The organism is Janthinobacterium sp. LPB2021202312-11-4, from assembly GCF_037049705.1.
In the GTDB taxonomy this organism is placed as follows: domain Bacteria; phylum Pseudomonadota; class Gammaproteobacteria; order Pseudomonadales; family Pseudomonadaceae; genus Aquipseudomonas.
The window spans coordinates 114,277-170,274 of sequence record NZ_JBAGKV010000006.1 but is presented as its reverse complement, the minus strand read 5'-3'; the positions used below and the strand labels follow the sequence as shown (position 1 = coordinate 170,274).

Here is a 55,998-nt window from a genome sequence, read left to right as displayed (position 1 = left end):
GATCAACGACGGCCTGATGGCCATGTTCTTCCTGCTGATCGGCCTGGAAGTGAAGCGCGAAGTCCTCGACGGCCAGTTGTCAAAACCCTCGCAAATCGTCCTGCCCGGCGCGGCGGCGATTGGCGGCATGGTGGTGCCGGCGCTGGTCTACTGGTTCCTCAACCGTGATGATCCGAGCGCACTGGGTGGCTGGGCCATCCCGATGGCCACCGACATTGCCTTCGCTCTCGGCGTACTCGCCTTGCTCGGCAAACGCGTTCCGGTGTCGCTGAAGCTGTTCCTGATGACCCTGGCGATCATCGACGACCTCGGCGCCATCATCGTGATCGCGATTTTCTATTCCGGCACATTGTCGACCTTGTCCCTGGCTCTGGCCGGGGCCTGCATCGTCGCGCTGATCGCGATGAACCGGCTCGGGGTGGTCAAGCTCGGACCGTACATGATCATCGGTTTGATCCTGTGGGTCTGCGTACTGAAGAGCGGTGTCCACGCGACTCTGGCCGGCGTCACCCTGGCATTCTGCATTCCGCTGCGCACCAAAAATGCCGAGCCTTCGCCACTGATGACTCTGGAACACGCCCTGCACCCCTGGGTCGCCTACGGCATCCTGCCGCTGTTCGCCTTCGCCAACGCCGGCCTGTCCCTGAGCGGCGTGACCCTGGAAAGCTTCACTCACCACGTGCCGATGGGCATCGCCGTCGGCCTGCTGCTGGGCAAGACCCTGGGCGTGTTCGGCCTGACCTGGCTGGCCGTCAAAATCGGCATCGCCGCCCTGCCCCAAGGCGCCAATTGGGGTCAGGTGCTGGGGGTTGCGATCCTCTGCGGGATTGGTTTCACCATGAGCCTGTTTGTCGGTTCCCTGGCGTTCGTGCCGGGAGCCAGTGAATACGCCGGGATGGACCGGATGGGGATTCTGACCGGTTCGATCCTGGCCGCGTTGATTGGGTATGCGGTGACGGCATTGGCGAGCCGCAAGAGCGCTGCGCTGCAATCCTGAGTAACAGAGAACGGTCCTAAGGACTTTAAAGACTCGTCCTACAGCCACGATTAACCGCGTTCGTTAACGTCGTGCAGCCCCTTTATCGGGACTGCCGACGGACGAATGAAAGGATGATCAGTGGCTGGCCAAAAGGATATCCCCCGGGTTCCCAACCCACCGGCAGGCGACGGGCACCACGTTACCCACCGCTTCATGACCGCGACCGAACGGGCCGAGCGGGACGCCAGGCAAAGCGCCTACGAAGCCATGCTCGCCAGGCAAGAAGCCTTCGAGCGCCGTCTTCCAGTCAGCGCGTCTAAAGACGAACCCGTTCGTGCCGGCTGCGTCTTTGCCAAGTCCTGCAACCTGCCGGACGCCATCATCGACTACGCCAACCCTTCGGGCATGGTGCCCACCGACAGCCTCAAGGATTACGGGGAAGTCGCCTGGCTCGGTGCCCGTGAAGCAGACGATGACGGTCTGCTGAACCTGCAAAAAATCAGCAGCCATGCCCTCCCGGTCGGCATCGGCCACCTCGCGTTGCGGCTCCCGACACTAACTGCCGCACCTGCACTCGGCGTGGCAGGAGCCACTGTGTTGACTGGTTTGGTCGCGTTGTTCTGGACGCCGAGCCTGGGTGAAAGCGCGCTGTACACCGAAGAACAACTGCGCACCCTGAAACAGGCCCGCACCCGCGTGCGCCTGAGGATCGAGCAACAGGCTGATGGCAATCTCAAGGGTTACGGGTTTTACACTGGCAAGCATCGCGAGTGGGAAATGGTCGATGTCGTGCAGTTCAAGTTGCGCGGCAGTCAGCAAGTGGCTGACTTTGGCGATGGCATTGAACTGATCTGGACACCGGCGGTGGATGGGTCCGACATTCTCGGCATCCCCAAACTGGAAGCCGCCCCGCAAGCACCGCACATCTGGGTTTATCCGCCGACGAAAGCGGCGGACAGCATTATCGTGAATCCGGTGTATCCGCCTGAATACAGGGATTTCATTCTTGTGTTTCCGGTGGGGTCGGGGGTCTTGCCTGTTTATATTGTGGTGAGTGTTCCCCACCACAAATATCATTCTGCGCCGACAGGACTCACTGCTTTTCCTGACGCCGTAAAGGCAAATCGTAAAACTCCGGTTAAAGGTGGCGGCAATCTAAGAAAACGATGGAAAACCTCAAAAGGGATTATTTTCGAATGGGACTCACAACACGGGATGGTCGAAATGTACGACAGACGTGGTCGTCACCTCGGTGAATATGATCCAGAAACCGGCAAGCAGACCAAACCTGCGGATAAGACAAGGAATGTAGAACCATGATTTTTTATGTCATTGAAGCCTTCGATAAAGAAACCGAGCTTCTCGTCTTCGAAGAAGAATTACCCAGTGGGTACGATGAGCAGTTGAAAGAAATTATGGGATGGACCTCAGACCAGCAGGGCTGGGAGGGATACAACCTGACGCGAGCTCAACTTTCTGCGTTAGAAGAAATACTGGGTAAGAACATTTACGACCCGGTTTACCTCTTCCAACTTAGCTGCAATGCCTAGATATCTTTCAGATACAAAAAGACCGGACCAGTCCGCTGATCCGGGATTTCTTGTACTCGTTACCGCTAACGGTCGATGTCGTGCCATTCGAGTTGCCAAACTGGAAGCCGCGCCGCAGGCACCTTATATATGGGTATACCCGCCGACGAAAGCGGCGGACAGCATCGTTGTCAAACGCAAATAGACCCGCCCAAAAAAACGAAGCATTAAAAAGTATCTGTGAGGATGGCATGGGGCTGAAAGTCAGTTTGGATTGGTACGATAAAAAAACAGAGATCGCGCAAGGGAAGGAATACTCAGCAGATCTAGGCGACGACGGCTCAATCATTGACGCGTTGGGCTTGATGGATGCCGGCAATATTTATGACGGAGGGGTCGATGTAAAAGCCGACTGGATTCCTAAACTTCAGCCCTTGTTTACGCACAGGATTGAACCAGCCAACTTCGACTACCAAATATCGTTTCGGTATAGGAAGGCCTGGTGAACAGCTTTATTCACTCTCTTGGTTCTTCCCTGAGTCCAATGTAACGAATGAGACTTGAGCGAAAACTCCAAACACAAAAAACTCGAGCATCACGTCACTTACTGCTTAAAGGTGGAGCCATGAAACATTTAATTATGGGGATTCCGAAAGGTGAGGATTTTCCTTCATTTGAGAAGCAGCTTCCTATTACCACCACCGAGCTCAAATCGATTATGGGTTGGGAGAAAGACGAAGACTCATTACACGACTATCGCCTCACCGAGCATCAAATCATCGGGATTGAAGAAGCATGCGCTCTAGAATTCCCTAAAGATCTGGAGCTGTTTTTGACTTCTCACGACTAACGAGCAATCGAAAACGGTTTTCGTACAACGAGGATCAATAAACGGAGCTCAGACCAAACCTGCCCCCATACAAGGAAAGTCTCAAAATGAAACATGTCATAGAGATTTTCGACCGTCAGACCGAGGACATTCTTCTTAGCGTTGAGGTCCCCGAAAGTAGACACGAAGCATTAAAGACTCTAATGGACTGGCAACAACCTAGCGACGAATTTGACGGTTACGACTTGTCTCCAGAACAAATCCGGGTACTGGAAGACTGGACAGGAAGATCCCTCATGGGTGCAAATCACATAGTACAACTGGTGTGCACAGAGTGACTTTGCGCAACTACGCAATCGAGTGATGCTCTCGTTCACGCAAATAAAAACCCCGACCAGTCACCTGATCGGGGTTTCGCTTTATCACTCGCTCCCGCTTAGTGCGAAACGCGGCTCGTCCCACCGACAGTGGAAATCCGCACCCGCTCGCCAACGCGGAACACTTCATTTTCCTGAACCTGCTGCACATAGGCGCGCATGCTGCCGTCGTCTTCACGAACGGTGATTTCAACGCCTTGGGTACGGGTCAGGCCTTCTTCAGTGGCCGAACCAATCAGGCCGCCCGCAACGGCACCGATCACCGCCGCAACGATGCTGCCGCGACCGCCGCCGATGGCGCTGCCACCAACACCACCAACCACGGCACCGGCGACGCCGCCGACCGGGGTTTTGGTGCCTTCGATTTTGACCGGGCGCAGAGATTCGATGGTGCCCATGCGAATCGTCTGCACGCGACGCGCTTCGTCACGGGAGTAGGAGTCACCGGTCAGGCTCGATTGGCAGCCAGTGAGCAACATCGCCATCGTGGAAAAGGAAGCAACCAGCAGAACAGACTTACGCATAGCATCAACTCCAAAGGACAGGTATTCATTAAACTCCGCAGCTTGACGCCTGTCACGGCGTCGCCCGGATAAAATTGGTTTCATTCAGGCCCGGTACAGGCGCCTCTGAACTCACAACACAGTAGCGTCAAATCACCAAAACTGCGCCGTTGACCCAAGGATTTTCATGGATTACTTCATCATTGTCGTCACCACAGTCGCCGGTTTGTACTTCCATGGGTGGTTGTACGTGCGGATCAAACGCTGGATGGACCGCGATCTGGCGTTGGCCCTGGCCGGGAAGGACGAGCATAAAAAAGCTTTTATGCTCCAGCAACTGGCGAACGCTCAGGCGCAGAAGATCAAGCGTCGGGACCTGCCGCAGTGGCTTGAGGCCGCCGCAGCGGGCTATCCCGATCGGTAGACTGCTTAAGGTGCCAGACGTTCAAGAATCCAGTCGGCGCCCTGCAAACGGTAGTTGAGGCGATCGTGCAGGCGGCTCGGACGGCCCTGCCAGAACTCGATGCGCTCGGGAAGCAAACGATAACCGCCCCAATGTTCCGGGCAGTCGGGCTGGGTGTCGCTGAACCGTTGCTCGGTGGCCTTGAGCAAATCTTCCAACTCGCCACGGTCGGCAATCACCCGGCTCTGGGGCGAAGCCCAGGCGCCGAGGCGGCTGCCCAGAGGCCGGACCTGGTAATAGGCGTCGGACTCTTCGGGCGTGACCTTCACCACGCGCCCTTCGATGCGCACCTGACGCTCCAGGGTCGGCCAGAAAAACGTCATGGCGGCAAACGGGTTCACCGCCAACTGCTGGCCCTTGGCGCTTTCGTAGTTGGTGAAGAAGGTAAAGCCCTGAGCATCCAGGCCCTTGAGCAGCAGAATGCGGCAATGGGGCCGACCGTCCGGATCGACGGTGGCCAGGGTCATTGCATTGGCCTCGACCGGCGCCTGTTCGGTTTTCACCGCGTCGGCGAACCACTGATGGAACAGCGCGAACGGCTCGGCCGGGGCTTGCGCCTCGGTCAAACCGTCGCGGGTGTAGTCGCGACGCATATCAGCCAGGGCCTGGGTCATGGCGCATTCCTTCTGGTTAACGAATTACTTTTTGGTAGCGTCAGCAACTTTGCCGTCGTCAGCCGGGGCGGCTTTCTTGGCCGGGGTTGCAGCTTTTTTGGCCGGGGCCTTCTTCGCTGGAGCCTTGGCTGCGGCTTTTTTGGCCGGAGCCTTTTTCGCAGCAGGTGCCACGGTTTTCTTGGCCGCCGGTGCAGGTGTCACAGGTGCGACCACTGGCTTGACGGTCTGGGCGGCAATCATGGTCACGGGGGCCGGGGCTGGCATGTTGTATTTGCTCAACAACGCGACCATGGTGTTTTGCGGGGTCACCAGCAATTCCACGCGGCGGTTCAGGGCGCGGCCTTCCTGGCTATCGTTGGCGGCGCGCGGCGCTTCGCCCCCCATGCCACGCAGCATCAGGCGATCACGCTGCAAACCGCTGAGACGAAAGATCGACGCCACGGATTGCGCACGCTCCTGGCTCAGCTTCACGTTATCCACTGCAACGCCCGTGGTATCGCTGTGACCGAGCACCAGCACGGCGGTTTTCGGATCGACTTCAAGAATCTTCGCCACGCGGGTGAACGGGCCAAGCGTCACTGGCAGCAGCATGCCTGGGCGTTTCGGGTTGAACGAGCTGTCAATCGGCGCGATCACGACCAAGACGTTTTCACGACGCTCGAGTTGCAGGTTGCTGTCCTTGATCGCCTCACGCAGACGCGGCTCGTAGTCATCGAGCCAGGCCTGGGTGACTTTCGGGTCCGGCATCGGCACGACTTTGGCGGTGCTCTGCTCTTTGCCGCCGAACGGCCACCACCACTTGCTACCGGTGTCGGCATCGGCCTTGGCCACTACGGCTGGCTTGGCGTCGGGTTTGGCTTCCGGCTTAACGTCAGGCTTGGCAGCGCCGTCATCGGAACCGAACGGCCAGTACCAGTGGCTGGCACTTTCAGTCTTGACAACCGGCGCGGTAACCGCCGGCTTCAGCGGCGCAGGCGCGGCAGCCGGAGCAGCAGCGGCCGGCGCTTTGGCCGCGACTTTGTCGGAAGAGCCGAACTGCCACCAATGGCTGTCGCCAGCAGCGTCATTTTGCGGAGTTTGTGCACAACCGGTGATGGCGAAGCACAGTGCCAAAGCGAGAGTTTTATTGGATGACATTGGATATCCACAAAATGAAGTAATAAACACAGGTCCACAACGGACCGCATAAACAGACGCTTTGAATCGAAAAAGGTTACGAGGTTCCTGTGTAGGACCTTTCAGCAAAGCTTTACAGACAAGTGGCAAGCACCCGAGCGAGCTTTTGCGCGCGCGGGTCCATCAAGACGTACGGCCCCAAGGTATTTGTCACAAAACCGAACGCCACATCGTGTTCAGGGTCGGCAAAACCGATGGAACCGCCCGCCCCCGGATGCCCGAACGCCCGTGGCCCGAGGCCGTAGGTGGCGTTCGGAACATTCGGTTGATCGAGCATGCAACCCAGGCCGAAACGGGTCTGGGTCAGTAAAGTCTTGTCTTCACCGAGGCTGTGTTCGCGGGTCAGCTCATCGAGCATTTCGCTTTCCAGCAGGCTGCCGTCCAGCAGGCCGGCATAGAAGCCGGCCAGGCTGCGGGCATTGCCGTGGCCATTGGCCGCCGGTTGTTGCATGCGTCGCCATTCCGGTTTGTTGGTACTGGTCATGATCGACGGCGGGTTGGTAAACGCCCGGGTGGTCATCGCCGTTGGCTCGCGCATGGTCACCTGCAGCAGGCGCTGGGCCGCCGCATCGCCGACATTGCCTTTGCCCCGGGCGATATGCGCTACGCGGTGAAACTCTTCGTCAGCCAGGCCGACATGGAAGTCCAGCCCCAACGGCTTGGCGACCCGCGCCACGATGGATTCACCCGGCCCACGACCGTCAGCACGCCGAAGTAACTCGCCCACCAACCAGCCGTAGGTGATGGCGGCATAGCCGTGGCCCTGCCCCGGCGTCCACCACGGTGCTTCGGCGGCCAGCGCATCGACCATGGTTTGCCAGTCATACAGCGCTTCCGGCGCCAGCAACTCGCGCAGGGCCGGTAGACCGGCCTGGTGGCAGAGCAATTGGCGCAAGGTCACGGATTCTTTGCCAGCGGCGGCGAATTCCGGCCAGTAGCGGGCGACGGGGGCATCGAGCTGAAGCTTGCCTTCGGCCACCAGTTGAAGCGCGGTGACGGCGGTGAAGGTCTTGGTGCAGGAGAACAGGTTGGCGATGGTGTCGCTGTGCCAGGCCTCGGCGCCGTCCTTGTCGGCGGTACCGCCCCAGAGGTCGAGGACGGTTTCACCGCCGACCTGGATGCACAACGCTGCGCCGCGCTCCTGGGGATCGTCGAACAGCGCGGCGAAAGCTTCGCGCACCGCTTCGAACTTAAGCTCGTAATGACCCTGAATCTGCACCCGCAACTCCCCCGGATTAACGCTCTACAAAGTGGCCCGCATTGTTCCAGCCCTAGAGGGTTTTGGGAACAGGGGCGGGCTGGGCGGTTGCCGCGCCCTCCCAACGGTCAAGATCAAAAGATCGCAGCCTGCGACAGCTCCTACAGGGTGAACACAATTCCACTGTAGGGGCTGGCGCAGGCTGCGATCTTGGCTTTCTCAAATGTTAATGGCCGTTGCCGGAATGCCCACCCGCATGGCCAGCGCCCTGCCCCGGACCTTTGCCGGCGTCGCCCTTCCTGCCGCCCTCGGCCGCATGACTGGCCTTGTCCGCTTCGGCTTTGGCCTTCTGCGCCTCTTTGCCCAGTTGCTCAACGGTCTGCAAGTTGCTTTTACGCACACTGTCGACAAAACCCTGGAACGGCAGATCGGTAATGCCCACCAACCCGAAATGGCCGTTCTCGCCATCCAGTAGACGGCCGGTCACTGGCTGATCCAGGTACTGGAACCAATGCACGCCGACAATCGACGGCTCACTCATCGCCTGTTTCAGGAAGTTGGCGTAAGCCGGGCCGCGATCTTCTTCCTTGGCCAGTTGCGTCACGCCGCCCCAGAACGGGCCGCGATCCGCCGAGCCAAAGTTGAACTCGGTGATCAGCACCGGTTTGTCGAGGCTGCGCAGTTTGGCGAAGTCGTAACCGTCCTGGGGTTGCAGGGTGTACATGTTGAAACTCAACACATCGCAATACTGCGCGCAGGACTCGACCGCTTCCGGGGTGCTGATGGCGAAACGGCCACCGAGCAACAACTGGTTCGGCGCGTGCCATTTCAGCGAGTCGGAGATGGTCTTGAAGTAGGTGTCCGCAAAGACTTTCTGGAAGTATTTGAAGTCGGCTTCGATTTCCGGGTGTTCGGCGTTAGGCAGCGGCGCTTCGAAGCCCGGATCTTCCATCAATTCCCACGCTGGCAGGTCAATGCCCCAGGCCTTCGACAGGCCGGCCTGGTTGCGGTACTTGTCGCGCAATTGCTTGAGGAACGCGCGTTTGGCCGGCACGTCGGTGGTCATTTTCAGGGTGCCGTAAGCCAGCGCGTAGCGGGACTTCGGATCGTCGCCCGGACCGGCCCAGGCCAATTCGTTGTCGGCGAAATAACCGATCAGCCAGGGATCGTCACGGTGATCACGCGCGGCAATGGCCACGGCCCGCTCGGTGGCCATGGCGAAACGCGGGTCGAATGGGTCAGGCATACCGCCCCACCAATCGGTGCCGGTGCTGATGCTGGCGTAATCGCCGACGATCGACAGCGGCAAGGTGTACGGCACGCGGTCCGCGTTGCCCAGCGCCGGGGCGCTCCAGTTACCGATGGTGTTGAAACCCCAGGCTTGCAGGCGATCCAGGGTATGGCTGGCCCAGCGTTTTTCGTCGATTGCTTCGGGCTTGCACGGTGCGACGGCCGGTTTCTCGGCGGTTTGCGCATCGGCTTTGGCTGCTTCGGCGACGCCGGCCTTGGTTTCACTGCTCGCCGCGCACGGTTGACCGTAGAGGCGTTGCAGGTTGGCGCCATAGAAGTCGTACCAGCGACCGGCGTTGTAGGCACGGCCCTGATCGGCGCCGTTGCCACCACGGTTGTCGCCTTCGCCATAGTTGGCGGCCAGCGGCTCATCGGGTTTGGGCAGGTTCTCAAACATCCACTCGCGACCGGCGATGTAGGTTTGATTGACGTCCGGGGCGACGGTGTTCACGCCCAGAGAATAGAAAGGATGGCCCTCGGGGGTCACCAGGTACCAGCGACCGTCGCGCTTCTCGGTACGGAAAAAGCCGCTGGCCTTGAATGCCGGGCCTTTGTTCAAGCCGCCGTATGAGTCCAGAGACGATTTCTCGCGCTCGGCCAGCCAGGTTTTCAGCTGTTGATGTTCTTTTGCCGCCGCGGACTTCAATTGCTCGTCGCTGCTGACTTTCTCAGGCCATTTGGCCCGGGTCGATTGACCGTAGGCATCCACCAAACCGCCATAAGCGGCTTGGGTCACGTCCGCGCCGTCCTGCACGCCGAAGCGTTCCAGCAGGATGCTTTGGGCGACTTTCGGCTGATCCATCGACAGGCTGACCGACACCACTTGGCTGCGATCCAGTTCACCCGTGCTGCTGGCCAGTAGCACGCGTTGACCGTCGAAGGTCATCGGCATCGGCGGCCCGGCTTTCATGCCTTGGCTCAACGGCGAGCTGGCAACCAATGGCACCAGCAGGGTTTGCGCCGGGCCCGCCGGCAGATCGACGCGGCTGACCAGAGTCTTGCCGTCGTTGCTCTGGATGGTCACGTAGAGGGTCAAGTCCCAATTCATGGCGCTCTGGACCCGCAAACTCATGACGCCGGACTGCGACCAGTCCCAGGCACCGGTTTGCGGGGTCAGGCGCAAGGTTGGCTGAGCCACCGGGTTAAACGTCACCCGGCGCAGTACTTCGCCTTCGGCCGTTTGCTCGGCGTTGGATTGCGGCAGGCTGGCGTCCTGGGTCGCCACCGTCACCACGTCGGCGGGGCGCACAAAGTTGAACAGCGTTTGCTGGCCCGCAGGAGCAGCCAGCAAGGGCGTTGCGAACAACAGGGCAAATACAGCAGGCAACGAACGACGAATCATGAGAACGAAATTCTCCCTAACGACCAACAATGGCCAATGGAAAAGCGATGGCAGAGAGATAGACAACGCGGCGGGCAAAACTGCCCACCGGTGTATCAGGAAATTTCACGTCGGAAGGGTGGCAACGCATTGAGGATCGCTTTGCCGTAGCGCTGGGTGACCAGGCGCCGATCCAGCAAAGTGATGGTGCCGCGATCCTCTTCGGTTCGCAGCAAACGACCGCAGGCCTGGACCAGTTTCAACGAGGCGTCCGGCACGGAGATCTCCATGAACGGATTGCCGCCCCGGGCTTCGATCCATTCGGCCAACGCCGCTTCCACAGGATCGTCGGGCACCGAGAACGGAATTTTGGCGATCACCACGTGCTCGCAATAAGCGCCGGGCAAATCCACGCCTTCGGCAAAACTCGCCAGGCCGAACAGCACGCTGGAATCCCCGCCATCGACCCGCGCCTTGTGCTTGTTCAGGGTTTCCTGTTTCGACAGGTTGCCTTGAATGAACACTTGCTTGCGCCAGTCGCGATCCAGGCCGTCGAACACGTCCTGCATCTGTTTACGCGAGGAGAACAGCACCAGGGTGCCCCGCGAGCCTTCGACCAGCGAGGGCAGATCACGGATGATCGCGGCGGTGTGGGCCGGCGCGTCACGCGGGTCGGCTTTGAGGTCCGGCACCCGCAGCACACCGGCGTCGGCGTGATGGAACGGACTCGGCACCACAGCGGTGACGGCTTTTTTCGGCAGGCCGGCGCGCATGCGGAAACGGTCGAAGGTGCCGAGGGCCGTCAGCGTCGCCGAAGTGACCAGCGCGCCATAGGCGACGTTCCACAGGTTGCGACGGAGCATTTCGGCCGCGAGGATCGGGCTGGCGTTGACCTCGATGTCGAACAGCGAACCGCTTTCCGCCAGGGTCAGCCAACGGGCCATGGGCGGGTTGTCTTCCGGGTCTTCGGCGGTGAACGCGGTCCACAGCTCCCAGTTGCCCGAAGAACGGGACAACAGGCTGCCGAACAGCGGATACCACTCTTCTGCCTGGTTGCTGGCGATGCCGATGTTGACCTCGCCGTCCATGCCTTCCTTGAGCAGTTCGGTGAGGCGGGTGAACAAATCGGTCAGGCGGGCGAAGGCTTTTTTCAGCTCGATGCCCATTTCGCGCATGTGCTCGGGGATCACACCGCCGACGAAGCGATGACGCGGTCGTTCGCGACCTTCGACGTCTTCGCCGGGTTTGAAATCGGCGACCTGTTCGCATGCGGTGAACATGAATTGCTGCTGGGTCTTGATCTCTCGCGCCAGTTCCGGCACTTGCTCGATCAACTTGCCCAAATCGCCGGGCAACGGGTGCTGGGCCAGCAATTTGGTGAGGTTCTTGGCGGTGGTTTCCAGCCAGTCGGCGGTGGAACGCAGGCGCGTGTAGTGGGCGAAGTGACCGATCGCCTTGTCCGGCAGGTGATGGCCTTCGTCGAATACGTAGATGGTGTCGCGCGGGTCCGGCAGCACGGCGCCGCCGCCCAGGGCCAGGTCAGCCAGGACCATGTCGTGGTTAGTGACGATGACATCAACCTTGCCCATGCCTTCGCGGGCCTTGTAGAAGGCGCACTGGCCGAAGTTCGGGCAATGACGGTTGGTGCACTGGCTGTGGTCGGTGGTCAGGCGCGCCCAGTCGGCGTCTTCGAGCGCGGTGGACCAACTGTCGCGGTCGCCGTCCCATTTATTGCCGGCGAGCTTTTCGATCATGCTGGTGAAAAGCTTCTGACTGGCCTCATCGACTTCGATCTTGAAGCCTTCTTCTTCGAACAACTGCGCCGTGGCGGTTTGCGCGTGGCCTTCCTGCAGCAACATGTCGAGCTTGGACAGGCACATGTAGCGCCCCCGGCCCTTGGCCAGGGCGAAGCTGAAATTCAGCCCGCTGTTGCGCATCAGGTCAGGTAAATCCTTGTAGACGATCTGCTCTTGCAGGGCCACGGTGGCCGTAGCGATCACCAGGCGTTTGCCCGCGGCTTTGGCCGTCGGGATCGCCGCCAGGCTGTAGGCCACGGTTTTACCGGTGCCGGTGCCGGCTTCCACCGCGACAATCGCGGGGTCGCCACTGCGCCGGCCTTCGTCGTCGGTGTCGATGTCACCGAGGACTTTGGCAATTTCGGCGATCATCAGGCGTTGGCCGTAGCGCGGTTTGAGGCTCTTGGCTTCAAGAAAACGCGAGTAGGCGCCCTGGATCGTGGTTTTGAGTTCGGTGCTGATCATGGATTGTCGGGCGCAAAAAACGCTGGATAAATTTTCAGTGGTTTCGGATGGCGGCTATCATACCGCGCTAATTAATCCCGCGCAGAACGGAGTACCTCAATGACCGCTTTTAGCCTTGTTTATACCCTGCATGTCCTGTCCGCCCTGGTGTGGGTCGGCGGCATGTTTTTCGCCTGGATGGTCCTGCGCCCGGCGGCGATGAAGGCCCTGGAGGGCCCCGGCCGGTTGAAGCTGTGGGTAGAAGTGTTTCAAGGTTTTTTCCGCTGGGTCTGGGTCGCGGTGGTGCTTTTGCCGATCAGCGGTGTGGGCATGATCCATTTGCAATACGCCGGGTTCGAGACCGCGCCGCGCTATGTGCAGGTGATGATGGGGTTGTACGTGGTGATGACCGCGCTGTTTATCCGGATTCAGGCGTTGTTGCTGCCGGAGTTGCGGACGGCGGTGGCGGCGCAGGATTGGCCGACCGGGGCGGCGACGCTTGGGAAGATTCGCCGGTTGGTGGGGATTAATCTGATCGTCGGGTTGGTGTTGGTGGCGATTGCTTCGGCGCGGCCGATGTTCTGAGGCGTCTGCACTGACGCCCTCGCGGGCAAGCCTTGCTCCTACGGGATTTATGTTGTTCGCCGATACCGCAGACGACTCAAAATCTGTAGGAGCAAGGCTTGCCCGCGAGAGCGATCTACCAGGCTACATAAATCCCGGAAACAGCTTACAACCGCTGGACCGTCACCGACCCCGCCGCACCAGCGGGCCCTGGCTGACCATCAGCCCCTGGGCGGCCACTCTTGCCGCCATCGGCCTTGTAGACGAGGCAACCCTTGGCCTTGCCACCCGCGCCCGGCTTGCCGCCAGGCCCGGCCAGACCACCGGCACCGCCCGCGACCTGAACCTTGATCTGCTCGGCCGGGTAATCGCGCGGTACTTGCAGGCGCACCAGTGCACCGGCGGCGCCCGGCTGGCCATCGCTGCCATTGCTGCCGTCGAACCCGTGACCGGCCTGGCCCCAGGTGCAACCCGGCTCTTCACCGTTGGCGCCATCGAGCCCGACAAACCCCGGCGCACCGGCACCGCCGCGCGCATCGACCGTCAGCTTCGGGGCGTTCAACGATTTGATCAGCACATTGAGGTTGCGCCCCGAACGGGCAGGCTTGAGGTAAGTGCCCGGCGCACCGCGAGCGGTGATCAGGCTGCCTTCGGACAGATTGGCGCGGCTGATTTTCAGTTCCAGCGGTTGTTCACCGGGCACGATGGCGATCCGCGCGTCACGCCCCAGGCGCAATTCGCCGACCGTCACTTCGGTCACGTTCGAGGGGATCAGCAACGTGCCGTAGTCCGCGACTTCCAGTTTTTCCAACTGCAAGGTGCTGGCGGTGTTGGGCAAACGCATCAGCGAGTTGGTTTCGACACTCACCACCTGGGCGCAGGCGAATGGGCTGATGAGTGCAGCAAGCAGACAGAGTTTACGCATGGGAAGCCCCTGGTACGGCCGGGGCCGGAATGGTTTGAAGGTGGAAAACGCCAAAGAACAGAATCTTCAGACGATCACGCCACGGATGGGCGCGACCCTGGAGGTTGCGGTTGCACAGCAGCACTTCCAGAACATGGATGCCCGCCAGCAGCGCGCCGGCCAGGTTGACCAGCAGGTGCAGCGGATTGATAAAAGGGATCAGCAGATTGACCAGCACCACCAGCCAGAACAGCAGGGTCAACAGCTTCCCCAGCCCCCAAAACACCTTCATACGCTCCCCCGTTGAGAATTATTCTTTGAGCGCACAGTAACGGCTTCCACGAGGGATAAGCCAGAGGGCGCGAAAAAATTCTTCAACAAGACCGCCGGACCGACGAATTTCGTCGATCGGCGGCTCTAGATCGAGGCTCTGCGGTACACATCAGCGATTGATATGCAGTTCCACACGACGGTTTTTCGCCCGCCCTTCTTCCGTTTCATTGTCGGCCACCGGCTGACTTTCACCCTTGCCCTCGCTGGTGAGTTTGTTCGGCGCCAGGCCCTGGCTCAACAGGTAGGCCGCCACACTGCTGGCGCGACGTTCCGACAGAGCCTGGTTATACGCATCCGAGCCTTTGCTGTCGGTATGCCCCAGGACCTTGATGCTGACCACGTCAGCGTTTTGCAACTTGGCCATCAGGCCATCCAGTTGACTGCGTGCGGCCGGGGTCAGGTCAGACTTGTCGAAGGCGAACAGCACGTTGCCGGCATCGCTCAGGGTGATGACTTCCGACACCGGTGCCGCTTCGACTGGTTTCACGCTGGCCGGGTATTGCGGCAGCGGGCAACCGCGATGGTCGACCGGGGTGTTGGCTGGCGTATCCGGGCAACGATCGCGCCGGTCGAACACGCCGTCGCCATCTTCATCGCCATCCTGGGCGTAGCAGATCAAACCACCGGTCAAGATACCGAGCGCTGCTCCGCCGGCCGCCCAACCGCCACTTTCGATAGCACCCAGGCCACCGCCGACCAGTCCGCCAATGACGCTGCAGATCGGCCAGGTACGTTGATTCAGGGGGGCAGTGCCATCGCTGTGAGTAGCGCAACCGGTCAACAGGCTGCCAAGCAGCAGAACCGGTAAGACGGTCCGTGTGAGAACGCTCATTTGTGAATGCTCCTGTGTTACCGGCCCATACCGGTTACACAGGAGTAAAGACCCGCATCCGCGACTGCACAAGCCGCGGAGCGGAAGGGACTTAACGCTCGATTTTGATTTCGGTACGACGGTTCAACGCGCGGCCATCCGCAGTTTTGTTATCGGCCACTGGCTGGCTTTCGCCTTTACCGGTGACAGACACGAAGCTGCTGCGCGGTACGCCATCGTGGATCAGGTATTCAACGACCGAGTGCGCGCGTTTATCCGACAGTTTCTGGTTGTAGGCATCGCTGCCCACGCTGTCGGTGTGGCCAGTCACGGTCAGGCGTGCGGTCGAAGATTCCTGTTTCAGGCGAGTAGCGACTTTGTCGAGAACCTCTTTGTCAGAAGGTGTGAGCGTGGCTTTGTCGAACTGGAAGTGAACATCGCGGATGACGATGGTTTCTTCCTTGACCACCACGACTTCTTCAACCACTGGCGCAGGGGCTGGTGGCGGGCAACCGTCGGCATCGACCTGCACGCCTTTAGGCGTATGCGGGCACTTGTCGCGACTGTCCGGCACGCCATCGCCGTCTTCGTCGCCATCACCGTGCACCCAGCAATAAGCGGCTGCCGTACCGCCGACCAGCAGCGCGCCATAGCCGGCCCACGACGAACTTTCGGTCGCGCCGAGACCGGCACCGACGACACCACCGACCGCCGCACAGGTCGGCCAGTCGGTTTTCTGCAAACCTGCGCAACCAGTCAACACACTGGTTAGCAGAACCAAGGGTAATGCTGTCCGAACTATGCTCATCTAGTTTTCTCCTGAGGGATCGGCTTAGAACCGATTCAGGGAGTAAAGACCGGAGTTTTAATCTCCGCCAGCAATAGGCCATTGCTGTTTTTCCCCGTGTTCACGGCAGATCGGCACTTTTGCTGCACGATGGCTCTAGGCCCGAACGTTGGGGCAGGCTAGTCTTGGCAGCTCTGATTGAGGATCTTCGATGATTGCAGGTATTTCTTCGCGCACGCCGCAACAGGCACTGGCCGCTTTGCTGGACCGCTACGCCCCGGCGCGGCTGCTGCTGATTGGCGCCAGCCAGTTTCCGGCGCTTGAAGCATTCAAGCTCGCGCACCCGGACAGTTGCGTCGCTCACGCGGCGCCCGGCCCCTTGCCTGAAGAACTGGCGGCCCGGCGTTTTGACCTGGCGCTGGTGGTCGATTGCCTGGAGCACCTGCCCAAACGCGATGGCCTGAACCTGCTCGGCGGCATCCGCAACCTCAACGCCAGCCGCATCGCGGTGCTGGCGGACTTGCCGGCCAGCGGTTGGCAGGAGACCGATTTTTTCTCCCTGGCGCTGCAAGCCAGCGAACGTTTCCAGCGTGACGATCAGGTGTTGACGCTGTTCACCTACGATCTGCTTGACTACAAACAAGTACCTGACTGGCTCAATTCACGCTTCTGGGCCAATCCGGAAAACTTCGGGAAATATTGGTGGTAACGCAATGAGTACATCCATTTGCCCTTGCGGCAGCGGCACCCTGCTCGACGCCTGCTGCGGTCATTACCATGCCGGCCATCCGGCCCCGTGCGCCGATGCCTTGATGCGTTCGCGCTACAGCGCCTATGTGTTGGGCTTGATCGATTATCTGGTGGCGACCACCCTGCCCGCCCAACAGGCCGGGCTGGATCGTCAGTCCATCAGCGACTGGAGCGCGCAAAGCACCTGGCTGGGCCTGGAAGTGGAAAGCTCCGAAGTGTTCGGCGGCCAACCGGAACACGCCTTCGTCACCTTCACCGCGCGCTGGCACGACAGCACCGGCGAGCACAGCCACCGCGAGCGCTCTTCGTTTGTGCAGAACGCCGGTCGCTGGTACTTCATCGACCCGACCGTGCAACTCAAGGCCGGCCGCAACGATACTTGCCCGTGTGCGAGCGGGCAGAAATTCAAGAAGTGTTGTGCGGGGTATTTCGGCGCCTGAGGTGATGCTTAAAAGATCGCAACCTTCGGCAGCTCCTACATTGGAATGGCGTACACCCCGTAGGAGCTGCCGAAGGCTGCGATCTTTAAGGCTAGACTGGGTTTCAAGGGAGAAACACCACCATGATTACCCGGCGACTCGCACTTTACCTGGTCACTCTGCTCGCACTCCTGAGCCTCAGCGGCTGCGCGTCGTGGTTCAGCGACGACGAACCCGACCCCGCCGTGCATCTGGTCAAGGTCGAAGTGGTGCGGGCCAAACTGCTGGAACAGAAATTTCTGCTGCACTTTCGCATCGACAACCCCAACGACAGCGACCTGACCGTGCGCAGCCTCGAATACCGCATTCACCTGGGCGACATGCTGCTGACCGAAGGCGAGCACGAGCACTGGTTCACCGTCGGCCCCAAACGCAGCGCCTACTTCAAGATTCCGATCCGCACCAACCTGTGGCCCAAGATTCGAGACGTGGTGAAAATGCTGAAAAACCCCAGGCAACCCATCCCTTATCGCCTGGAAGGTGAACTGGAAACGGGACTATTCATCGCGCACTACGTGCACCTGGCGCGCAATGGCGTGATAATCCCCGCCGATTTAATTCCGGAGTAACCCCGATGACCCAGCAACCCCACGTCCATGGCCCTGACTGCAACCACGATCATGACGATCATGCCCACGACCACCATGATCACGACCATGGCCATGTCCACGGTCCAAACTGCGGCCACGCTCACCAGGAACCGGTGCGCAACGCCCTGAAAGACGTCGGCCGCAACGATCCTTGCCCATGCGGCAACGGCAAGAAATTCAAGAAGTGCCACGGCGCTTGATGCTTCGGGCGCATGTTATCGGCGCCGGTTGAATCGCTTCGCGAGCAGGCTCGCCCCCACCCAGGTTCTGCGCCAAACACAGCTTTTGTGTATACGACAGATCCCCTGTGGGAGCGGGCTTGCTCGCGAAAGCGGCGGTACATCCAGCAACAATGTCTCAGACAGAGCGCATTCGCGAGCAAGCCCGCTCCCACAGGGGGGATTTAGTCAATTTTCAGGATCTGCGTTGTACTGACGACCGTCGCATATTCGCCATGCAGATTCCCCAGCGACATCGCATGCACTTCTTCAGCGCTATGGGCGTTACCGAAAAAATCGGCCTTGTCGAAGGTAAAGCACGCATCCTCGGCCACCCACGCCTCAAACCCGAGATTGCCGGCCGTTCGCGCCGTGGACTCCACCGAGTTGTTAGTCGCCACGCCAACGATGACCAATTGATCAATCCCCGCCTCACGCAATCCAGCCTCCAGCCCCGTCGCACAAAAAGCATCCGGCACCTGCTTCTGGATCAGTTGTTCGCCGGCCAATGGCTGAAACCGTTCCTGAAACTCCACGCCTGATTGCTGCGGCCAGAACACTGATTCCGGGGAGCGGGACAGGTGCTGCACGTGAATGACCGGCCGGCCGGTTTGACGCCAATACAGCAGCAAATCGAGGATTCGCGCTTCAGCCTGAGGATTATTCCGACGACCCAATTTGGGATGCAGGATGCCTTTTTGCTGGTCGATGATGATCAACGCTGCGTTGCTCTTGAGCTCCATGCTGACTTTTCTCATGCCGGGTCATTGAATTTCACGCACTTCAGCATCACCTCTTCCTACAGGCAAGCTCTCCAATGCAAACAGGACGACCTAATGCGAGCGGTTGCTGTCCGTACTTAATGACGTCTATTTTTTGGAGCATTCCATGATCGACCTGTATTACTGGACCACCCCCAACGGCCACAAAATCTCGATTTTTCTCGAAGAGGCCGGCCTCAAGTACAACGTCCACCCGATCAACATCAGCAAAAACGACCAGTTCAAACCCGAGTTCCTGAAAATCTCCCCGAACAACAAAATCCCGGCGATCGTCGATCATGAACCGCTGGATGGCGGTGAACCGTTGTCGGTGTTCGAGTCCGGGGCGATTTTGCTGTACCTGGCGGAGAAAACCGGTCAATTCCTGCCCAAGGACCTGCGCGGCCGCCAACTGGCGCTGCAATGGCTGTTCTGGCAGATGGGCGGTTTGGGGCCAATGGCCGGGCAGAATCATCACTTCAGCCAGTTCGCGCCGGAAAAAATCCCCTACGCGATCAAACGCTACATCGATGAAACCGCCCGCCTCTATGGCGTGCTCGACAAGCAACTGGCGAACAATGAATTCGTCGCCGGCAGCGAATACAGCATTGCCGACATGGCGATCTACCCGTGGATCGTTTCCCACAAGTGGCAGAGCCAGAACCTGGAAGACTTCCCCAACGTGCTGCGCTGGTTCACCCACATCCAGAACCGCCCGGCGACGGTGAAGGCGTATGCGATTGCGGCGAAGGTGAATCCGCCTAAGTCCTGATTTCAAGCCTGGAAGATCAAAAGATCGCAGCCTTCGGCAGCTCCTACATGGGATTGATGTTCCCCCTGTAGGAGCTGCCGAAGGCTGCGATCTTTTGCGTTTATCCGACAATTGCTGAAATAACCCTGCGCCCCGCTTGCGCGGCCACCTCCTGCTCACTAACGTAGCGCCTTTATTGCGTTACTACCCCCGCAGGAGCTTTGCCATGGCCTCGCCAGCCCTTACACATTTTCTTCCCCGGTTCGGCGTTGCCGCAGCAGTGGCCGGTGTTTTGAGCCTGACCGGTTGTCAGACCTGGAACACCCAGGACACCCTCCCGCCGACCTCCGGCGTACAGCCGCTCAAGGGCCTGGCGCAGAACGTTTCGGTGCGTCGCAATGCCATGGGCATGCCGTTGATCGAAAGTAATACCTTCCACGATGCGCTGTTCACCCTCGGTTACGTCCACGCCAGCGACCGCCTCACCCAAATGGTGACCATGCGCCTGCTCGCTGAAGGCCGTCTGGCGGAAATGTCCGGCCCGGACCTGCTCGACGCCGACCGCTACATGCGCGCGGTCAACCTGAAGAAAAGCGCCGGCGAGTTGTACAAAGCCTCTTCGCCACGGCTCAAGCGTTTCTTTGAAGTCTATGCCCGGGGCGTCAACGCCTACCTGTTCCGCTACCGCGACAAGCTGCCGGCCGACCTCGCGGCGACCGGTTACAAGCCTGAATACTGGAAGCCCGAAGATTCGGCGCTGATTTTCTGCCTGTTGAATTTCAGCCAGTCGGCCAACCTGCCGGAAGAAATCTCCTCGCTGGTGCTGGCGCAAACCGTCAGCACCGACAAGCTGCCGTGGCTGACGCCGTCCGCGCCTGACGAAAAACTGCAAGCGGGCGAAGCCGACAAGCTGCAAGGCATCAAGCTCAACGGCGCGATCCCGGGTCTGGCGGAAATCACCAAGGCCACCGGGCAACTCTCTGATCTGAATCTGCTCGGCGCCACATCGTCCAACAACTGGGCCATCGGCCCGCAACGCAGCCGCAGCGGTAAAAGCCTGCTGGCCAGCGACAGTCATGGGCCGATGGGCGTGCCGTCGCTGTACAGCTACGTGCAGATCCGCGCGCCGAAATATCAGGCCGCAGGCGTCAGCATCGCCGGCCTGCCGATGGTGCTCGGTGGTTTCAACGGCAAAGTGGCGTGGAGCATGACCACGGTCATGGGCGACAACCAGGACCTGTTCCTGGAAAAAATCAAACGCCAGGGCAACGGTTTGACCTATGAGGCGAACGGCAAATGGCAGCCGGTGGTCGTGCGCAACGAAACCTATTTCGTCAAAGGCCAGCGGCCGCTTCGCGAAGCCGTGTACGAAACCCGCCACGGACCGCTGCTCAACAGCGCCCAAGGCCTGAGCATGGCCAATGGTTTTGGCCTGGCCTTGCAGACCCCGAGCTTCACCGACGACAAGACCCTGGACGCGTTCTTCGACCTGTCCCGAGCGCAAACCGTCGAAAAAGCTTCGGACGCCAGCCGTGAAATCCGCGCCATCGCCCTGAACCTGGTATTTGCCGACGCCAGCAATATTGGCTGGCAGGTCACCGGTCGTTACCCGAACCGCCGCGAAGGCGAAGGCCTGTTGCCGTCGCCGGGTTGGGACGGTCGCTACGACTGGGACGGTTACGCCGACCCGATGCTGCACCCCTATGACCAGGACCCGGCCCAGGGCTGGCTCGGCACCGCCAACCAGCGGGTCATCCCCCACGGCTACGGCATGCAATTGTCCAATTCCTGGGCCGCCCCGGAACGCGGCGAACGCCTGGCTGAACTGGCCGGCGTGGGCAAACACGACACCCGCAGCCTGATCGCCATGCAGTACGACCAGACCACCACCTTCGCCGCCAAGCTGAAAAAGATGTTTGAAGCGCCGGGCATGTCCCAGCCGCTGAAACAGGCGATCGAAGCGCTGCCAGTGGCGGACCGAGGCAAAGCGCGTGAAGCGTTGACCCGCCTGATGGCGTTCGACGGCAAGCTCAGCCCGACCTCCGCTGATGCGGCGATTTATGAGCTGTTCCTGCAAGAGAGCGCCAAGCAAATCTTCCTCGACGAGCTTGGCCCGGAAAGCAGCCCGGCGTGGAAAGCCTTCATCGCCAATGGCAAGTTGTCCTACGCGGCCCAGGCCGATCACCTGCTCGGTCGCGAAGACAGCCCGTTCTGGGATGACATCCGTACGCCGCAGAAAGAAGACAAACCGGCGATCCTCGCCCGCAGCCTCGCGGCGGCCATCAGTGCGGGCGACAATCAGTTGGGCGGCGATCACAAGGCCTGGCAGTGGGGCAAACTGCACCGCTACGAGTGGAAGAACGCCAGCGGCCAGACCGTGCGCGGTCCGTTGGCGGCCGGCGGCGATCACACCACGTTGAACACGGCGGCGTTTGCCTGGGGTCAGGACTTCAACACCACACTAGTGCCATCGATGCGCTTTATCGTCGATTTCGGTCAGGCCGAACCGCTGATGGGCCAGAACGGTACGGGCCAGTCCGGCAACCCGGCGAGCCCGAACTACCTCGACAGCGTCGATCCGTGGCTCAAGGGCCAGTACATGAGCCTGCCGATGCAGCCGCAGAACTTTGACAAGGCCTATGGCAAGGCGCGGTTGACGCTGACACCCGGTAAGTAAAGGCAAGATCAAGGGATCGCAGCCTCGTTTCACTCGACAGCTCCTACAGAAAACGCATTTCAGCGTAGGAGCTGTCGAGTGAAACGAGGCTGCGATCTTTTGATTTTCTTCTCTGAAAAATCGATAGAACTTCTCGCCTCACAAAAACCTCATAGCTAACAAGTCCCTCCATTTTGGTCACGCTATGGACCTTGTTATCGCCCGCCCCGAAGGGTTGTACTGCCCCGCCGGGGATTTTTATATCGACCCGTGGCGCCCGGTGGAGCGCGCGGTGATCACCCACGCCCATGGCGATCATGCTCGCGGCGGCAATCAACACTATTTGGCAGCGGCGCCCGGCGAAGGGATTTTGCGCGCGCGTCTGGGCCAGGACATCCACCTGCAAACCCTGCCCTACGGCGAACGCTTGCTGCACCACGGCGTGACCCTGAGTTTTCACCCGGCCGGGCATGTGCTCGGTTCGGCCCAAGTGCGCCTGGAGTACGGCGGCGAAGTCTGGGTCGCCTCCGGGGATTACAAAATCGAGCCCGACGGCACCTGCGCGCCCTTCGAACCGGTGCGCTGCCACACCTTCATCACCGAATCGACCTTCGGCCTGCCGATCTATCGCTGGCAGCCCCAGGCGCAGGTCTTTGCCGAGATCAACCAGTGGTGGCAGGCCAACATTGCCGCCGAGAAGGCCAGCGTGCTGTTCTGCTATTCCTTCGGCAAGGCCCAGCGGATTCTCCACGGCATCGACGCCAGCCTCGGCCCGATTCTGGCCCACGGCGCCGTCGAGCCGCTCAACCGGGTGTATCGCGAAGCCGGCATTCGGTTGCCGCCCACGATTTATGCCGGCGAGGTCAAAAAGAACGACCCGATCATGCGCCAGGCCTTGGTGATCGCCCCGCCGTCGGCGGGCGCCAGCACCTGGGTGCGCCGTTTCGGTGACTACAGCGACGGTTTCGCCAGCGGCTGGATGCGTTTGCGCGGGACGCGGCGTCGGCGCGGGGTGGATCGCGGCTTCGTGCTGTCCGACCACGCCGATTGGCCGGGCCTGCTCTGGGCCATCGAGCAAACCGGGGCCGAGCGGGTGATGGTCACCCACGGTTCGGTGGGCGTGCTGGTTCGCCATTTGCGCGAACGGGGTCTCGACGCCCAAGGGTTCAGCACCGAATACGGTGATCATGAAGAAGAACACACGGACGCCGCCGAGGTGCCGGCATGAAAGCCTTCGCCCTGTTGTATGCCGAACTCGATGCCACCACTTCCAGCAACGCCAAATTGGCGGCGATGCAAGCCTACTTCGCCCAAGCCGCGCCGCAAGATGCCGCGTGGGCGGTGTATTTCCTCTCGGGCGGCCGCCCTCGGCAATTGGTGCCCGTGCGCGCCCTGCGGGAACTGGCGGTGACGATTTCCGGGCTCTCGACGTGGCTGTTCGAAGAAAGTTATCAAGCCGTCGGTGACTTGGCGGAAACCATTTCCCTGGTGCTACCCGAAGCCGCTCACAGCTCCAGCGAAGGGCTGGCCTCGTGGATCGAAGACAAACTGCTGCCCTTGCGCGGTGAAACCCCGGACTTCCTGGCCCGGCGCCTGCCGGCGCTGTGGGCGCAACTGGACCGCGCCAGCCTGATGATGTGCATCAAGTTGATCACCGGCAGTTTTCGCGTCGGTGTCTCCAAGTTGCTGGTCACCCGGGCGCTGGCCGCCATGGCCGGGCTCGACAGCAAGCGGGTGGCGCAGCGGCTGGTGGGTTATACCGACTTGTCCCATCGCCCGAACGCCGCCAGTTACCTGAAACTCATCGCGCCGCCCTCCGACGACGAACATGCCCAACGCGGCGGCCAGCCGTACCCGTTTTTCCTCGCCCATGCGCTGGCGCAACCGGTGGACCAGTTCGACGCCCTGCTTGGTCCGCCCAGCCAATGGCAAGTGGAATGGAAGTGGGATGGCATCCGCGCCCAAGTGGTCAAGCGCGACGGGCGACTGTGGGTCTGGTCCCGTGGCGAAGAACTGGTCAGCGAGCGCTTCCCTGAACTGGACAGCCTGGCCAGCGGCTTGCCGGACGGCACCGTGATTGACGGCGAAATCGTCGCATGGAAATCGACCCACCCGACCACCGAGGACGCCTTCAACCCGCAATCGTCGCAGCCCCCCGCCGTGCAGCCCTTCGCCCTGCTGCAACAGCGCATCGGCCGCAAGACCCTGGGCAAGAAAATCCTCGATGACGTGCCGGTGGTGCTCCTCGCCTACGACCTGCTGGAATGGCAGGGCGAAGACTGGCGCAACCAGACTCAGGCCAACCGTCGCACTCAATTGGAGCAAGTCGTCGCCACCTGTAACAACCCGGTGCTGATGGCTTCGCCGCTGCTCACCGGTGACGACTGGTTCGACCTCGCCCGGCAACGGGAAGCGTCACGCCAGCTCGGCGTCGAAGGCATGATGCTCAAGGCCCGGGATGCGCTGTATGGCGTGGGCCGGACCAAAGACATGGGCGTGTGGTGGAAGTGGAAAGTCGAGCCATTCAGCGTCGATGCCGTGTTGATCTATGCTCAGCGCGGCCACGGTCGTCGGGCCAGTCTCTACAGCGATTACACCTTCGCCGTGTGGGACGGACCGCCGGACGCCAGCGAACGAAATCTGGTGCCGTTTGCCAAGGCTTACTCGGGGCTGACCGATGAGGAAATGCGCCAGGTAGACGGCATCGTGCGCAAAACCACCGTGGAAAAGTTCGGGCCGGTGAGCAGTGTGAAGCCGAGCCTGGTGTTCGAGCTGGGGTTTGAGGGGATCGCATTGTCGCGGCGGCACAAAAGCGGGATTGCAGTGCGGTTTCCAAGGATGCTGCGCTGGCGGCGGGACAAGTCTGTCGAGGAAGCCGATAGCCTGGCCACCCTGCAAGACCTGCTGACTTAAATACATTCAAAACTGTGGGAGCGGGCTTGCTCGCGAAAGCGGTGTGTCAGGTAACAGTATTTCGCCTGACACGCCGCATTCGCGAGCAAGCCCGCTCCCACAGGTTTTTTGTGTCAACCTGAACCATCTTGGTGCAGCCATTCTTTGGCGCCCGTTTTCGTGCACAAATCCGCCCCATCGCTGTCTTCAATCACCTTTTAAAACACTTGTTCGGGACTCTGGTTCGGAAATTGCTACTTTTAATAGGTCTTACGCTTTCCAGTAACAATAATTCTGCGCCACAAGCGCTCATATTGGTTCTTAGGGATTGAATAATGAAAAAAGCATTGCTGACCCTTTCTGCACTGGCGTTGTGCATGGCTGCTGGCTCCGCGCTGGCCAAGGAATACAAAGAGCTGCGTTTTGGCGTTGACCCTTCCTACGCGCCTTTCGAATCCAAAGCGGCCGACGGTAGCCTGGTGGGCTTCGATATCGATCTGGGTAATGCGATCTGCGCCGAGCTGAAGGTCAAGTGCAAATGGGTCGAAAGCGATTTCGACGGCATGATTCCGGGCCTCAAGGCCAATAAATTCGACGGTGTGATCTCTTCGATGACCGTCACCGAAGCCCGCGAAAAAGTCATCGACTTCTCCAGCGAGCTGTTCTCCGGCCCGACGTCCTTCGTGTTCAAGAAAGGCGCCGGCATCACCGAAGACACCGCTTCGCTGAAGGGTAAAACCGTCGGTTACGAGCAAGGCACCATCCAGGAAGCCTACGCCAAAGCCGTGCTGGACAAGGCTGGCGTGAAAACCCAGGCCTACGCCAACCAGGACCAGGTCTATGCTGACCTGACTTCCGGTCGTCTGGATGCTTCGATTCAGGACATGCTGCAAGCCGAACTGGGCTTTTTGAAGTCGCCACAAGGTGCCGATTACGAAGTCAGCAAGCCGATCGATGCTCCGCTGCTGCCAGCCAAAACGGCTGTCGGTATCTCGAAAGGTAACAAAGACCTGAAGGCACTTCTGGATAAAGGTATCAAAGCGTTACACGACGATGGCACCTACGCCACCATTCAGAAGAAACACTTTGGCGATCTGAATCTGTACAGCGGCAAATAATGCCCGGCGCCCATCTCGCGATGGGCGCTTTTTTTACTCGATCAGGTTGCTGATTTATGTTCGAAAACCTCCTACAAAACCTGGGGCTCTCCGCCTTCAGCCTCAAGGGCTTCGGTCCTTTGCTGTTGGAAGGCACCTGGATGACCATCAAATTATCGGTGTTGTCGCTGCTAGTGGCCGTTTTACTCGGCTTGCTGGGCGCCAGTGCCAAGCTGTCCAAAGTCAAACTGGTGCGCGTGCCCGCACAGATCTACACCACGCTGATTCGCGGCGTGCCGGATCTGGTGCTGATGCTGCTGATCTTCTACAGCCTGCAAACCTGGCTGACGACGTTCACCGAATACATGGAATGGGAATACATCGAGATCAACCCGTTCAGCGCCGGGGTCATCACCCTGGGCTTCATTTACGGCGCGTACTTCACTGAAACCTTCCGTGGGGCAATCCTCGCCGTGCCACGGGGCCAGGTCGAAGCCGCCACCGCGTATGGCCTCAAACGCGGCCAGCGCTTCTGGATCGTGGTGTTCCCGCAGATGATGCGTTTTGCCCTGCCGGGCATCGGTAACAACTGGATGGTGATGCTCAAGGCCACCGCGCTGGTGTCGATCATCGGCCTCGCCGACCTGGTCAAGGCTGCGCAGGATGCCGGTAAAAGCACCTATCAGTTGTTCTACTTCCTGGTCCTGGCAGCGCTGATCTACTTGCTGATCACCAGCGCCTCCAACTTCGTCCTGCGCAAGCTTGAACGCCGCTACGCCGCCGGCTCCCGGGAGGCCGTACGATGATCGAACTCTTGCAGGAATACTGGAAACCCTTCCTTTATACCGACGGTTACCACATCACTGGCCTGGCCATGACCATGTGGCTGCTGAGCGCCTCGATCTTCATCGGTTTCCTGGTGTCGATCCCGCTGTCCATCGCCCGGGTGTCGCCGCACTTCTACATCCGCTGGCCGGTGCAGTTCTATACCTACCTGTTCCGTGGCACGCCGCTCTATATCCAGTTGCTGATCTGCTACACCGGGATCTACAGCCTGGCGGCGATCCGCGCGCAACCGGTGCTGGACGCGTTCTTTCGCGATGCGATGAACTGCACCATCCTGGCTTTTGCCCTGAACACCTGCGCCTACACCACGGAGATTTTCGCCGGGGCGATCCGCAGCATGAACCACGGTGAAGTCGAAGCGGCCAAGGCCTACGGTCTGACAGGCTGGAAGCTGTATGCCTACGTGATCATGCCGTCCGCTCTGCGTCGCTCGCTGCCTTACTACAGCAACGAAGTGATTTTGATGCTGCACTCGACCACCGTGGCGTTCACCGCGACCATCCCCGACATTCTGAAAGTTGCGCGGGACGCCAACTCGGCGACCTTCCTGACCTTCCAGTCGTTCGGCATCGCCGCCCTGATCTACCTGAGCGTGACCTTCGCGCTGGTCGGCCTGTTCCGCCTCGCCGAACGCCGATGGCTGGCCTTCCTCGGGCCGACCCACTAGGACTTATCGTAAATGCGCCACCACACCCATGACCTGCTGGCCCCACTGCCTGGGACCGCACGGCAAATCCACAGTTTTCACTACGGCCCGGCCAACACGGCGGGCAAGGTCTACATCCAGTCGTCCCTGCACGCCGACGAAATGCCCGGCATGCTGGTGGCCTGGCACCTCAAGCAGCGTCTGGCGGAGCTGGAAGCGGCCGGCCGCCTGCGCAGCGAAATCGTGCTCGTCCCGGTGGCCAACCCGATTGGCCTGGAACAAGTACTGATGGATGTACCGCTTGGCCGCTACGAACTGGAGAGCGGACAGAACTTCAACCGCTGGTTCGTGGACTTGAGCGAAGAGGTCGGCAACGCGATCGAAGGACTGCTCGGCGACGATCCGCAGTACAACCTGCAACTGATCCGCACCAGCCTGCGCAACGCCCTCGCCCGCCAGACCGCCGCCACCCAACTGCAATCCCAGCGCCTGACCCTGCAACGGCTGGCCTGTGACGCGGATATGGTGCTGGACCTGCATTGCGATTTCGAAGCCGTCACGCACCTGTACACCACGCCCGAGGCCTGGCCGCAGGTCGAGCCGCTGGCGCGTTACATTGGCGCCGAAGCGAGTTTGCTGGCCACCGACTCTGGCGGTCAGTCGTTCGATGAATGTTTCACCTTGCTCTGGTGGCAGTTGAAGGAACGCTTCGGCGAGCACGTCGAGATTCCGCTGGGCAGTTTCTCGGTCACCGTCGAATTGCGCGGCCAGGGCGATGTGTATCACCCGCTGGCCAGCGCCGATTGCCAGGCGTTGATCGATTACCTGATTCACTTCGGCGCCATTGCTGGCGAACCGGTGTCCTTACCCGAACTGCCCTACCCGGCCACCCCGCTGGCCGGTGTGGAACCAGTGGCCACGCCGGTCGGCGGGTTGCTGGTGTTCACGGCGGTGCCCGGGCAATACCTGCAAGCCGGGCAACTGATCGCCGAAGTCATCGACCCGATCCTTGATCGCGTCACCCCTATCCATTGCACCGCCGCCGGGCTGATGTACGCCCGTTCGCTGCGGCGCATGGCCACTGCCGGCATGGTGATCGCCCACGTCGCGGGCACCGAAGCCTATCGCAGCGGCTACCTACTTTCGCCTTGAGGATGCATGCCCCATGTACAAACTGACCATCGAAGGCCTGCATAAAAGCTACGGCGATCACCAGGTGCTCAAAGGCGTCTCGCTCAAGGCCAAGACCGGCGACGTCATCAGCCTGATCGGCGCCAGCGGCTCGGGTAAAAGTACCTTCCTGCGCTGCATCAACTTTCTCGAACAACCGAACGACGGCGCCATGAGCCTGGACGGCCAGAACATCCGCATGATCCAGGATCGCCACGGCATGCACGTGGCCGATCCCGATGAGTTGCAGCGTATCCGCACCCGACTGGCCATGGTGTTCCAGCATTTCAACCTGTGGAGCCACATGACCGTCCTGGAAAACATCACCATGGCCCCGCGCCGGGTGCTGGGTTGCAGCAAGCAAGAAGCCGAAGACCGCGCCCGCCGTTATCTCGACAAAGTGGGCCTGGCCGCACGCGTGGCGGACCAATACCCGGCGTTTCTGTCCGGTGGCCAGCAGCAACGGGTAGCGATTGCCCGCGCGTTGGCGATGGAACCGGAAGTCATGCTGTTCGACGAACCGACCTCGGCCCTCGACCCCGAACTGGTGGGTGAAGTGCTGCGCGTAATCCAGGGTTTGGCTGAAGAAGGCCGGACCATGATCATGGTGACCCACGAAATGAGCTTTGCGCGCAAAGTCTCGAGCCAGGTGTTGTTTCTGCACCAAGGGTTGGTCGAGGAAGAAGGCGCACCAGAGGATGTATTGGGCAGCCCGAAAAGTGAGCGCCTCAAGCAGTTCCTGAGCGGCAACCTCAAGTAACCCGCTGCATTGCGCTGTAGGAGCAAAGCTTGCTCGCGATGGCGTTATTGAAATCGCCATCGCGGGCAAGCCTTGCTCCTACAGGCCCGCGTATTGCAATTAAACCTTTCACCAGTCGGCACGGTCACTGAAAGAAGACTTTCAGAGCGCACACCGCCGGCATGGGCACCTCCCCCGACTACGCAAAATACTGGTTCACCGTGCGCGGCTGGAAGCCGTTCGTCTTTCAGAAACAGGTGTGGGCGGCGGTTAAACGCGGCGAGTCCGGGTTACTGCATGCCAGCACCGGTGCCGGTAAAACCTATGCGGTGTGGTTTGCGGCGCTCAATCGCTTTGCTTCCAGCGTCGCGCCGGTTGAAACACCGCGTAAACGCAAACCACTGGCCGAGCCGCTGACCGTGCTGTGGATAACGCCAATGCGCGCCCTCGCGGCGGATACGGCTAAAGCGCTGGAGGCTCCACTGTCGGATCTACAGATCCCATGGAGTGTCGGCCTGCGCACCGGCGACACCAGCAACAGCGAACGCGCCCGCCAGAGCCGTCGCCTGCCCACCACCCTGATCACCACGCCCGAAAGCCTGACCCTGATGCTTGCCCGCGCCGACGCACACACCGCGCTCAGCACCTTACGCATGGTGGTGGTCGACGAATGGCACGAATTGCTCGGCAACAAGCGCGGCGTGCAATTGCAACTGGCCCTCGCCCGTTTGCGGCGCTGGCATCCGCAACTGATCGTGTGGGGCGTTTCCGCGACGTTGGGTAATCAGGCCCACGCCGAGCAGGTATTAATCCCACAGGGCGGCGGCATCAGCGTCCAGGGTCAAAACGGTAAGGACCTACAAGTCGATACGCTGCTGCCCCCGTCAATCGAGCGCTTCCCCTGGGCCGGGCACATCGGTTTGAAGATGTTGCCGCAGGTCGTGGCCGAGATTACTTCCAGTTCCAGCAGCCTGGTGTTCACCAACACCCGGGCACAATCGGAGATCTGGTATCAGGCGTTGCTGGAGGCGCGGCCGGATTGGGCCGGGCTGATTGCACTGCATCACAGCTCATTGTCCAGAGACACTCGCGACTGGGTCGAGCGCGCCCTCAAGGATGGGCAACTCAAAGCCGTGGTCTGCACCTCCAGCCTGGATTTGGGCGTGGACTTCCTGCCGGTGGAACGCGTACTGCAAATCGGCTCGGCCAAAGGCGTGGCGCGGCTGATGCAGCGGGCCGGGCGTTCTGGCCATGCGCCGGGGCGCGTCTCCCGGGTGACGCTGGTGCCGACCCACAGCCTGGAACTGATCGAAGCCGCTGCGGCTCAGGACGCCGTGGCGCAACGGCGTATCGAACCTCGCGAATCGCCGCACAAGCCGCTGGATGTGCTGGTGCAGCATCTGGTCAGCATGGCGTTGGGGGGTGGATTTAGGCCCGATGAGCTGTACGAAGAAGTCCGCAGTGCCTGGGCTTATCGTGACCTCACGCCACAGGATTGGACCTGGGCGTTGGCTTTCGTACGCCATGGCGGACTTTCACTGACGGCGTATCCGGATTATCAGCGAGTCGAACCCGATGAACAGGGCGTCTGGCGAGTTCCGGATGCGCGACTGGCACGCCGACATCGCATGAGCATCGGCACCATCGTCAGCGACGCGAGCATTCAGCTGAAATTCTGGAGCAAGGGTGGCGGTGGCAAGCCACTGGGCAGTGTCGAGGAAGGGTTTATTGCCCGGCTTAGGCCCGGCGACGGGTTTCTGTTCGCCGGGCGCTTGCTGGAACTGGTGCGCGTCGAAAACATGACGGCTTATGTAAAGCGCAGCACGGCGAAAAAAGCCGCAGTGCCACGCTGGAATGGCGGGCGCATGCCGCTTTCCAACGAACTGGCGCGGGCGGTGGTTGCGCGTTTCGGCGCCGCCGCTGAAGGCACGTTCATCGGCCCGGAAATGCAGGCGTTGCGCCCATTGTTAGCGGTGCAACAACAGTGGTCCGGGCTGCCGACCGAGCACAGTCTGTTGGCCGAAGCGCTCAAATCCCGGGAGGGCTGGCACTTGTTCCTCTACCCCTTCGCCGGGCGCCAGGTGCATTTGGGGCTGGCGAGCCTGTTGGCCTGGCGCGTCAGTCAACGGCAGGCCGTAACGTTTTCCATCGCGGTGAACGATTACGGCCTGGAATTGCTCAGCGCAACGTACATCGATTGGTCCGCCCATCTGAACCCCGAACTGTTCAGCCCCGAACATCTGCTGGCCGATGTGCTCGCCAGCCTGAATGCCGGAGAACTGGCGTTGCGGCGCTTTCGGGAAATTGCGCGAATTGCCGGGCTGGTGTTCGCCGGCTATCCCGGTGCGCCCAAGAGCACTCGGCAGGTTCAGGCTTCCAGCGGTTTGTTTTTCGAAGTGTTCAAGCAGTACGACGCCGACAACCTGTTACTCGCCCAGGCCGGGGAAGAAGTCCTACGGGAAGAATTGGATATACAGCGGCTGGAGCAGACCTTGGCCCACATCAATCGTTTGAAATTCGACCTGCATCAGATCAAACGTCCGACGCCATTGGGGTTTCCGCTGCTGGTGGAGCGAATGCGCGAGAGCATGAGTTCGGAAAAACTCGCGGATCGAATCAGGCGCATGGTCGGTGATCTGGAAAAAACCGCCGAATCTGGGAAAGCCTGATGGGCACACCTTATCCCGTGCGCCTTGCAGGTGAAGAACTCTGGTTGTTACCCGAGAAAGCGTTGTATTGGCCGGCACAGCAAGCGCTGTTGATCGCTGATGTGCATTTCGGCAAGGCAGCGGCTTATCGCAGCCTTGGCCAACCCGTACCACGGGGCACCACCGCGCAAAACATCGCCGTACTGGATGACTTGCTGGCCGCCCTGCCCTGTCGTCAGTTGATCTTCCTCGGTGATTTTCTGCACGGTCCGGGCTCACATGCGGCGGCTACCTTGAAGGCATTGGCCGAGTGGCGAGACCGCCATGACAATCTGCCGATGACGCTGATTCGCGGCAACCACGACAAACGCGCGGGCGATCCACCCTTGTCGCTGAACATTCGAGTGGTCCCGGAGCCTTTATTGCTGGGACCGTTTGCGCTGCAGCATGAGCCTGATCCTCACCCCGACCGGCACGTACTCGCGGGGCACGTGCATCCGGTCTATCGGCTCAATGGCAAAGGGCGCCAAAGCTTGCGGCTGGCGTGTTTCAGGCTCGGGGAGCACATGAGTCTATTGCCCGCGTTCGGCGCGTTTACCGGCGGGTATCAGGTCGGGCGGGATGAAGGCTGTAGGATTTTCGTCATCGGCGACAACGAAATATGGCCCGTCAGCTGACGTTGCCCTTGTAGGAGCGAAGCTTGCTCGCGAAGGCGGTGTATCAGTCAACTGTGATGTCGACTGGCGCGCCGCCTTCGCGAGCAAGCTTCGCTCCTACAGGATCACCCGTCACGCGCCAAGCAAAGGATGCCGCATCAGGCAACCGGTGCGGGAGGCGGCTCGTCCGGCAGAGTAGGCTCACCGGGCTCGGTGGGTTGTTCGTTGGGGGTATCGGGATCGGGCTGGCCGGGGATGCCCCCTGCCATGTTGATTGGCGGATGTGCCAACAAGGACCAGGCCAAAACGCCAATCTGATTGGGCTCAAGCCTGGCCAGTTCGGCACTTATTCGGGGATCGATCTTCATAAAGCACTCCTGAGCAATGGCCCGGTTGGCTTTACGCGAACCGGGCAGTACACCCAATAGAGTGTCTACCCGCCGAAGAATTCCCGCGATCGCTCAGATGAACGGATCAGGTGCGCGGCAAGGTGACGCCACGCTGGCCCTGATACTTGCCGCCACGGTCCTTGTAGGAGACTTCGCACTCTTCGTCGGATTCGAAGAACAGCATCTGTGCGACGCCTTCATTGGCGTAGATCTTCGCCGGCAATGTGGTGGTGTTGGAGAATTCCAGGGTCACGTGGCCTTCCCATTCCGGCTCAAGCGGCGTGACGTTGACGATAATGCCGCAGCGCGCGTAGGTGCTTTTACCCAGGCAGATCGTCAGCACGTTGCGCGGAATGCGGAAGAATTCCACGGTGCGCGCCAGGGCGAAGGAGTTCGGCGGAATGATGCAGACGTCGCTGGTGACATCGACGAAGCTCTTCTCATCAAAGTTCTTCGGGTCGACGATTGCCGAGTTGATGTTGGTGAACACCTTGAATTCACCGGCACAGCGCACGTCGTAGCCGTAGCTCGACACACCGTAGGAAATCAGTCGCTCGGCACCTTCGCCGCGCATCTGGCGCTCGACGAACGGTTCGATCATGCCGTGCTCTTGCGCCATGCGGCGAATCCACTTGTCCGATTTGATGCTCATGGCGGGTGTCCTGAATAGCGAGGTGGAAAAATTCTGTCCGGCATCTTACTAGGGCGCGCCCCGCGTTCAAAGTCCGGGACAAAATTCTCGGCAATCCCTCCTGTTTCCTGGCCCTTGGCGGCAATTCGATGCACCGTCAGTCACGAAAACAGAGAAACCTTCGCAGGAAGCATTGGCACGTCCCGGAAAAAGGGTTAAGGTGGCGCCACTGTGCTGCTTGTGTCACTGAGAATCTCTACACGATATGTTGAATTTCGATCCAACCATCTACAAGAATTTTTCCTGCTCTTTGCACTCAGTCTCGGCCAGGGTTCTTCCTGCGTCGCAGTTATCTTTGTTCAAGGAGTTACACCATGTCTAATCGCCAAACTGGTACCGTTAAGTGGTTCAACGATGAAAAAGGCTTCGGCTTCATCACTCCACAATCCGGTGACGACCTGTTCGTTCACTTCAAAGCTATCCAATCCGACGGCTTCAAAAGCCTGAAAGAAGGCCAACAGGTTTCTTTCATCGCTACCCGCGGTCAGAAAGGCATGCAAGCTGAAGAAGTTCAAGTTATCTAACTTGTACTTGCTTTAGTAAAAAGCCCCGCCCTCAAAAGCGGGGCTTTTTTGTGCCTGTCTATTTTTAGGGCGCAAAAAAGATCGCAGCCTTCGGCAGCTCCTACGCGGGATGGATTGTCCCGTAGGAGCTGCCGAAGGCTGCGATCTTTTGACCTCGGCTTTTGATCTTCTACCTTATTACCAAGCCACACCAAACCCAGCCGTATAGCGCGTCTTGTTCAAATCCGCATCATTGGTCCCGCTAATGATGTCCCGCTCAGCCTTCAGGTTAAGCGAAGCCCAGTCGGTCACCTTGTAGCGCAAGCCCATTTCCGCATCGAGCGCATAATCGGCCACACCGGACAACGGCTTGCCCACTTCGCCATTGGTGAAGAACTCGACCTTCTTGCCAATCAGGTAACGGTTGTAGTCCCACTTCATGGCGACGGAATAGAAGTTATCCTTGCCGCCATCGCTGTACTCATAGTCCGTGCGGTTAAGCAGCGATCCCAGCGAGAAAGCGCCCAGTTCGTTATCCCAGAACTGATACCCGGGACCGGTACCGACCACGCGCTGACGGGACAGCTCTTCGACCTTGTCGCGCTTGTAGTTCAAGCGTCCCTGCCAGAACCAGTTCTCCGTCAGGAATCGGTCCAGGGAGTACTCGGCGCGCCAGTTGTCAGTGGTGACCACCTCATTCTGGAATTCACGGTTGTACTCGCCCTCGGCGGTATGCCGCCAGCGACCATGACGAGCCGAGGTCTTGAAGCCGACGTCATAGTCATCGGTGTCTTTCTCGGCGCGCTGATAATCCAGCGCCATGTCGACACTCCCCTTCCACACCAGATCCTCGACGATCGGCTTGGGTTTGAGGATTTGCTGGATACTCGCCAACTCGACGGTTTTCGGTGCCTCGCCATTGGCCAGAGTCACCTTGCCGTCTTCAGCAGCCTTTAATGACTTGGCTTTCTCGCCGTTGTAAGCGTCCTGCTTGACCAGCAATTCCTGGTCGCTTTCCAAGGTTTTGACCTGTTTCCAGTCAATCGGAACGGCGCCCGCGTATTCGGTTTGAATCAACAGTTTGCCACCATCAAACACGGTGATCTTGCCGCTCAATTTGTCACCGTTCTTCAACCAGACAGTGTCGGCGAGCAAAGGCGTGGAAGCACTGAAGACAGCGAGGCACAGCAAGGTTCTGGACAACATAAGCAAATCGAAGGCTCTGGTTTGCGAAAAAAAGTCGGCATTATCCGTAGGAATAAGGCGCTAACAAGGACTGACCCAACTATTTCTATTGAGTTCATTTCTCAATAACGATTTCAGGACTTAATCTACGGGAAACAAACCCCATTTCTTCAGGAACTGCGGACGTGACAGACGCGACCACCGAAACCGAAAGCCCGGCGCAAATCCGACGCACGGCCCTCTACCTGACACTGGCGCAAGTGCCCGAGGGCAAAGTCGTGAGTTACGGGCAACTGGCCGAGCTGGCGGGACTGGGGCGGGCCGCTCGCTGGGTCGGGCGCACACTGAGCCAGCTACCCGGTGATACCAAGTTGCCCTGGCATCGAGTGCTGGCCGCCGGTGGTCGCATCAGCCTGCCGGTGGGCAGCCCTTCGGGGGATGAACAACGGGCCCGTTTACGCACCGAGGGGATCAGTATCCTGAACAATCGTGTTGATATTCAGCGTCATGGCTGGCGCCCGGTAGAGCACAGCGGTTAGAGTGCGCGCTTTGTTTCCGTAATCTTGAGGCAGACTTCAGCCCATGCCCCGTAAAACCTGGCGCGCCGCGCTCGCCGCCTATGCCAGCCCTTCAACACTCGTGCTGTTGCTGCTTGGTTTCGCCGCCGGCTTGCCCTACATGCTGGTGTTTTCGACGCTGTCGGTCTGGTTGCGTGAGGCCGGTGTGGCCCGCGAGACCATTGGCTATGCAAGCCTGATCGGTTTGGCCTACGCCTTTAAATGGGTGTGGTCCCCACTGCTGGACCAATGGCGCCTGCCATTACTCGGCAAACTCGGCCGCCGCCGCTCCTGGCTGGTACTGGCCCAATCGCTGGTGATCCTGGGACTGATCGGCATGGGCTTCTGCGATCCGCAAAAGCACCTGTCCTGGTTGATCGCCATTGCCGTGATCGTCGCGTTCGCCTCGGCGACCCAAGACATCGCAGTAGACGCCTATCGCCTGGAAATCGCTGAAGACAGTCGCCAGGCTGCGCTGGCCGCCAGCTATATGTCCGGTTATCGGATCGCGGCATTGCTGGCTACCGCCGGCGCCCTGTTCTTCGCCGAAGGCTTCGGCTCCACCGGTTTCAACTACCAGCACTCGGCCTGGACCGGCACCTACGTGCTGTTCGGCGCCTTGATGATCCCCGCCCTGCTCACCACCCTGTTCATGCGCGAGCCGCCCGTGCCGCTGCGCACCCAGCTTCAGGCCGGGCGCTACAGTTTTGCGCACCAACTGATGTCGGTGTTTGTGCTGATCGTGTTGCTGGTGTCCGTACCGGCCATGTTCACCCAGCTCTATAACACTGACTTTGCCAGCGTACTGTTCGGCGGCGTGAGCCTGCTCGACCTGCTGCTCGAAGACCGCGCCTTCCTGCGCGCGATCCTCTACATCCTCCTCACCGCCATGTGTCTCTCAACCATGGGCCGCCGAGGCCTGGCGCCGGTGCTCACACCGGTCAACGACTTTATCCTGCGCTACCGCTGGCAAGCCTTTCTGCTGCTCGGGCTGATTGCCACTTATCGAATGTCCGATACGGTCATGGGCGTCATGGCCAACGTGTTTTACATCGACCAGGGCTTTACCAAGGATCAGATCGCCAGCGTCAGCAAGATTTTCGGCCTGATCATGACCCTGGTCGGCGCCGGCATGGGCGGCCTGTTGATCGTGCGTTTCGGCATTCTGCCGATCCTGTTCATCGGCGGCGTGGCTTCGGCTGGCACCAACCTGCTGTTCCTGATGCTCGCCGACATGGGCGCCAACCTGCAGATGCTGATCGTCACCATCTCGCTGGACAACTTCAGCTCGGGCATGGCGACCTCGGCGTTCGTGGCCTACCTGTCGAGCCTGACCAACCTCAAGTTTTCCGCCACCCAATACGCGCTGCTGAGTTCGATCATGCTCTTGCTGCCACGCCTGATCGGCGGCTATTCAGGGGTCATGGTGGAGAAATACGGCTACCACAATTTCTTCCTGATCACCGCGCTGCTTGGCGTTCCGACGCTGCTGCTGATCGCCTTGCACTGGTTCCAGGAGAGCCGCCGCGCGGGCCCGAAACCCAAGCCTGAACCGGTGCAGACGCCGGTTGTGGAAGAGTCGTAGGAAACATCCCTAAGGGCTGGAGAAATCCGCCCTTGCAGCCTCACCGCCGGCCGCACTTCTGTACGTCAGCAAAACTCGCCCGTACAATGCTCCGTCATTTCTCGTCATCAGCAACCGACAACGGCCAACCATGCGCACCAGTCAATTTTTGCTCGCCACACAGAAAGAAACGCCTTCCGACGCGGTCGTGATCAGCCACCAGCTGATGCTGCGCGCCGGCATGATCCGCAAACTCGCCTCGGGCCTGTACACCTGGCTGCCGATGGGCTTGCGAGTGATGCGCAAGGTCGAAGCCGTCGTTCGCGAAGAAATGAACGCCGCCGGCTCGCTTGAAGTGTTGATGCCGAGCACTCAACCGGCTGAGCTGTGGCAGGAATCCGGGCGCTGGGAAGAGTACGGCCCTGAGCTGCTGCGCTTCAAGGATCGTCACGGTCGCGATTTCTGCGCCGGCCCGACTCACGAAGAAGTGATCACCGACCTGATGCGCAACGAGTTGAGCAGCTATAAACAGCTGCCCATCAACCTGTACCAGATCCAGACCAAATTCCGTGATGAAATCCGCCCACGCTTCGGTCTGATGCGCGGTCGCGAATTCATCATGAAGGACGCCTATTCCTTCCACGCCGACCAGCCATCGCTGCAGATCACTTACGATCGCATGCACCAAGCGTACTGCAACGTGTTCACCCGTCTGGGCCTGAAATTCCGCCCTGTCGAGGCCGATAACGGCTCGATCGGCGGTGCCGGCTCCCACGAGTTCCACGTACTGGCCGAATCCGGCGAAGACGATATCGTGTTCAGCAACGGCTCCGACTACGCCGCGAACATCGAGAAAGCCGAAGCCGTGCCGCGCGAAACCTCCCGCGCCGCGCCTGCCGAAGAGCTGCGCCTGGTCGACACCCCAAACGCCAAGACCATCGCGCAACTGGTCGAAGGCTTTGGCCTGCCGATCGAAAAAACCATCAAGACCCTCGTGGTTCACGCTGAAGAAGCGGGCAAGCTGATTGCCCTGATCATCCGTGGCGACCACGAACTGAACGAAATCAAGGCTGCCATCCAGCCAGGCGTTGCCAGCCCACTGGTCATGGCGTCCGAATCCGAACTGCGCGACGCCATTGGCGCCGGCGCCGGTTCCCTCGGCCCGCTGAACCTGCCGCTGCCGATCATCATCGACCGTTCGGTCGAATTGATGAGCGACTTCGGTATCGGCGCCAACATCGACGACAAGCACTACTTCGGCGTGAACTGGGAACGTGACCTGCCGGTTCCGACCGTGGCCGACCTGCGTAATGTCGCCGCCGGCGACCCAAGCCCGGACGGCAAGGGCACCCTGGAAATCAAGCGCGGCATCGAAGTCGGGCACATCTTCCAGCTGGGCAACAAGTACAGCAAAGCGATGAAGTGCGAAGTGCTGGGCGAGAACGGCAAGCCAGTGACCCTGGAAATGGGTTGCTACGGTATTGGCGTGTCCCGCGTGGTGGCGGCGGCCATCGAGCAGAACAACGACGACAAAGGGATCATCTGGAGCGACACCCTCGCGCCCTTCCAGATCGCTTTGGTGCCATTGCGCTACGACAACGAGCAGGTTCGCGAAGCGACCGACAAGCTGTACGCAGAACTGACGGCGGCCGGTTTCGAAGTGTTGCTGGACGACCGCGACAAGAAAACCAGCCCGGGCATCAAGTTCGCGGACATGGAGCTGATCGGTATTCCTCACCGGATCGTGGTCAGTGACCGTGGCCTCGCCGAAGGCAACCTGGAATACAAGAGCCGTACCGAGGCCGAGGCGCAAGCGCTGCCGGTCGCTGACGTGCTGTCCTTCCTCCAGGCCCGTATCCGCCGCTGACACCAGATAGAGAAGTCATGTTCAAGCGAAACACCTTAGGCCTCGGCGGTGCCGCACTGTGCGGCACCCTGCTGGTCAGCGGCTGTGCCAATCACATGTCGCAACGCAGCGAGCACGAGGAACGGGTCGAGCGCAAATTGCTCGATCACAGCCTGCAGATCGATGTCGGTGAGCCCAAGGTGCTTGAGCTGCCGCAACGCCGCGTGAAAATCCACGAGCAAAAGACCTTCGAAGTCACCGAGTTCGAGGTTACACGTCGTTACGATCGCTACACGCCTTACCAACCCTGGCGGGAGATCTACGAGATCCCGCTGGGCATGGTGGCCATCGTGGCCGGCGTTGGCGCGAACGTGGTCAACGTGTTTGCGCTTGGCAATCTGCCGGACAGTGTGACCAAGGATTGGCTGAGCTACGGTTTCGCCGGGATCAACCCGTTCATGAACGTGCAGTCCCACGGTCGCGCGCAGCAAAACCTGGCCGGCATCGACGAAGTCCAGCATGACAAACGCACGGAATATTCAAGCCTGCCGTGGAGCGAGCGCCCGGTGCAGGTCAAGGCCGGCAAGGAAACGTTCGAGCTGAGCACCGACAAAAACGGCGTGCTGCGCCTGAACCTGCTGGACAGTCCGTTCGCTGAACATGACATCAATCATCTGAGCCGACTGCTGATTACTGTTGAAGATGCCCAGGACGACGTGCACACCGACTCGTCCCTGGCGGTCAGCAGTGGCTTGCGCGGCAAACTGCTCGAAGCCCACGGGTTGATTTACGACGACCTTGAAGACGACGAAGTGAGCCAGTGGGTCCACCGGGTCAAACGGCTGTCGGAATTGGGCCTGGAAGAAGAAGCCAGTGAGCTGGAGCAGAGCCTGATCGAACTGACGCGCAACGATCCTGAGTTGCAGACCGAATTCCTCAAGTCATTGACCAAGGATGCGGGACGATTGGTGGCGGATCCAAATCCGAATTAATCGGCGTTAAAAGATCGCAGCCTTCGGCAGCTCCTACAAGGGATCGACGTACATCCTGTAGGAGCTGCCGAAGGCTGCGATCTTTTGCTTTTCAACCTTCAGCGCTCAAACAACTCCATCTGCTCAAACCCGCCGCGCAAATCCTCCAGCCTCACCCCGATCCCCAACAACCGCACCGGTTTGCCGCCGCGATTGAACGCCTGGGTCAGCAACAACTGATAACTCCCCAGATCCCGCCCTGCCCCGGCCTGCTCCAGCGTGGTTTGGGTGAAGTCATGGAATTTCACTTTGACGAACGGTTTACCCGGTCGATAGCTGCTGTCGATTCGCGCCATGCGCCCGGCCAGGGTTTCGAGCAATTCGGGCAGTTTATCCAGGCAACTCACCAGATCCGGCAAGTCCACGTCGTAAGTGTTTTCGACACTGATGGATTGCCGACGGTTGTCGTTATGCACCAGCCGCTCATCGATCCCACGGGCCAGGCTCCAGAGTCGCTCGCCGAAACTGCCGAATTCGCGCACCAGCGCCAACTTGTTCCACTCCCGCAAATGCGCGCAATCAACAATGCCGAGCTTCCCGAGCTTGTCGGCAGTCACCTTGCCGACACCGTGCAGTTTGCTCACCGGTAAACCACTGACAAAGTCCTCGACCTGATCCGGCGTGATGACGAACAAGCCGTTGGGCTTCTTCCAGTCGGAGGCGATCTTGGCGAGGAACTTGTTCGGCGCGACACCTGCCGAGACCGTGATATGCAATTGATTGGAGACCCGACGCCGGATGTCCTGGGCAATTCGCGTGGCGCTGCCGCCAAAATGCGCACTGTCCGACACGTCCAGGTAAGCCTCGTCGAGGGAAAGCGGTTCGATCAGGTCGGTGTAATCGCTGAAGATCGTCTGAATTTCCTTCGACGCTTCTCTATAGGCATCCATTCTAGGTTTGACGATGGTCAGGTCCGGGCACAGATTCAACGCATGCCCGGAAGACATCGCCGAACGCACACCATAGGCCCGCGCTTCGTAATTGCAGGTGGCAATCACCCCGCGCCGGTCCGCCGACCCGCCCACCGCCAATGGCTTGCCGGCCAGGCGCGGGTCATCACGCATCTCGATGGCGGCGTAGAAACAGTCACAATCGACGTGGATGATTTTGCGCTGAGTCATATAAAAGCAGTGTTCATGGCAAAGAAAAGACGTAATGACGAGCCGGATCGGCAGTATCTCACTGACACCTGTATATAGCACCAGTACTCTGAATCTTCTTTATAGGGCTTAGGAAAAGGCGCGCTGAATTTATTTTCTCAATCGAAAAGCACCCATCGATAGAGCTGAAAGCCTTGCCACACCTGCCTTTCAGCCCATCCAGCCTGGCGCATTTACTGCTAAGCGATTGAACAGGAACAGATTTTTTCCACATTGAAGGTTGACACCCCGGCGTTCCTCTGTAGAATGCCGACACACAGACGCGGGATGGAGCAGTCTGGTAGCTCGTCGGGCTCATAACCCGAAGGTCGTCGGTTCAAATCCGGCTCCCGCAACCAAACATCAAAAAAGGCTACTCGAAAGAGTGGCCTTTTTTGTGCGCGTCTATTTTGTCGTTCCATAGCACTCATGCGCGCACCGAAGCAGAAATGAGAAATCGTTCTGATTCCGAAACTTACCGCTCCCCCGCCACCGTTCGACGCTAATTCACGCTTATTTGACCTATCTCGGGATTAACGGTTGACACCCAAGCGTATCTCTATAGAATGCCGCCACACAGACGCGGGATGGAGCAGTCTGGTAGCTCGTCGGGCTCATAACCCGAAGGTCGTCGGTTCAAATCCGGCTCCCGCAACCAAACATCAAAAAAGGCTGCTCGAAAGAGTGGCCTTTTTTGTATCTGTTGAAAAAGTCCTTTCGCAACAATGATCTGTCACAGTGTAGTGAACCGTTCGGGACCTACCGATGCCTTGAGATCAGACTATGCTGATTCCCCAGGCAGGCCCTCTACGACCGATGACGTGCCATCGCCGGATACCGGTGAGAGGCGTTAATATTTGTGATTATTTTTTTCTACAGGGATTGGTAACTTGGCTCGATACCTCCATCCTGTCGCGCACAATCCAAGAGGTGATTGATGCGCGCCAACTCGTCTGATCCACAAGACACCGTCACAGCGACACAACCTATCAAGGCCGAGCGTTTGCGCCTGCTTGATCTGGTCAGCAAATACCGTCAGTCCATTGGTCTTGCGGTCACTTTGCTGTTGTTCGCTATCGCGCTGATTGCCTGTCGCCATCTATTAAGCGAACTCGATCTGTATGCGCTCCACGACTCGATTCTGGACGTCCCGAAACCGGCATTGATCGGCGCGCTGGGCGCGACCGTCGTTGGCTTCATTATTTTGCTGGGCTATGAATGGTCGGCCAGCCGTTATGCCGGCGTGACATTAGCGCCACGCACGCTGGCCCTCGGCGGCTTCACCGCATTCGCAATCGGCAATGCCATCGGTCTGTCGATGCTGTCGGGTGGCTCGGTTCGCTATCGTCTATATGCACGTCATGGCCTCGGGGCTTCCGACGTTGCGCACATGACGCTGTTCGCCAGCCTCTCGCTCGGCTGCGCCCTGCCTCCTCTGGCCGCCCTGGCGACCCTGAGCAACCTGCCTGCCGCCTCTGCCGCCCTCGGCCTCTCAGAGACCTTGCTGGGCGTGATCGCCGCTGCGGTACTGGTGCTCACGAGTGTGCTGGCCATCGGCATCTATCGCCGTCGCCTGCCGGAACAGCCTTACCCGGATAATCTGCTGGTCAAGGCCGGGCGCCGCACACTGCGTCTGCCGGGCCGGCGCCTGACCTTTCTGCAACTGGTGATCACCGCTCTGGACGTGGCCGCTGCCGCGACCGTGCTGTATCTGTTGCTGCCGGAAGCCCCGCCCTTTGGCGCTTTCCTGCTGATCTACCTGCTGGCCCTGGCCGCCGGCGTGCTCAGCCATGTGCCGGGCGGTGTCGGGGTCTTCGAAGCGATTCTGCTGGCCGCGTTTGCCGATACACTCGGTGCCGCGCCATTGGCCGCCGCCCTGCTGCTCTATCGATTGATCTATGTGGTGCTGCCATTGCTGGTGGCCTGCGTGTTCCTGCTGATCAACGAAGGCCAGCGGCTGTTCCAGTCCCGTCAGTCGCTGCGCGCGGCTTCGGGTCTGGCGGCGCCGATCCTGGCGTTGCTGGTGTTCATGTCCGGCGTGGTGCTGTTGTTCTCAGGCGCGACCCCGGAGATCGACACGCGCCTGGAACACATCGGTTTTCTGATCCCCCATCGGCTGGTGGACGCTTCGCACTTCGGCGCAAGCCTGGTCGGCGTGCTCTGCCTGTTGCTGGCCCAGGGCCTGCGTCGCCGACTGTCGGCGGCGTGGATGCTGACCACCATTCTGTTGCTGGTGGGCGCGGTCCTGTCGTTGCTCAAGGGTTTCGACTGGGAAGAAGCCTGCCTCATGACCCTGACCGCGAGCCTGCTCGGGGTATTCCGGCGTTCGTTCTATCGCGCCAGTCGCCTGACCGAACTGCCGTTTTCGCCGCTGTACCTGGTCGCGAGCCTGTGCGTACTCGGCGCGTCAATCTGGCTGCTGCTGTTTGCCTATCAGGACGTTCCCTACAGCCATCAACTCTGGTGGCAGTTCACCCTCGACGCCGACGCGCCCCGTGGCTTGCGTTCGCTGCTGGGTGCCGCCGTCCTGCTGGTCGTGGTGTCCCTGACCTGGCTGCTGCGCACCGCCCGCCCGATCATTCACCTGCCAACGCCCGACGAACTGGATCGCGCGGTAAAGATCCTGATGGCCTCGTCGCAACCCGACGGCGGCCTCGCGTTGACCGGTGACAAGGCGTTGCTGTTCCACCCCAACGACGAGGCGTTCCTGATGTACGCCCGTCGTGGGCGCAGCCTGGTGGCGTTGTACGACCCGATCGGCCCGACCCAGCAACGGGCGGAAATGATCTGGCAGTTCCGCGACCTCTGCGACATCCACCACGCCCGCCCGGTTTTCTATCAAGTACGCGCCGAGAACCTGCCGTACTACATGGACATCGGCCTGACGGCGATCAAGCTCGGCGAAGAAGCCCGGGTCGATCTGCATCGCTTTGATCTCGAAGCCAAGGGCAAAGAGATGAAAGACCTGCGCTACACCTGGAACCGCGGCACCCGTGACGGCTTGTCACTGGAGATCCACGAGCCAGGGCAAGCGCCGATGGATGAGCTCAAGGTGATTTCCGATGCGTGGCTGACCGGCAAGAACGTGCGCGAGAAAGGCTTCTCCCTCGGCCGTTTCAGCGATGACTACCTCAAGCATTTCCGCGTGGCGGTGATTCGTTTCGAAGGACGCCCGGTGGCGTTTGCCAACTTGCTCGAGACTTACAGCCATGATTTGGCCAGTCTCGACCTGATGCGCGCGCACCCGGACGCTCCCAAGCTGACCATGGAATTCATGATGGTCGGCCTGATTCAACATTATAAAAATCATGGATACGCGCGTTTCAGCCTGGGCATGGTGCCGCTGTCGGGTCTGCAACCCCGTCGAGGCGCCCCACTGACCCAGCGTCTGGGCTCGATGGTTTTCCGCCGTGGTGAGCAGCTCTACAACTTCCAAGGCTTGCGCCGCTTCAAAGACAAGTTCCAGCCTGACTGGGAACCCCGTTATATGGCCGTGCCCGCCGGACTCGATCCGCTGGTTGCCCTGGCCGATACTGCTGCCCTGATTGCGGGCGGCTTGACTGGATTGGTGAAACGCTGATGATTCAACGCTCCCTGCGGTACGTACTGGCCACTCTGGTAGTGCTGGCCCTGATTGTCGGTGGCGGTTACTGGTACCTCAAACGCCCGGCACCAGAACCGACCCTCGAACTGCTGACGCCCGCCGATGGCGCGGCCATGACCCGTGTGATTCCTGGCACCAAGCCCAAGGCTCAAGTGCTGGTGGCGGTCACCGACGAACAGAAACTCAGTGACCAGCAACTCAAAACCCTGAGCCGCAGCGCTTCGGCGCAGATCGTCCAGGTGATCCTGCCCAAAGACTGCCTGCTGCAAAGCCGTGCCCTGCAATCGGGCCTGCGCGAGCTGAAAGGCCCGGCGACCCTGGTCAGCGGCATCGGCCCTGGCGCAGTGCTGGCGTGGCGCTGGTTGTCCGAGCAGAAGGACGACAAAGCCCAGGCCGTGTCGGTGGACCTGGCCCTGGAAAAACCCGGTTGCACTCACCTGTTGCCGAAAAGCGCCGCCCACGGTCATTGGCTGGTGGCCTGGAATGACAACCCGGACGACACCAGCGCCGGCTTCGTGCGTGATCAACCCAACGCCGAAACTAGCATCAGCGACTACGACATCAACCTGCCGCAAGTGCTGAACAACGAACTGCGCAAGATCCTCGTCGGTGGTGACAAAGCCGCTGGCGGCCTGCAGATTCCAGTGGTCGAAGTCCCGGCCGGTCAAGCCAAGGACACCGTGACCCTGTTCCTGTCCGGTGACGGCGGCTGGCGCGACCTGGACCGCGATGTGGCGGGCGAGATGGCCAAGATCGGCTACCCGGTGGTCGGCATCGACACCCTGCGCTACTACTGGCAGCACAAGAGCCCGGAGCAAAGCGCCCTGGACCTGGCCGAACTGATGCAGCACTACCGCCAGAAATGGGGCACCAAGCGCTTCATCCTGACTGGTTACTCGTTCGGCGCTGACGTCCTGCCGGCGATCTACAACCGCTTGGCGGAATCGGAACAGCAACGGGTCGATGCCATCATCCTGTTGGCCTTCGCCCGCACCGGCAGCTTCGAAATCGAAGTCGAAGGCTGGCTCGGCAACGCCGGCAAAGAAGCCGCCACCGGCCCGGAAATGGCCAAACTGCCCGCCGATAAAGTGGTGTGCATCTACGGCGAAGAAGAAGTCGACGAAAGCGGCTGCACCGACAAAACCGCCGTGGGCGAAGCCATCAAACTCCCTGGCGGCCACCACTTCGACGAGAACTACCCGGCGCTGGCACAGCGGCTGGTGGACATCATCGTCAAGCGTCAGGCCAAGGAAGCAGCGACGCCGGATACCGCCGCTCAAGAGTGATCTGAACCACGCGTCACAAAGAGCCCCCGCAGCCTCAAGGTTGCGGGGGCTTTTTTATGTACGCCTACAAGGGCTCGAGATGGGAGACGGTTATCAGTCGCCAAGATCGCAGCCTTCGGCAGCTCCTACGCAGGAACGCGTACACCCTGTAGGAGCTGCCGAAGGCTGCGATCTTTTGATCTTTGTGGACACAAAAAAGCCCCCGCTACCGAACCGGCAACGGGGGCTTTTTAGCGAGGCTTACATCTCTACCTGAGTACCCAATTCAATCACCCGGTTCAGCGGCAGATTGAAGAATCTCAGGTTGCCGTTGGCATTCTGCAACATGAAAGCAAACAACCCTTCGCGCCAGCGGGCCATGCCTTCGAGTTTGGAGGCGATAACGGTTTCGCGACTGAGGAAGTAGGTAGTGCGCATCGGACTGAAGTCCAGGTCGTCGAGATGGCACAGTTTCAGCGCTTGCGGCACGTCCGGTTCATCGACGAAGCCGAAGTGCAGGATGACCCGGAAGAACCCTTCGCCGTAGGAATCCACCTCGAAACGCCGGGAGGCCGGGACACGCGGGATGTCTTCGTACACCACCGTCAGCAGCACCACTTGTTCATGCAGCACCTGGTTGTGCAGCAGGTTGTGCAACAGCGCGTGGGGCACGGCGTCCGGACGCGCGGTGAGGAACACGGCGGTGCCCTGGACGCGGTGCGGCGGTTGCACGCGGATACTGCTGATGAAGATCGGCAGCGGCAGCCCGCCCTCGTCGAGGCGCTCGACCAGCAGTTGCTTGCCGCGCTTCCAGGTGGTCATCAGCACGAACAGCACGATACCGGCGATCACCGGGAATGCCCCGCCCTGCACGATTTTCGGCACGTTGGCGGCGAAGTACAGACCGTCCACCAGCAGGAAACCAATCGATACCGGCACCGCGAGGATTGGAGGCCATTTCCACAGCAGCAACATTACCGCCGACACCAGCACGGTGGTCATCAGCATGGTGCCCGTCACCGCAACGCCGTAGGCCGAAGCCAGGGCGCCGGAGGATTCGAAGCCCAGCACCAGCAGGATCACGCCGACCATCAGCGACCAGTTCACCGCGCCAATGTAGATCTGGCCCTGTTCAGCACTGGAGGTGTGGCGAATGTGCATACGCGGGATGTAACCGAGCTGGATCGCTTGGCGGGTCAGGGAGAACGCGCCGGAAATCACCGCTTGGGACGCAATCACCGTGGCCATGGTCGACAAACCGACCAACGGGATCAGCGCCCAGCTCGGCGCCAACAGGTAGAACGGGTTGCGCGCCGCTTCCGGGTCACCGAGCAGCAAGGCGCCCTGGCCGAAGTAGTTCAGCACCAGTGCCGGCAGCACGAGGATGAACCACGCACGGGCAATCGGCTTGCGGCCGAAGTGCCCCATGTCGGCATACAGTGCTTCGGCACCGGTCAGCGCGAGGACGACGGCGCCAAGAATGGTCACGCCCATGCCTGGGTGTGCGACGAAGAAACGCACGCCCCACACCGGGTTCATCGCTTGCAACACTTCCGGGTGCTGCAGGATGCCGTAGACGCCGAGAGCGCCCAGCACCACAAACCAGGTCACCATGATCGGCCCGAACAGGATGCCGATGCGCGCGGTGCCATGGCTCTGAATCAGGAACAGCGCCACCAATACGATCAATGACAGGGGCACCACCCAATGGTCGATGCCGTCGAATGCCAGCCCCAGGCCCTCAATCGCCGAGAGCACGGAGATCGCCGGGGTGATCATGCTGTCGCCATAAAACAGCGCCGCACCGACCAGCCCGCAGACCACCAGAAAGGACCGCAACTTCGGATGTCCCGCCGCCGCCCGCCGCGCCAGCGCGGTCAGGGCCATGATCCCGCCTTCGCCCTGGTTGTCGGCGCGCAGCACGAACATCATGTATTTGAACGACACGACCCAGATCAGCGACCAGAAGATCAGTGCCAGGATTCCCAACACGCCGTCGTGGTTGACCGGTACGCCATAGCCGCCGGAAAACACTTCTTTAAGGGTGTACAGCGGGCTCGTGCCGATATCGCCATAAACCACCCCAACCGCCGCGACCAGCATGCCGATCGGTTTTGCCGCCGAATGCTCAGCGCCCGCCGCCTGACTACTTGCCTGCCCCATCCAACACTCCTACTACTCAGACCCGGACTTCTTATAAGAAGCACTATGCTTTGCCGTGCAGCATGCGCTGTTTTACTTAAGGTTACAGACAATTTGTTGACTGTAAAAATTCGGTAAAGCGTAACGGCGCGAAGCATAGCGCAGCACTCGTCGTATTTCCCTCCATAAAGCTGGTCAAGTGCGTCTCCCATCGCTAGAATTGCGCACTTTTTGATCAGAGGCGCAGCAAAGCGCCCGTTTGTCGCCTTGCCGATTTCGGCTGGAGGCGTCACAAATACCGAGGTTAGACATGTCCACCACTCCTGCGCCGGCCAATCCAAAGGTTGGCTTCGTATCCCTGGGTTGCCCCAAAGCACTGGTCGACTCCGAGCGCATCCTTACCCAGCTGCGCATGGAAGGCTATGACGTCGTGTCCACGTACGAGGACGCCGACGTCGTGGTGGTCAACACCTGCGGCTTCATCGACTCGGCCAAGGCTGAATCCCTGGAAGTGATCGGCGAAGCCATCAAGGAAAACGGCAAGGTCATCGTGACCGGCTGCATGGGCGTCGAAGAAAGCGCCATTCGCAAGGTGCACCCAAGCGTGCTGGCCGTGACCGGTCCGCAGCAGTACGAGCAAGTGGTCAACGCCGTGCACGACGCCGTGCCGCCGCGTCAGGATCACAACCCGCTGATCGACCTGGTGCCGCCGCAAGGCATCAAGCTGACCCCGCGCCACTACGCGTACCTGAAGATTTCCGAAGGCTGCAACCACAGCTGCAGCTTCTGCATCATCCCGTCGATGCGCGGCAAACTGGTCAGCCGTCCGGTCGGTGACGTGCTCGACGAAGCCCAGCGCCTGGTCAAGGCCGGCGTCAAAGAGCTGTTGGTGATCTCCCAGGACACCAGCGCCTACGGCGTCGACGTGAAATACCGCACCGGTTTCTGGAACGGTGCGCCGGTGAAAACCCGCATGACCGAACTCTGCGAAGCCTTGAGTTCCCTCGGCGTCTGGGTTCGCCTGCACTACGTTTACCCGTACCCGCACGTTGACGAGCTGATCCCGCTGATGGCCGCCGGCAAGATCCTGCCGTACCTGGATATCCCGTTCCAGCACGCCAGCCCGAAAGTCCTCAAGGCCATGAAACGCCCGGCCTTCGAAGACAAGACCCTGGCGCGGATCAAGAACTGGCGCGTGATCTGCCCGGACCTGATCATCCGTTCGACCTTCATCGTCGGCTTCCCCGGCGAAACCGAAGAAGACTTCCAGTACCTGCTGGACTGGCTGACCGAAGCGCAACTCGATCGCGTGGGTTGCTTCCAGTACTCGCCCGTCGAAGGCGCCCCGGCCAACCTGCTGGACGCGGCCATCGTGCCGGACGACGTCAAGCAAGACCGTTGGGACCGCTTCATGGCCCACCAACAGGCCATCAGCTCGGCACGCCTGCAACTGCGCGTCGGCCGTGAAATCGAAGTGCTGGTGGACGAAGTCGACGAGCAAGGCGCGGTTGGCCGCTGCTTCTTCGATGCCCCGGAAATCGACGGCAACGTGTTCATCGACAACGGCAGCAACTTGAAGCCGGGCGATAAAGTCTGGTGCAAAGTGACCGACGCCGACGAGTACGACCTGTGGGCTGAACAGATCTAAACGCAAAAAATACGAAAAGCCCCGCTCTCTTGACGAGATGCGGGGCTTTTTTACGTCTATCGTTTTGTGGAGAAAGGATTCGCATCAATCACCCATAAGAGGCAGGCGGGCATGCGCCGACATTCGGTCATCCACACACCGAAACTGAGCGACTACGAAGAACTCACCCGGGTCTGGGAGGCCTCGGTGCGCGCCACCCATGACTTTCTGCCGGACAGCTACATCGAGCTGCTGAAGAACCTGGTGCTGACCCGCTACCTCGACGCGGTGATGCTGATCTGCACCAAAGACTCGCACCAGCGCATCACCGGGTTTGCCGGTGTGGCGGCGGGCAAGGTCGAAATGCTTTTCATCGACCCCGATCACCGAGGCCAGGGCCTGGGCAAGCAACTGCTGCGCTATGCCCTGGAACACCTGAATGCCGATGAACTGGACGTCAACGAACAGAATCCGCAGGCGCTGGGGTTTTACTTCAAGCAGGGGTTTGAGGTGATTGGCCGCTCGGAAGTCGACGGCATGGGCCAACCCTATCCATTGCTGCACATGCGCATGCGCCAAAACCAGCAACACTCAAGGCATGGCTGACACAGCACGGAACAAATGTGGGAGCGGGCTTGCTCGCGAATACGGTGTGTCATTCAACAGATGTTTTGACTGATCCACCGCTTTCGCGAGCAAGCCTGCTCCCACAAAAAGCCACATGGCGCAAATGGACCCGCGATTAACCGGCGCCCAGCAGGTACAATGCCCACCCCCTTTTTGTTACGGCCCTGTCATGACTGACCCGATTCGTCTCTCCAAACGCCTCATCGAACTCGTCGGCTGTTCCCGTCGGGAGGCTGAGCTGTTCATTGAGGGCGGCTGGGTCACCGTGGATGGCGAAGTCATCGATGAGCCGCAGTTCAAGGTCGAGAACCAGAAAGTCGAGCTCGACCCCGAAGCCAAGGCCACCGCGCCGGAGCCGGTGACGATCCTGTTCAACGTGCCGGTGGGCATGGACGCGGAAACCGCCATGGCCACCATCAGCGCCGAGACCCTGAGCGAAGAACACCGCTTCAGCAAACGTCCGCTCAAGGGTCACTTCCTGCGCCTGACCGCCAGCACCGACCTGCAGGCCAACGCCAGCGGTCTTCTGGTGTTCACCCAGGACTGGAAGATCCTGCGCAAGCTCACCGCCGACTCCGCGAAAATCGAGCAAGAGTATGTGGTCGAAGTTGAAGGCGAGATGGTGGCTCACGGCCTCAATCGCCTGAACCACGGCCTGACCTACAAGGGTAAGGAACTGCCGGCGGTCAAGGCCAGTTGGCAGAACGAAAACCGTCTGCGCTTTGCGATGAAGAACCCACAACCAGGCGTGATCGCCCTGTTCTGCCAGGCCGTTGGCCTGAAGGTCGTCGCCATCCGTCGTATCCGCATCGGCGGCGTGTCCATCGGCAAAGTGCCGCTGGGGCAATGGCGCTACCTGTCCGGCAAAGAGAAGTTCTAAGACTTTTCACGCCGCCCTACATCTTGGCGCCGCTGTTTATGCGGCGCCCACTGCTGAATATCAGGATTGCACACCATGATTCATAACGACGTACTGCGCAGCGTGCGCTACATGCTCGACATCAGCGACAAGAAAGTCATCGAGATCATCAAGACCGGCGGCATGGATGTGTCCATGGAAGACCTGCTGACCTACCTCGACAAGAAAGAGGAAGACGAAGAAGGTTTCGTACGCTGCCCGGATGAAGTCATGGCGCACTTCCTTGATGGCCTGGTGATCTTCAAGCGCGGCAAGGACGAAAGCCGTCCGCCGCAGCCGATCGAAACGCCGGTGACCAACAACATCATCCTGAAGAAACTGCGCGTGGCCTTCGAACTGAAAGAAGACGACATGCACGCGATCCTCAAGGCCGCCGAGTTCCCGGTGTCCAAGCCTGAGCTGAGCGCGCTGTTCCGCAAGTTCGGCCACACCAACTACCGCACCTGTGGCGACCAGTTGCTGCGCAACTTCCTCAAGGGCCTGACCCTGCGCGTTCGCCCGCAATAAAGCGCCGCCAGCCTGTATCGGGGCTGTGTCGCGGCTGTTCGGGGCTGTGTAGGAGCTGTGTAGGAGCTGTCGAGTGCAACGAGGCTGCGATCTTTTGATCTTTCGCTTGGAACTCAAGTGGACAAGAAAAGATCGCAGCCTCGTTGCACTCGACAGCTCCTACACGCTCCTACACGCTCCTACGGGGTTCATACAGGGCTCCTACACGACCCCGGCACAGTTCCCACGCAGCGCCTACAAGGCTATATGGCAAAACATTCCGCGCAAAAATAGTGGCTCCGCTTCTGGCGGCTGACGACTAGGGTGTATTAACCCTCAGCTCTCAGGATTCGCCATGCACCCGTATTTTTCCCTGCAAGGCCGCACCGCCCTGGTGACCGGCGGCACCCGTGGTATCGGCAAAATGATCGCCAAGGCCTATGTTGAAGCCGGTGCGACGGTATACGTCTGTGCCCGGGACGCCGAAGCCTGCGTGCAAACCGCCGAGGAATTGAGTGCGTTCGGGCGCTGCCACGGGATGGCGGCCAATCTGGCCACCGAAGAAGGCGTACTGCGATTGGCCACGCGGCTGGGCGAGCAGATCACTCATCTGGATATTCTGGTCAATAACGCCGGCACCACCTGGGGCGCGCCGCTGGAAAGCTACCCGATCAAGGGCTGGGAAAAGGTCATGCAGCTGAACGTGACCTCGGTATTCAACTGCATCCAGCAGTTTTTGCCGCTGCTGCGCAAGGGCGGCTCGGCGGCGAATCCGGCGCGGATCATCAATATCGGCTCGGTGGCCGGTATTTCGTCCTTTGGTGAGCAAGCGTACGCCTACGGCCCGAGTAAAGCCGCCCTACACCAATTGTCGCGGATTCTGGCGCGGGAACTGGTGAGTGACCACATCAACGTCAACGTGATCGCACCGGGGCGCTTCCCGAGCAAAATGACCCAGCACATCGGCAATGATGAGCAGGCGCTGGCGCAGGATACGGCGTTGATTCCGATGAAGCGCTGGGGCCGCGAGGAAGAGATGGCGGCGCTGGCGATCAGTCTGGCGAGTACGGCCGGGGCGTATATGACCGGGAATATTATTCCGCTGGATGGGGGGTTTAGCCTCTGATCTGCAGTGTCTGCTGAAAAGATCGCAGCCTTCGGCAGCGCCTGCGCCGAATGCATTCCCCTGTAGGAGCTGCCGCAGGCTGCGATCTTTTGATCTTCACATCGATTATCATCCCCGCCTCTCACCCCGCTTCGACCCCAGACCATGACCTACAGCGTTTCCCCCATCGGCTTCGTGCGCTCCTGCTTCAAGGAAAAATTCGCCATCCCGCGCCAACCGCAACTGGCCCCCGCCGCGCGCGGTGTGCTGGAGCTGGTGGCGCCGTTCGATCAGGGCGATGCGGTGCAGGGGCTGGAGCAAGTCAGCCACGTCTGGCTGCTGTTCCTGTTCCATCAGGCCCTGGAAGATAAGCCACGTCTGAAAGTACGCCCTCCTCGCCTGGGCGGTAACAAATCCATGGGCGTATTCGCGACCCGCGCCACGCACCGGCCCAATGGCATCGGCCAGTCGGTGGTGAAACTGGATAAGGTCGAGGCCAATCGGCTGTTCATCTCCGGCATCGACTTGCTGGACGGCACGCCGATTCTCGACATCAAACCCTATGTGCCTTATGCCGACATCATCGACACGGCTTCCAATAGCATCGCCAGCGCGGCGCCGCAGTTGATTCCCGTGCAGTGGACGGACACCGCGCTGCAACAGGCTCACGCGCATGCTCAGCGCCTTGAAGAGCCGTTGGTGGCGTTGATTGAGCAGTGCCTGGCACAAGACCCACGTCCGGCGTACCAGATTCCTACACCGGAAAGGGAATATGGTGCGCAGTTCTGGGACCTGGATGTGCGCTGGCATTACCCGGACGTCGGGGTTATCCGCGTTCTGGAAGTCATCCCGGTTTCCAACCCGTAGGAGCTGCCGAAGGCTGCGATCTTTTGATGTGGCTTTTCAAGATCAAAAGATCGCAGCCTCGTTTCACTCGGCAGCTCCTACGCAGCGTCTGCCGGGATTGTGTCGGGCATAAAAAAGCCCCCATTGCCGTGCAGGCAGTGGGGGCTTTTCGGTGATGCGGTGGGCTTACTTCTCGACGAACGCACGCTCGATCAGGTAATCACCCGGCTCGCGCATCCGCGGCGAAACTTTCAGGCCGAAGCTGTTCAGCACTTCGCTGGTTTCGTCGAGCATGCTCGGGCTGCCGCACAGCATGGCGCGGTCGTCTTGCGGGTTGATCGGTGGCAGGCCGATGTCGGTGAACAGCTTGCCGCTGCGCATCAAGTCGGTCAGGCGACCTTCGTTCTCGAACGGCTCGCGGGTCACGGTCGGGTAGTAGATCAACTTGTCACGCAAGGCCTCGCCGAAGAACTCGTTCTGCGGCAGGTGCTCGGTGATGAATTCGCGGTAAGCGACTTCGTTGACGTAACGTACGCCGTGGCACAGGATCACTTTTTCGAAACGCTCGTAGGTTTCCGGGTCCTGGATGACGCTCATGAACGGCGCCAGACCGGTGCCGGTGCTGAGCAGGTACAAATGTTTGCCAGGCTTCAAGTCATCCAGCACCAAGGTGCCGGTAGGCTTCTTGCTGATGATGATCTCGTCGCCTTCCTTCAGATGCTGCAACTGGGAAGTCAGCGGGCCATCAGGCACTTTGATGCTGAAGAACTCGAGATGCTCTTCCCAGTTCGGGCTGGCAATCGAGTAAGCGCGCATAAGCGGGCGGCCGTTGGGCTGTTGCAGGCCGATCATCACGAACTGACCGTTCTCGAAGCGCAGGCCCGGGTCGCGGGTGCACTTGAAGCTGAACAGAGTGTCGTTCCAGTGGTGAACACTGAGGACACGCTCGTGGTTCATGTTGCTCATGTACGTGGGACTCCTGGAGATTGTCTGCGCCTGCTCTACGAACAATGAACGATGGTGCGCAATTGCATCGCATTCTAATGGCAGCCACAATATCTGTTAACTGGATTATTAAGATAAGGGTTATCGGTTATATCGATATGCGATTTACTCTCCGTCAACTTCAAGTCTTCGTCGCCGTCGCCCAGCAGGAAAGCGTATCCCGTGCTGCGGGCTTGCTCAACCTCTCGCAATCGGCGGCCAGCACCTCGATCACCGAGCTAGAGCGCCAGTCCAGCTGTCAGCTGTTCGACCGCGCCGGCAAACGGCTGAGCCTCAACGCCCTCGGCAAACAGTTATTGCCCCAGGCGGTGGCACTGCTCGATCAGTCCAAGGAAATCGAAAACCTGCTCAACGGCAAGTCCGGTTTCGGCTCGCTGGCGGTCGGCGCGACCCTGACCATCGGCAATTACCTGGCAACGTTGCTGATCGGCAGCTTCATGCAGCGCCATCCCGAGAGCCAAGTGAAGCTGCACGTGCAGAACACTGCCAACATCGTGCAGCAAGTGGCCCACTATGAAATTGATCTGGGTCTAATCGAAGGCGATTGCAGTCACCCGGACATCGAAGTGCAGAGCTGGGTCGAGGATGAGTTGGTGGTATTTTGCGCGCCCCAGCATCCGCTGGCCAAACGCGGCATCGCAAACATGGAA

54 protein-coding genes and 2 tRNA genes (2 of these 56 cut by a window edge) are annotated in these 55,998 nt (G+C 60.1%); 39 read left to right on the top strand and 17 right to left on the bottom strand.

Annotated elements, in window-relative coordinates:
- The 6 genes from nhaA to V5E99_RS09120 all read left to right on the top strand — a co-directional run.
- Positions 1-997 carry the 3' portion of a Na+/H+ antiporter NhaA gene (gene nhaA / locus V5E99_RS09145; RefSeq protein ID WP_499802157.1) on the top strand. 191 nt of this gene lie to the left of the window's left edge, so 997 of the gene's 1,188 nt are visible here — the last part of the coding sequence; the start codon falls outside the window, past its left edge; its stop codon occupies positions 995-997.
- Between the two features lie 195 nt (positions 998-1,192).
- A complete protein-coding gene (locus V5E99_RS09140) occupies positions 1,193-2,299 on the top strand; it encodes a colicin E3/pyocin S6 family cytotoxin (RefSeq protein ID WP_499802156.1) in 1,107 nt (368 codons plus the stop codon).
- Complete coding sequence (locus tag V5E99_RS09135) at positions 2,296-2,529, top strand: DUF7683 domain-containing protein (protein ID WP_499802155.1); 234 nt, start codon at positions 2,296-2,298, stop codon at positions 2,527-2,529. The genes V5E99_RS09140 and V5E99_RS09135 overlap by 4 nt, the downstream gene beginning before the upstream one ends.
- Positions 2,530-2,696: 167 nt before the next feature.
- Complete coding sequence (locus tag V5E99_RS09130) at positions 2,697-3,014, top strand: colicin E3-like toxin immunity protein (protein ID WP_499802154.1); 318 nt, start codon at positions 2,697-2,699, stop codon at positions 3,012-3,014.
- 119 nt (positions 3,015-3,133) lie between these two features.
- Positions 3,134-3,358: a hypothetical protein gene (locus V5E99_RS09125; RefSeq protein WP_499802153.1), complete on the top strand. Its 225-nt coding sequence runs from the start codon at positions 3,134-3,136 to the stop codon at positions 3,356-3,358.
- An 86-nt stretch (positions 3,359-3,444) separates the two neighbouring features.
- A complete protein-coding gene (locus tag V5E99_RS09120) occupies positions 3,445-3,675 on the top strand; it encodes a DUF7683 domain-containing protein (RefSeq protein WP_499802152.1) in 231 nt (76 codons plus the stop codon).
- A gap of 98 nt (positions 3,676-3,773) precedes the next feature.
- On the opposite strand, the gene V5E99_RS09115 is transcribed toward V5E99_RS09120, so the two are convergent.
- Positions 3,774-4,238, bottom strand: a complete 465-nt coding sequence (locus tag V5E99_RS09115; RefSeq protein WP_054046952.1) for an outer membrane lipoprotein — start codon at positions 4,236-4,238, stop codon at positions 3,774-3,776.
- Positions 4,239-4,404: 166 nt separating this feature from the next.
- Between V5E99_RS09115 and V5E99_RS09110 the strand changes: the two genes are divergently transcribed.
- Positions 4,405-4,641 carry a hypothetical protein gene (locus V5E99_RS09110; RefSeq protein ID WP_223432954.1) on the top strand — a complete coding sequence of 79 codons (237 nt, stop codon included), beginning with the start codon at positions 4,405-4,407 and terminating at the stop codon, positions 4,639-4,641.
- Between the two features lie 5 nt (positions 4,642-4,646).
- Here the strand turns inward: V5E99_RS09110 and pdxH are convergent, their stop codons facing one another.
- From pdxH to dinG, 5 genes are all read right to left on the bottom strand, one after another.
- Positions 4,647-5,294 carry a pyridoxamine 5'-phosphate oxidase gene (gene pdxH / locus V5E99_RS09105; protein WP_499802151.1) on the bottom strand — a complete coding sequence of 216 codons (648 nt, stop codon included), beginning with the start codon at positions 5,292-5,294 and terminating at the stop codon, positions 4,647-4,649.
- 24 nt (positions 5,295-5,318) lie between these two features.
- Positions 5,319-6,431, bottom strand: a complete 1,113-nt coding sequence (locus V5E99_RS09100; RefSeq protein WP_499802150.1) for an OmpA family protein — start codon at positions 6,429-6,431, stop codon at positions 5,319-5,321.
- Positions 6,432-6,543: 112 nt separating this feature from the next.
- Positions 6,544-7,689, bottom strand: a complete 1,146-nt coding sequence (locus V5E99_RS09095; RefSeq protein WP_499802149.1) for a serine hydrolase domain-containing protein — start codon at positions 7,687-7,689, stop codon at positions 6,544-6,546.
- Positions 7,690-7,894: 205 nt separating this feature from the next.
- Positions 7,895-10,300, bottom strand: a complete 2,406-nt coding sequence (locus V5E99_RS09090) for a hypothetical protein (protein ID WP_499802148.1) — start codon at positions 10,298-10,300, stop codon at positions 7,895-7,897.
- A 95-nt stretch (positions 10,301-10,395) separates the two neighbouring features.
- Positions 10,396-12,540 (bottom strand): ATP-dependent DNA helicase DinG, encoded by a 2,145-nt coding sequence (dinG, locus tag V5E99_RS09085; protein WP_499802147.1) that lies wholly within the window; start codon positions 12,538-12,540, stop codon positions 10,396-10,398.
- Positions 12,541-12,639: 99 nt separating this feature from the next.
- Between dinG and V5E99_RS09080 the strand changes: the two genes are divergently transcribed.
- Positions 12,640-13,104, top strand: coding sequence for a CopD family protein (locus tag V5E99_RS09080; protein WP_499802146.1), 465 nt, complete (start codon positions 12,640-12,642; stop codon positions 13,102-13,104).
- A gap of 145 nt (positions 13,105-13,249) precedes the next feature.
- Here V5E99_RS09080 and V5E99_RS09075 read toward each other — a convergent pair whose 3' ends face one another.
- The 4 genes from V5E99_RS09075 to V5E99_RS09060 form a co-directional block, all read right to left on the bottom strand.
- A complete protein-coding gene (locus V5E99_RS09075; protein ID WP_499802145.1) occupies positions 13,250-14,008 on the bottom strand; it encodes a hypothetical protein in 759 nt (252 codons plus the stop codon).
- Positions 14,001-14,279, bottom strand: coding sequence for a DUF1145 domain-containing protein (locus V5E99_RS09070; RefSeq protein ID WP_499802144.1), 279 nt, complete (start codon positions 14,277-14,279; stop codon positions 14,001-14,003). Before V5E99_RS09070 ends, V5E99_RS09075 begins: the two co-directional genes overlap by 8 nt.
- A 150-nt stretch (positions 14,280-14,429) precedes the next feature.
- Positions 14,430-15,152: a PA1041 family peptidoglycan-binding anchor lipoprotein gene (locus tag V5E99_RS09065; protein ID WP_499802143.1), complete on the bottom strand. Its 723-nt coding sequence runs from the start codon at positions 15,150-15,152 to the stop codon at positions 14,430-14,432.
- A 91-nt stretch (positions 15,153-15,243) separates the two neighbouring features.
- Complete coding sequence (locus tag V5E99_RS09060; RefSeq protein ID WP_499802142.1) at positions 15,244-15,939, bottom strand: PA1041 family peptidoglycan-binding anchor lipoprotein; 696 nt, start codon at positions 15,937-15,939, stop codon at positions 15,244-15,246.
- A gap of 190 nt (positions 15,940-16,129) precedes the next feature.
- Between V5E99_RS09060 and V5E99_RS09055 the strand changes: the two genes are divergently transcribed.
- The 4 genes from V5E99_RS09055 (at position 16,130) to V5E99_RS09040 (ending at position 17,937) form a co-directional block, all read left to right on the top strand.
- Complete coding sequence (locus V5E99_RS09055; RefSeq protein ID WP_499802141.1) at positions 16,130-16,627, top strand: DUF6231 family protein; 498 nt, start codon at positions 16,130-16,132, stop codon at positions 16,625-16,627.
- A 4-nt stretch (positions 16,628-16,631) separates the two neighbouring features.
- Complete coding sequence (locus V5E99_RS09050) at positions 16,632-17,108, top strand: YchJ family protein (RefSeq protein WP_499802140.1); 477 nt, start codon at positions 16,632-16,634, stop codon at positions 17,106-17,108.
- A gap of 122 nt (positions 17,109-17,230) precedes the next feature.
- Positions 17,231-17,716, top strand: coding sequence for an LEA/WHy family protein (locus V5E99_RS09045; protein ID WP_499802139.1), 486 nt, complete (start codon positions 17,231-17,233; stop codon positions 17,714-17,716).
- Between the two features lie 5 nt (positions 17,717-17,721).
- A complete protein-coding gene (locus V5E99_RS09040) occupies positions 17,722-17,937 on the top strand; it encodes an SEC-C metal-binding domain-containing protein (RefSeq protein WP_054046981.1) in 216 nt (71 codons plus the stop codon).
- Between the two features lie 203 nt (positions 17,938-18,140).
- Here V5E99_RS09040 and V5E99_RS09035 read toward each other — a convergent pair whose 3' ends face one another.
- Complete coding sequence (locus tag V5E99_RS09035) at positions 18,141-18,713, bottom strand: cysteine hydrolase family protein (protein ID WP_499802138.1); 573 nt, start codon at positions 18,711-18,713, stop codon at positions 18,141-18,143.
- Positions 18,714-18,843: 130 nt separating this feature from the next.
- On the opposite strand from V5E99_RS09035, the gene V5E99_RS09030 reads away from it, so the two are divergent.
- The 11 genes from V5E99_RS09030 (at position 18,844) to pdeM (ending at position 32,838) form a co-directional block, all read left to right on the top strand.
- Positions 18,844-19,488: a glutathione binding-like protein gene (locus tag V5E99_RS09030; protein ID WP_499802137.1), complete on the top strand. Its 645-nt coding sequence runs from the start codon at positions 18,844-18,846 to the stop codon at positions 19,486-19,488.
- Between the two features lie 205 nt (positions 19,489-19,693).
- The gene (locus V5E99_RS09025; protein WP_499802136.1) at positions 19,694-22,144 is read left to right on the top strand and encodes a penicillin acylase family protein; all 2,451 of its coding nucleotides are present in this window, start codon (positions 19,694-19,696) and stop codon (positions 22,142-22,144) included.
- Between the two features lie 184 nt (positions 22,145-22,328).
- Positions 22,329-23,351, top strand: coding sequence for a ligase-associated DNA damage response exonuclease (locus tag V5E99_RS09020; RefSeq protein WP_499802135.1), 1,023 nt, complete (start codon positions 22,329-22,331; stop codon positions 23,349-23,351).
- On the top strand, positions 23,348-25,036 hold the full coding sequence (locus tag V5E99_RS09015) for an ATP-dependent DNA ligase (protein ID WP_499802134.1): 1,689 nt from the start codon (positions 23,348-23,350) through the stop codon (positions 25,034-25,036). Before V5E99_RS09020 ends, V5E99_RS09015 begins: the two co-directional genes overlap by 4 nt.
- Before the next feature lie 314 nt (positions 25,037-25,350).
- Entirely contained in the window at positions 25,351-26,133 is a 783-nt protein-coding gene (locus V5E99_RS09010; RefSeq protein WP_499802133.1) for a transporter substrate-binding domain-containing protein, read from the top strand.
- A gap of 56 nt (positions 26,134-26,189) precedes the next feature.
- The gene (locus V5E99_RS09005; RefSeq protein WP_499802132.1) at positions 26,190-26,918 is read left to right on the top strand and encodes an ABC transporter permease; all 729 of its coding nucleotides are present in this window, start codon (positions 26,190-26,192) and stop codon (positions 26,916-26,918) included.
- Positions 26,915-27,625, top strand: coding sequence for an ABC transporter permease (locus V5E99_RS09000; protein ID WP_499802131.1), 711 nt, complete (start codon positions 26,915-26,917; stop codon positions 27,623-27,625). Before V5E99_RS09005 ends, V5E99_RS09000 begins: the two co-directional genes overlap by 4 nt.
- Positions 27,626-27,637: 12 nt before the next feature.
- A complete protein-coding gene (locus V5E99_RS08995) occupies positions 27,638-28,756 on the top strand; it encodes a succinylglutamate desuccinylase/aspartoacylase family protein (RefSeq protein ID WP_499802130.1) in 1,119 nt (372 codons plus the stop codon).
- Positions 28,757-28,769: 13 nt separating this feature from the next.
- Positions 28,770-29,534 (top strand): ABC transporter ATP-binding protein, encoded by a 765-nt coding sequence (locus V5E99_RS08990; protein WP_499802129.1) that lies wholly within the window; start codon positions 28,770-28,772, stop codon positions 29,532-29,534.
- 161 nt (positions 29,535-29,695) lie between these two features.
- Entirely contained in the window at positions 29,696-32,182 is a 2,487-nt protein-coding gene (locus V5E99_RS08985; protein WP_499802128.1) for a ligase-associated DNA damage response DEXH box helicase, read from the top strand.
- Entirely contained in the window at positions 32,182-32,838 is a 657-nt protein-coding gene (gene pdeM, locus V5E99_RS08980) for a ligase-associated DNA damage response endonuclease PdeM (RefSeq protein WP_499802127.1), read from the top strand. The genes V5E99_RS08985 and pdeM overlap by 1 nt, the downstream gene beginning before the upstream one ends.
- Positions 32,839-32,975: 137 nt before the next feature.
- Here the strand turns inward: pdeM and V5E99_RS08975 are convergent, their stop codons facing one another.
- Together V5E99_RS08975 and dcd are read right to left on the bottom strand one after the other, a co-directional pair.
- Positions 32,976-33,185: a hypothetical protein gene (locus V5E99_RS08975; protein ID WP_123405914.1), complete on the bottom strand. Its 210-nt coding sequence runs from the start codon at positions 33,183-33,185 to the stop codon at positions 32,976-32,978.
- Between the two features lie 106 nt (positions 33,186-33,291).
- A complete protein-coding gene (gene dcd / locus V5E99_RS08970; RefSeq protein ID WP_054047011.1) occupies positions 33,292-33,858 on the bottom strand; it encodes a dCTP deaminase in 567 nt (188 codons plus the stop codon).
- 353 nt (positions 33,859-34,211) lie between these two features.
- Between dcd and V5E99_RS08965 the strand changes: the two genes are divergently transcribed.
- Entirely contained in the window at positions 34,212-34,421 is a 210-nt protein-coding gene (locus tag V5E99_RS08965) for a cold-shock protein (protein WP_002554837.1), read from the top strand.
- A 177-nt stretch (positions 34,422-34,598) separates the two neighbouring features.
- Here V5E99_RS08965 and V5E99_RS08960 read toward each other — a convergent pair whose 3' ends face one another.
- Entirely contained in the window at positions 34,599-35,606 is a 1,008-nt protein-coding gene (locus V5E99_RS08960; RefSeq protein ID WP_499802126.1) for a DUF481 domain-containing protein, read from the bottom strand.
- Between the two features lie 164 nt (positions 35,607-35,770).
- Between V5E99_RS08960 and V5E99_RS08955 the strand changes: the two genes are divergently transcribed.
- The 4 genes from V5E99_RS08955 (at position 35,771) to V5E99_RS08940 (ending at position 40,544) form a co-directional block, all read left to right on the top strand.
- Entirely contained in the window at positions 35,771-36,124 is a 354-nt protein-coding gene (locus V5E99_RS08955) for an MGMT family protein (protein ID WP_499802125.1), read from the top strand.
- Between the two features lie 43 nt (positions 36,125-36,167).
- Complete coding sequence (locus V5E99_RS08950) at positions 36,168-37,727, top strand: AmpG family muropeptide MFS transporter (protein WP_499802124.1); 1,560 nt, start codon at positions 36,168-36,170, stop codon at positions 37,725-37,727.
- Between the two features lie 130 nt (positions 37,728-37,857).
- Positions 37,858-39,573, top strand: a complete 1,716-nt coding sequence (locus tag V5E99_RS08945) for a proline--tRNA ligase (RefSeq protein ID WP_499802123.1) — start codon at positions 37,858-37,860, stop codon at positions 39,571-39,573.
- Positions 39,574-39,590: 17 nt separating this feature from the next.
- Entirely contained in the window at positions 39,591-40,544 is a 954-nt protein-coding gene (locus V5E99_RS08940) for a hypothetical protein (protein WP_499802122.1), read from the top strand.
- 98 nt (positions 40,545-40,642) lie between these two features.
- Here the strand turns inward: V5E99_RS08940 and dinB are convergent, their stop codons facing one another.
- Positions 40,643-41,704: a DNA polymerase IV gene (gene dinB, locus V5E99_RS08935; RefSeq protein WP_499802121.1), complete on the bottom strand. Its 1,062-nt coding sequence runs from the start codon at positions 41,702-41,704 to the stop codon at positions 40,643-40,645.
- A 300-nt stretch (positions 41,705-42,004) separates the two neighbouring features.
- Here dinB and V5E99_RS08930 point away from each other — a divergent pair.
- From V5E99_RS08930 to V5E99_RS08915, 4 genes are all read left to right on the top strand, one after another.
- Positions 42,005-42,081, top strand: a tRNA-Met gene (locus V5E99_RS08930).
- Positions 42,082-42,303: 222 nt separating this feature from the next.
- A tRNA-Met gene (locus V5E99_RS08925) sits at positions 42,304-42,380 on the top strand.
- Between the two features lie 279 nt (positions 42,381-42,659).
- Positions 42,660-45,302 (top strand): bifunctional lysylphosphatidylglycerol flippase/synthetase MprF, encoded by a 2,643-nt coding sequence (mprF, locus tag V5E99_RS08920; protein ID WP_499802120.1) that lies wholly within the window; start codon positions 42,660-42,662, stop codon positions 45,300-45,302.
- Positions 45,302-46,612, top strand: a complete 1,311-nt coding sequence (locus tag V5E99_RS08915) for a virulence factor family protein (protein ID WP_499802119.1) — start codon at positions 45,302-45,304, stop codon at positions 46,610-46,612. The genes mprF and V5E99_RS08915 overlap by 1 nt, the downstream gene beginning before the upstream one ends.
- Positions 46,613-46,852: 240 nt before the next feature.
- Here V5E99_RS08915 and V5E99_RS08910 read toward each other — a convergent pair whose 3' ends face one another.
- Positions 46,853-48,754 carry a potassium transporter Kup gene (locus tag V5E99_RS08910; RefSeq protein WP_499802118.1) on the bottom strand — a complete coding sequence of 634 codons (1,902 nt, stop codon included), beginning with the start codon at positions 48,752-48,754 and terminating at the stop codon, positions 46,853-46,855.
- A gap of 289 nt (positions 48,755-49,043) precedes the next feature.
- On the opposite strand from V5E99_RS08910, the gene rimO reads away from it, so the two are divergent.
- From rimO to tsaA, 6 genes are all read left to right on the top strand, one after another.
- Positions 49,044-50,381: a 30S ribosomal protein S12 methylthiotransferase RimO gene (gene rimO, locus V5E99_RS08905; RefSeq protein ID WP_499802117.1), complete on the top strand. Its 1,338-nt coding sequence runs from the start codon at positions 49,044-49,046 to the stop codon at positions 50,379-50,381.
- A gap of 111 nt (positions 50,382-50,492) precedes the next feature.
- A complete protein-coding gene (locus V5E99_RS08900; protein ID WP_499802116.1) occupies positions 50,493-50,966 on the top strand; it encodes a GNAT family N-acetyltransferase in 474 nt (157 codons plus the stop codon).
- A 190-nt stretch (positions 50,967-51,156) separates the two neighbouring features.
- Positions 51,157-51,867 carry an rRNA pseudouridine synthase gene (locus V5E99_RS08895; protein ID WP_499802115.1) on the top strand — a complete coding sequence of 237 codons (711 nt, stop codon included), beginning with the start codon at positions 51,157-51,159 and terminating at the stop codon, positions 51,865-51,867.
- 75 nt (positions 51,868-51,942) lie between these two features.
- On the top strand, positions 51,943-52,413 hold the full coding sequence (locus V5E99_RS08890) for a YehS family protein (protein ID WP_499802114.1): 471 nt from the start codon (positions 51,943-51,945) through the stop codon (positions 52,411-52,413).
- A gap of 334 nt (positions 52,414-52,747) precedes the next feature.
- Positions 52,748-53,518, top strand: a complete 771-nt coding sequence (locus tag V5E99_RS08885; RefSeq protein ID WP_499802113.1) for an SDR family oxidoreductase — start codon at positions 52,748-52,750, stop codon at positions 53,516-53,518.
- Between the two features lie 144 nt (positions 53,519-53,662).
- Entirely contained in the window at positions 53,663-54,364 is a 702-nt protein-coding gene (tsaA, locus tag V5E99_RS08880; RefSeq protein WP_499802112.1) for a tRNA (N6-threonylcarbamoyladenosine(37)-N6)-methyltransferase TrmO, read from the top strand.
- A gap of 165 nt (positions 54,365-54,529) precedes the next feature.
- Here the strand turns inward: tsaA and fpr are convergent, their stop codons facing one another.
- A complete protein-coding gene (fpr, locus tag V5E99_RS08875; RefSeq protein ID WP_322220950.1) occupies positions 54,530-55,309 on the bottom strand; it encodes a ferredoxin-NADP reductase in 780 nt (259 codons plus the stop codon).
- 137 nt (positions 55,310-55,446) lie between these two features.
- Between fpr and V5E99_RS08870 the strand changes: the two genes are divergently transcribed.
- A protein-coding gene (locus V5E99_RS08870; RefSeq protein ID WP_499802111.1) for a LysR family transcriptional regulator crosses the window boundary here: on the top strand, positions 55,447-55,998 show its 5' portion. 375 nt of this gene lie beyond the right edge of the window; only the first 552 of its 927 coding nucleotides appear in the window; it begins with the start codon at positions 55,447-55,449; its stop codon lies beyond the right edge, outside the window.

What these genes read in the sequence shown, in the direction of transcription:
- V5E99_RS09005 (WP_499802132.1), top strand. Translation starts at nt 26,190, where the DNA reads ATGTTCGAAAACCTCCTACAAAACCTGGGGCTCTCCGCCTTCAGCCTC.
- V5E99_RS08885 (WP_499802113.1), top strand. Translation starts at nt 52,748, where the DNA reads ATGCACCCGTATTTTTCCCTGCAAGGCCGCACCGCCCTGGTGACCGGC.
- V5E99_RS09140 (WP_499802156.1), top strand. Translation starts at nt 1,193, where the DNA reads ATGACCGCGACCGAACGGGCCGAGCGGGACGCCAGGCAAAGCGCCTAC.
- V5E99_RS08900 (WP_499802116.1), top strand. Translation starts at nt 50,493, where the DNA reads ATGCGCCGACATTCGGTCATCCACACACCGAAACTGAGCGACTACGAA.
- fpr (WP_322220950.1), bottom strand. Translation starts at nt 55,309, where the DNA reads ATGAGCAACATGAACCACGAGCGTGTCCTCAGTGTTCACCACTGGAAC.
- V5E99_RS08965 (WP_002554837.1), top strand. Translation starts at nt 34,212, where the DNA reads ATGTCTAATCGCCAAACTGGTACCGTTAAGTGGTTCAACGATGAAAAA.
- V5E99_RS08950 (WP_499802124.1), top strand. Translation starts at nt 36,168, where the DNA reads ATGCCCCGTAAAACCTGGCGCGCCGCGCTCGCCGCCTATGCCAGCCCT.
- V5E99_RS09080 (WP_499802146.1), top strand. Translation starts at nt 12,640, where the DNA reads ATGACCGCTTTTAGCCTTGTTTATACCCTGCATGTCCTGTCCGCCCTG.
- V5E99_RS08945 (WP_499802123.1), top strand. Translation starts at nt 37,858, where the DNA reads ATGCGCACCAGTCAATTTTTGCTCGCCACACAGAAAGAAACGCCTTCC.
- V5E99_RS09010 (WP_499802133.1), top strand. Translation starts at nt 25,351, where the DNA reads ATGAAAAAAGCATTGCTGACCCTTTCTGCACTGGCGTTGTGCATGGCT.
- V5E99_RS09045 (WP_499802139.1), top strand. Translation starts at nt 17,231, where the DNA reads ATGATTACCCGGCGACTCGCACTTTACCTGGTCACTCTGCTCGCACTC.
- V5E99_RS09135 (WP_499802155.1), top strand. Translation starts at nt 2,296, where the DNA reads ATGATTTTTTATGTCATTGAAGCCTTCGATAAAGAAACCGAGCTTCTC.
- V5E99_RS09050 (WP_499802140.1), top strand. Translation starts at nt 16,632, where the DNA reads ATGAGTACATCCATTTGCCCTTGCGGCAGCGGCACCCTGCTCGACGCC.
- V5E99_RS08985 (WP_499802128.1), top strand. Translation starts at nt 29,696, where the DNA reads ATGGGCACCTCCCCCGACTACGCAAAATACTGGTTCACCGTGCGCGGC.
- dcd (WP_054047011.1), bottom strand. Translation starts at nt 33,858, where the DNA reads ATGAGCATCAAATCGGACAAGTGGATTCGCCGCATGGCGCAAGAGCAC.
- V5E99_RS08940 (WP_499802122.1), top strand. Translation starts at nt 39,591, where the DNA reads ATGTTCAAGCGAAACACCTTAGGCCTCGGCGGTGCCGCACTGTGCGGC.
- V5E99_RS09020 (WP_499802135.1), top strand. Translation starts at nt 22,329, where the DNA reads ATGGACCTTGTTATCGCCCGCCCCGAAGGGTTGTACTGCCCCGCCGGG.
- V5E99_RS08890 (WP_499802114.1), top strand. Translation starts at nt 51,943, where the DNA reads ATGATTCATAACGACGTACTGCGCAGCGTGCGCTACATGCTCGACATC.
- V5E99_RS09125 (WP_499802153.1), top strand. Translation starts at nt 3,134, where the DNA reads ATGAAACATTTAATTATGGGGATTCCGAAAGGTGAGGATTTTCCTTCA.
- V5E99_RS09025 (WP_499802136.1), top strand. Translation starts at nt 19,694, where the DNA reads ATGGCCTCGCCAGCCCTTACACATTTTCTTCCCCGGTTCGGCGTTGCC.
- pdxH (WP_499802151.1), bottom strand. Translation starts at nt 5,294, where the DNA reads ATGACCCAGGCCCTGGCTGATATGCGTCGCGACTACACCCGCGACGGT.
- V5E99_RS09090 (WP_499802148.1), bottom strand. Translation starts at nt 10,300, where the DNA reads ATGATTCGTCGTTCGTTGCCTGCTGTATTTGCCCTGTTGTTCGCAACG.
- V5E99_RS09075 (WP_499802145.1), bottom strand. Translation starts at nt 14,008, where the DNA reads ATGCGTAAACTCTGTCTGCTTGCTGCACTCATCAGCCCATTCGCCTGC.
- V5E99_RS08960 (WP_499802126.1), bottom strand. Translation starts at nt 35,606, where the DNA reads ATGTTGTCCAGAACCTTGCTGTGCCTCGCTGTCTTCAGTGCTTCCACG.
- mprF (WP_499802120.1), top strand. Translation starts at nt 42,660, where the DNA reads ATGCGCGCCAACTCGTCTGATCCACAAGACACCGTCACAGCGACACAA.
- V5E99_RS09035 (WP_499802138.1), bottom strand. Translation starts at nt 18,713, where the DNA reads ATGAGAAAAGTCAGCATGGAGCTCAAGAGCAACGCAGCGTTGATCATC.
- V5E99_RS09115 (WP_054046952.1), bottom strand. Translation starts at nt 4,238, where the DNA reads ATGCGTAAGTCTGTTCTGCTGGTTGCTTCCTTTTCCACGATGGCGATG.
- V5E99_RS09060 (WP_499802142.1), bottom strand. Translation starts at nt 15,939, where the DNA reads ATGAGCATAGTTCGGACAGCATTACCCTTGGTTCTGCTAACCAGTGTG.
- V5E99_RS09120 (WP_499802152.1), top strand. Translation starts at nt 3,445, where the DNA reads ATGAAACATGTCATAGAGATTTTCGACCGTCAGACCGAGGACATTCTT.
- pdeM (WP_499802127.1), top strand. Translation starts at nt 32,182, where the DNA reads ATGGGCACACCTTATCCCGTGCGCCTTGCAGGTGAAGAACTCTGGTTG.
- V5E99_RS09000 (WP_499802131.1), top strand. Translation starts at nt 26,915, where the DNA reads ATGATCGAACTCTTGCAGGAATACTGGAAACCCTTCCTTTATACCGAC.
- V5E99_RS08895 (WP_499802115.1), top strand. Translation starts at nt 51,157, where the DNA reads ATGACTGACCCGATTCGTCTCTCCAAACGCCTCATCGAACTCGTCGGC.
- V5E99_RS09015 (WP_499802134.1), top strand. Translation starts at nt 23,348, where the DNA reads ATGAAAGCCTTCGCCCTGTTGTATGCCGAACTCGATGCCACCACTTCC.
- rimO (WP_499802117.1), top strand. Translation starts at nt 49,044, where the DNA reads ATGTCCACCACTCCTGCGCCGGCCAATCCAAAGGTTGGCTTCGTATCC.
- V5E99_RS09030 (WP_499802137.1), top strand. Translation starts at nt 18,844, where the DNA reads ATGATCGACCTGTATTACTGGACCACCCCCAACGGCCACAAAATCTCG.
- V5E99_RS09100 (WP_499802150.1), bottom strand. Translation starts at nt 6,431, where the DNA reads ATGTCATCCAATAAAACTCTCGCTTTGGCACTGTGCTTCGCCATCACC.
- V5E99_RS08990 (WP_499802129.1), top strand. Translation starts at nt 28,770, where the DNA reads ATGTACAAACTGACCATCGAAGGCCTGCATAAAAGCTACGGCGATCAC.
- V5E99_RS08910 (WP_499802118.1), bottom strand. Translation starts at nt 48,754, where the DNA reads ATGGGGCAGGCAAGTAGTCAGGCGGCGGGCGCTGAGCATTCGGCGGCA.
- V5E99_RS09040 (WP_054046981.1), top strand. Translation starts at nt 17,722, where the DNA reads ATGACCCAGCAACCCCACGTCCATGGCCCTGACTGCAACCACGATCAT.
- tsaA (WP_499802112.1), top strand. Translation starts at nt 53,663, where the DNA reads ATGACCTACAGCGTTTCCCCCATCGGCTTCGTGCGCTCCTGCTTCAAG.
- dinB (WP_499802121.1), bottom strand. Translation starts at nt 41,704, where the DNA reads ATGACTCAGCGCAAAATCATCCACGTCGATTGTGACTGTTTCTACGCC.
- V5E99_RS09065 (WP_499802143.1), bottom strand. Translation starts at nt 15,152, where the DNA reads ATGAGCGTTCTCACACGGACCGTCTTACCGGTTCTGCTGCTTGGCAGC.
- V5E99_RS08975 (WP_123405914.1), bottom strand. Translation starts at nt 33,185, where the DNA reads ATGAAGATCGATCCCCGAATAAGTGCCGAACTGGCCAGGCTTGAGCCC.
- V5E99_RS08995 (WP_499802130.1), top strand. Translation starts at nt 27,638, where the DNA reads ATGCGCCACCACACCCATGACCTGCTGGCCCCACTGCCTGGGACCGCA.
- dinG (WP_499802147.1), bottom strand. Translation starts at nt 12,540, where the DNA reads ATGATCAGCACCGAACTCAAAACCACGATCCAGGGCGCCTACTCGCGT.
- V5E99_RS08915 (WP_499802119.1), top strand. Translation starts at nt 45,302, where the DNA reads ATGATTCAACGCTCCCTGCGGTACGTACTGGCCACTCTGGTAGTGCTG.
- V5E99_RS09055 (WP_499802141.1), top strand. Translation starts at nt 16,130, where the DNA reads ATGATTGCAGGTATTTCTTCGCGCACGCCGCAACAGGCACTGGCCGCT.
- V5E99_RS09110 (WP_223432954.1), top strand. Translation starts at nt 4,405, where the DNA reads ATGGATTACTTCATCATTGTCGTCACCACAGTCGCCGGTTTGTACTTC.
- V5E99_RS09070 (WP_499802144.1), bottom strand. Translation starts at nt 14,279, where the DNA reads ATGAAGGTGTTTTGGGGGCTGGGGAAGCTGTTGACCCTGCTGTTCTGG.